This window comes from Nocardia fodinahabitans (genome assembly GCF_052983615.1).
In genome coordinates this window covers 2,116,496-2,173,770 of the sequence record NZ_JBRJJC010000001.1, presented here as the reverse complement: position 1 = coordinate 2,173,770, position 57,275 = coordinate 2,116,496, and the positions used below count along the sequence as shown (strand labels likewise).

Genomic DNA, 57,275 nt, shown 5'->3' with positions numbered 1-57,275 from the left:
GGCTTCGGTGAACTCGCGATACTTCGGCACGAAGTGCCAGCCGAGCCCGGCCACCAGCACGATGATGGCGGCCGCGGCCCCGATTACTGCCCACGGCGGCTGCCTGCGGCCGACGTTGCCGACAACGGGCCTCTTTCGTGTACGGCTGGACTTCTTGCTCATGCGGTGTTCCTTCGTGCTGTCGAACCGGCAGGGGTGGGACGGCCGGTCGCGTGGAGGTCTTTGAGGAAGGCGTTGTAGGCCGCGAGATCGCTATCACCGACTTGATCGGCGCGGTGATCGGCGACGGCGTTCTCGCGCTGTTCGTCACGGCGCCAGCGAATCGCGAAGACGATGACCACGACGAGTGCGACCGGCTCGCCGTAGGACCACGCCAGCGCACCGGCGAGATATTGGTCCCGCATCGCGTCGATGCCCCAGTCCGGTGGCGGAGTAGCGAACAGTTCGACCAACGGGGTGGTGGCCATCATCAGAATGACGCCGAAGAACACGTGCAGCGGCATCTCCACGAACAGGTCGAAGAACCGCCCGAGGTTGGTCTGACGGATAGGAAGTGGGCCGACCGACAGGATCGGCACGATGAATAACAGGCCACTGAGCAGGAAGAACAACTCGAGCGCTTGGTGGCCCACGACCGTGGACCCGACCGTGTCGAAGACCGGTGTCAGATAGATCCCGTAATAGCTGAACAAGAACAGGGGAATGGTGAACCCGGGATGGAGCAGCAATCGTGCTGTGCGGCTGCGCAACCCGGTGACCGCCACGGCGAGCACAAGTCGGCCGAGGCCGTGGTGTGGTGTCGCGCGAAGCAGCATCAGGCCAGGGCAACCCCAGACCAACAGCGGCGGGATCGTCATCGACAGCGTCAAGTGCTGGAACATCCACACGCTGAACAGGTGGTATCCGTAGCCTTCGATACCCAAACCGGTCGTCGCGGCCAGCAGTAGGCAACCGCCGAGGAAGCACGCGGTACGCCACCACGGCCAGGGACGTCGCAACCGGCGCAGCCGCGCGAGACCGACCAGATAGATGATCGCCGCCGCGCACGCCAGCGCGGGAAGCAGGGGAATCGGCTGGGGATACCACGCGAGCATCGATCCGATCGATGGTGGTGCGTCCGGCACCTGGATCGAGGTATCGAGCAGCTCCGAGATGGTCATGGGTGACGAGTCCTAGGAGCGGGCCTCAGCGCTTGGATCGCTTGCCTGCGCGCAGCGTCACGACGGCACCACCGATGACGAGCACGGCCAGCACTCCTATCAGAGGCCACGGCAGCCCATCCGACGATGAAGAGGTAGCCGAAGAATCACCAGCCGCGGCAGACTCTGGGCCCGATGGCGAATTCGTCTTCGCCTCGGTCGGAGTCGTGGACACCGCGGTGTAAGTGAATTCGTAGGACCCGGTGATGGGATGGCCGTCATCGGAGACGACCCGGTAGGCCACGGTGTACTGCTGTGGCGGCATCGTTGGACTGACAGCGACGCGCACTGTCTTGCCCTCGACCTTGGACACCTGGGCGGCCCAACTGGTGCCACCGGAATCGGTCAGGCCGACGTTGGCGAATTCCGCCCCGATCTCCTGATTGAACGTCAATTCGATCAGGGTTAGGGGAGTGTCGACGGTGGACCCCGCGGCTGGAACCGAACTGTCGAGCTTGCTGTGTGCCTGGGCCGGGCCTGCTATCAGCGCCGACCCCAGCGCTGTCAGCATCGCGACAACGACACTACGTCGAATCATTCCCCGGCCTCCGGATTGTGCGCGTTCCGCGGAGGCATTCGTCGCCGCGCGACGCCGTCGGTGACCCGGCGCCGTCAACTATGCTACATAGTCGACGGCGAGCGTCCAGTCCTGGTCAGAACATGACCAGGCACGCGATTGCGGCGCAGGCGAGCATCCCGGCCGGTGCGGCGGTCGCGGCGACGATCGGAGACACTCCCATCGCCATCCATCGCGACGAGCGCCGCGGTAGTTTCGAGCTCTCCAGTCGGCGCAAACGTTGCTGCAGGACCTGTCCACCCAGGGAGAGGGTGGCAGAAGGCTCATTACTGGTCGAGGCGGCGACTACGCGCAGGGCCGACCGGATCGTCGCGGGGCTGGTGGCGGCCGCGGCGGAGTCGTCGGCGGCGAACTCGGCCAAGGCGGCGACCGCTTTCGGCGCACTCGCGAACAGTGGAATCCAGGGCAGTGCCGCAGCCAAGACTTCACAGCTTCTGATCAGGCGATGGTGGCCACCGCGCAGATGGGCATACTCATGCGCCAGGACCGCGCGCCGCTCGCCATCGTTGAGCTTGCTGGCCAATCCTTCGGTGGCGACGATCATCCCGGGACGGCCGTCGACGCTGTATGCCATGGGCTTGGGATGGTCCAGCCACATCACCGGCACATCCTCACCGCCGCGACGAGCCACCACACTGACCACGTCGCGGTGGTAGGCGCGCACGCGAGCTCCGGCCCGAGCATGCCGCCGTGCGCTGGCCGCGACCCGAATGCCGAGGCCGGCGACGACTATCAAGACCACGACCGTCAGCGGATCGGCCAGCCAGCCGGGCACCGAGTGAACGACGCGGGTCAGACACTGCGCCGCGGCCTCGGCGACGACCACGCCCGGTGCGTGTCCAGGCCAGAGCGCTGCCGCTACCGCCACGCCGGCGAGCCCGACGGCCGAACACAGGCAGATCAGCCAGGACGCGACCGCGGCGCGAGGCGTCATCGTTGGTGTGATGCGTTGCAGCACGCCCGGCGCTGCCACACACAACAGCGCCGCCGCCCACGCCGCACCCAAGGCGACGATCATTTCTTCGATCGCTTCGGGGGGCGGGTGCGCCCGCGGTGGAACGCTTCGGATTCGGCCTCGGTCACGATGGATGCCAGATGCAGCAGCACCGACTCCGGGTCATTGCTGGAGTCGATGATGCCGCGCACAACCTCGGCGGTGGCTTCGGCCCGCGAGCGTGTGGGCCGGTAGAGGTATGCCCGGCGGTGCATCACTCGCACTACCCACTCCTTCTCATGGAGGTGAGTCAAGACCGTCAGGATGGTGGTGTAGGCGTAGGGATCGGGAAGGCGCCCCAAGATGTCGCGCACGGTGAGCGCCTCGGAGGTGCTCCATAGTACGTCCATCACGCGGGCTTCCAAGGTGCCCAATCCGTTCATCGCCTGCCCTTCCTATGCGCGCCGTTCACTAGTGCGGTGCAGACGCCATCGATCAACTATCGCTGATCGTCGACGGGCCATCCACAGTGCCCGCGATCCAGATCTACGCCTAACTAAGTACTATGCAACATAGTTGATCCTGAGAAGTGACTTAGAGTTAGCTGGATTGTGACGTGGGCAACGGTTTTCGACGCCGCGGCGGCCCTATGGTTCCGGTCGTGCCGTTCGTCCCCTCATCAGGTTCAGGCACATGCCCGACGGGCCCGATGACTTCCCCCGGCAGGGAACCATCGCCCGTCGGGTCCTGAGGAAGCGTTCGGCGCTGTACCGATCCCGCTCTGAACTTCGACCCTCGACGGCAGACCGTCGGCGGCCCAGACCACACCGGTGGAGGAAACAACCATGTCCCAGGCCGAGGCGCCCGAGCGCGCAGGCGACCTACAAGGATCACCACCTCAACTCGGCGATCGGCTTCGTGGCGTGTTGCGCCATGATCTGCCCGCATCAGTGGTGGTGTTCCTGGTCGCGTTGCCGTTGTCTCTGGGTATCGCGATTGCCTCCGATGCGCCGATCATGGCCGGCCTGATCGCTGCGGTCATCGGCGGCATCGTCGCAGGTGCGGTCGGCGGCTCGCCGATGCTCGCCAGCGGTCCGGCCGCGGGACTGACCGTTGTTGTCGCCGAGTTGGTCGCCAAGTTCGGGTGGCAGGTCACGTGCGCGATCACCGTCGCCGCGGGAGTGCTGCAGATTCTGTTCGGGCTCAGTCGAATTGCGCGTGCGGCGTTGGCGATTTCCCCGGTGGTCGTGCACGCCATGCTCGCCGGAATCGGCATCACGATCGCGCTGCAGCAGGTGCATGTACTACTTGGTGGAACATCGCGAAGTTCGGTGTGGCAGAACCTCAGTCAGCTGCCCACGCAGCTGACGCGCCTGCACTGGGGTGATCTGGCGATCGGGCTCATCGTCATCGTGACGTTGCTGGCGTGGAAGAAGGTGCCTGGCGCATTGGGTCGTGTCCCCGGTGCGCTGGTCGCTGTCGTTGCCGCGACCGTCGTGTCGTTGGTGGCGCCACTGGGCGTCGAACGGATCGTGATGAACGGGTCGTTGTTCGACGCGATCGCCTTGCCTGCGTTGCCCGATGGCAAGTGGTTGGCGGTAGCGACCGGCGTGTTGACCGTGGCGTTGATCGCGAGCGTGGAGAGCCTGCTTTCAGCGGTGGCGGTGGACAAGATGCATTCCGGTGCGCGCACTGATCTGAACCGCGAACTCGTCGGCCAGGGCACCGCGAATATCGCCTCCGGCATGCTCGGTGGGCTTCCCATCACCGGTGTCATCGTGCGCAGTGCGACCAACGTAGCCGCAGGTGCGAAAACCAAGGCATCGACCATCCTGCACGGTGTCTGGATTTTGCTGTTCTCTGTCCTGCTGGCTGGTGTCGTACAGCAGATTCCCAAAGCCGCACTCGCCGGACTGTTGATCGTGATCGGGATCCAGCTGGTCAAGCTTGCCCACATCCGCCTCGCACACCGCACCGGCGACTTGTGGGTTTACCTGATCACTGTGGCGGGAGTGATGTTCCTCAACCTCCTCGAAGGCGTCCTGATCGGCCTTGTCGTCGCGATCGCCCTCGTCGTCTGGCGTGCCGGGCGCGCGGACATTCACGCCGAGCCTGTCGGTGATGCGGATTCTCGGCGCTGGCGAGTTGTCATCGAGGGAACCTGCAGTTTCCTGTCGCTGCCCAAGCTCTCGAGCGCACTGGACTCCGTGCCCGAAGGCGCCGATGTGACGGTCGAACTGACCGTCGACTTCATCGACCACGCCGCAACCGAGGTGCTGCACGAATGGGAACGCCGCCACCGGGAAGGCGGCGGCACCGTCCTCATCGATGAACTCGGTTCCGACACACTCTCGGCCACCACGCAGGGCCCGCCCCAGCGGGCATCGTCTGCGCAGGCTCGAGGCCTGGAGCCGTGGAAAGCGTGGCAGAACACCGACACCGACCCGAAGGCGTTGCTGTCCGTCGGTCCTCTTCGACCCATGCTCGACGGGATCTCGCGCTATCACCGCCGCCACGCGCCTGTGGTCCGCGCCCACCTCAACGAACTGCGCGACAGCCAAGCCCCTACGTCACTGTTCCTGACGTGCGCGGATTCGCGGGTAGTACCCAATGTCATCACCCACAGTGGACCCGGCGATCTGTTCACCGTCCGCAACGTCGGCAACCTGATACCCGCCGATCTCGCCGACACCTCCGTCGAAGCGGCGCTGGCCTTCGCGGTGGAGGAGCTCACCGTCTCCTCGATCATCATCTGTGGTCACTCCGGTTGCGGTGCGATGGGTGCCCTGCTCGGCGACGCCCCGGTGTCACCGAGCATCCGCGAGTGGCTCGACCACGCCGAGCCCAGCCTGCACGCCTACCTCACCGGGCACCCGGTCGCCGCTGCGGCCGCCGCAGCCGGATTCGATGCGCGCGACCAGCTCAGCATCGTCAACGTCGCGATCCAAGTCGACACCGCACGTCGGCATCCGGTCGTGGCCGCCGCTGCGGCCACCGGGCAGGTGCACATCGCCGGATTGTTCTTCGACATCGCTACGGCCACCGTGTGGCACGTCGGAACCGACACAGTCGAACACCACGACGAGCTCACACCTGACACCGTGCACGTCTGACCGAGCATCGCATCGGCCGGGCTCGGGCGTCCATCGGGACGCCGGAGCCCGGCTCCGAGGAGGAATGGGCACGGCATGCCGCCGCGACAATGCGTCTGGCGTCTGCAAGATCACCACGGCGTACGATCGGTTGCCGTGTGGCACAGGGTGCGCGTCCCGGGCGTGTGGTGCGGCGCTGTGCTGTTCCTCGCTGGTCTCGTCCTGGCCCTGGGAATCGCGGACTGCAGACTGCTCGAAGCCCGCAACACGGCTTTTACCCCACATCACCACGCTGCGTCCTTGGCCGACCCCGGCAGTACTTTCGCCGAATCCGGTTGCAGCCACACCGATCTCGACGGTGCGACCCGTTGTCCGCACGGCGACCTCCGCATAGACGCGGTCCTGACCCGCACCGACGAGACCGCGCATCCGCCACTCGCGGCCGCAGACCTGCTGATCGGCACAGACCCCGCGCCGATGTCCCGGCTACGTGGACCACCGCATTCGAGCGCAGTTCGGGCTGACAGCGGAGCCGATCTTCTCCTCCAGAACTGTATTTGCCGTCGCTGACGGGCAAGCACCAGGCCGACACCGTCGCGGTGTCAGCCAGTGGTCGCGTCCTGATCGACACACTTGGCGAACAGAACGGAAGCCTTCATGGACGACGCTTTGCTCGACGATCTGCGAATCACTCCCGCCAACCTGCTCAGCACAGGGGCGCGGTGCCTCCGGCCCGATGCCCTGGTCGGAAATACCCCGGTGTTGTGGGTAGGCGCTCCACTGGCCCCACACGGGCGCGGGTTCTGGGCGAAACTCGAAGGGGCGAACCCCGGCGGAATGAAAGATCGGCCCGGACTGCACATGGTCGCCCGCGCCCGCTCCCGCGGCGAACTCCAGCCGGGGGCCCGGATCATCGAATCCACCAGCGGCACACTCGGATTAGGGTTGGCGCTGGCAGGCACCATCTTCCGGCATCCGGTCACCCTGGTCACCGACCCCGGTATGGAACCCCTGATGCGCAGCTTGCTCGCCGCCTACGGCACCCACATCGAACTCGTCACCGAGCCACACCCCGACGGCGGCTGGCAGCGGGCCCGCCGCGACCGAGTCGCCGAGCTTCTCGACGCCGACCCGACTACGTGGTGCCCGGACCAATACAACAATCCGGACAACGTCGACGCCTACGACTCCCTGGCAGTGGAATTGGTCGCGCAGCTGGGCCGCGTCGATGTGCTGGTGTGCTCTGTCGGCACCGGCGGACACTCCGCAGGTATCGCCCGGGTACTGCGCCGGTTCCATCCGCACCTGAAGTTGATCGGCGTCGACACGATCTCCTCGACGATATTCGGGCAGCCTGCGGGCACTCGCCTCATGCGCGGGCTCGGCTCGAGCATCTATCCCAGCAATATCGACTACAACGCCTTCGACGAAGTGCACTGGGTCGCGCCCACGGAAGCTGTCTGGGCGGCCCGCGCCCTGGCGAGCACCCACCACGCCACCGGCGGCTGGAGCGTCGGCGCCGTCGCCCTGGTCGCGGGCTGGGCAGCCGGGCACCACTCAGCCGACACCCGAATCGCCGCCGTCTTCCCCGACGGCCCGCATCGCTACTACGACACCGTCTTCAACGACGACTACTGCCACCAGCATGGACTGCTCGAGAACAACCCTCCGATCGAGCCTGCCTCCATCGGGCACCCCACCGATCGGGTCGTTCACACGTGGACGCGCTGCACCAACGTCGTCGACCCCCGTAAGTTGGAACCGATTGCACCACAGCATTTTTCGTGGAGCGTGCGATGATCGAACTCATCCGCGGTTTCGGCAGCTACAACAAGGTCACCCGCATGCTGATGATCAATCAGTTTGCGATCAACCTCGGGTTCTACATGCTGATGCCCTACCTGGCCGGCTATCTCTCCGGGTCACTCGGCCTCGCCGCCTGGACGGTCGGGCTGGTGCTCGGCGTACGAAACTTTTCCCAACAGGGAATGTTCCTGATCGGCGGAACCCTCGCCGACCGCCTCGGCTACAAACCGCTCATCGTCGCGGGCTGCCTGTTACGAACGGCAGGCTTCGGGCTGTTGGCCGTCGTAGAGACTCTGCCTGCCTTGCTGATAGCCTCCGCCGCAACCGGATTCGCCGGAGCACTATTCAATCCGGCAGTCCGCGCCTATCTCGCTGCCGAGGCAGGGCCACGCAGGGTTCCGGCATTCGCGATGTTCAACGTGTTCTACCAGGCCGGCATCTTCGCGGGCCCGCTGGTCGGGATCGCATTGATGGCGTTGGATTTCCGCGTCACCGCAGCAGTTGCGGCCGCGGTGTTCGCGGTGCTGACAATCGGACAACTGGCCGCACTACCGGCTGGTCGCAGCGCCCCTGCCGTCGAACGAGAATCAGTCTGGAAGGGCTGGACAAGGATTGCGTCCAACCGGCCGTTCATGTTGTTTGCGGTCGCCATGACCGGCTCCTACGTATTGTCGTTCCAGGTGTATCTGGCGTTGCCGTTGCAAGCCGACTACATCAGCGCCGGCGCCGCCGCCCCGCTGGTGGCAGCACTGTTCGTCATCAACGCGGCCGTCGCCGTCGCGGGTCAGCTTCGAATCACACGGTGGTTCAGCGATCGTTTCGGCAGCAGGCTCGGGCTGGTCATCGGCGTAGCCACCCTCGCAGCCGCATTCCTGCCACTGCTGCTGATTCCCGGAACCAGCCGCTTCGGATCTGCAATGGCAGTCGTAGCGCTGATGGTGTCGGCTGTCATCTTGGCGATCGGTAGCGCCGCAGTATTTCCATTCGAGATGGATACGATCGTCTCGCTGGCTGGTGACCGCTTGGTGGCCACGCACTACGGGTTCTACAACACCATCGTGGGAATCGGAATCCTGCTGGGCAATCTCGGGACGGGCGCATTGCTGGGCGCTGCCCACCGTGCCGGGCTTGAGGCACTGGCCTGGGCAGGGCTGATCGCGATAGGAGCGACCACCACGACGGCGCTCGGCCTGCTCAACAGATCCGGAGCACTCGGTAGAGCCGAATCCCACACCAAACCCCTGATCAGCACATGAGATTCGCTGCCCCGGACGAGGCGAACGAAACATGCACATGGTCGTAGTGATTCTGGGTCGGGCTACCACGGTCCTCCATGTACGACCACCCGCCGCCATCGTTGTAACGCTGCTGCCAGATCACGTAGTTGACGCCGAACCGCGCCTTGTTGGCCAGCACAAACGCAGCGATCGCATCGCCCTGGGCCGGATTCGGCGTCATGATGTCGAGCGCGAGACCAGCACCGTGATCACCGTCGTAGCGCCCCTGCGCGCCACCGATGTCGGAAATCCCGAACATCTGCTGCACCATGTTACTGACCTGCGCGACATGCGGCCGAGTGCCTTTCCACACTGTTCCGCACGGGGATTTCGCCTTGAGGGCAGACAGTTTCGCCTCTTCGTCGTCTGCGGCGACCGGGGGCAACCCCGGCGCCGGTTCCGGCGCGTCATGCGCCAGAATAGGCAGCGTATCGAACTCGATCGCCGTCGGCGCTTGCGGCGCAACCGCGCTTACCTGCTGCACCTCAGACCCGCTCGGCCGCAACGCCATCCAGATCATCGCGGGCACAGTTGCGGCGAGGCTGCAAACAACCAGGGAGGCGCGGCCTGTGGGCGCCGCAGGAGTGCGATGTTGACCGGACGTTTCAATCACCAGCTAGCGTCGAAAAGGGAACTCGCGCAATATTACGAAACGGTCGCGAGATTGTCACGCGATGCGGCAAGTGTGGAGGCCGCACTTCGTTGAGCAGGCATCGTGGATGTCGGGTTCTTGCGGGGTTACCTTGGCACTGGCGGGTCGTTGGACCCACACCGTGATCCAGCGATGACCACGTGTGGTCAGTCGAACACGGTGGGTAGGTCTGGCTTGTTCCAGTGGTCGTGGAGAAGCCGGATTTGGGTGTCGAGTACACGAGTGGTCGACAGTTCGGGCAGGTCATCGATGGGAAGCCAGGCGATTTCCATGGTCTCGACAGGGCTGGGTTGGCCGTGGGAGACGGTCTCGCACAGGAAGAACAGTTTGTATCCCACACCGCCTTCTCGGGCGGCGCGATGGGGCGGGCCCCTCGCGCGTCTCCGGGCCGTCATCCTCGCGACCTCTTCCTGTGGTCGCTTCCGGTCCAACGCATCAGGGTGTCGAGTACTTCCAGCGCCGCGCGTCGACGGCTTCTCTTACTCGACCACACTGCTGGGAGGACGACGCCTGTCATCACCAGGATTGCCAAGAGTCCCGGCAGGCCGACGAGGATCATCGCTTCGTGCGAGTCGCTCGCCAAGATGGTGGCCGTTGCCCCGCCCGCCATAGCGGCTTTCGAGACAACCTTGTCCCAGTGCCTAACTGCTCAAACGGGCCGGGATTGCAGCTGTGTGCACGACCATTTCCTCCTTCCAGGCGCCGCAGCTCCTGGGAAAGGGGTTCCAGTCGTCGTGCTGCGCCTTAGAACTAGTGTCCCTCCTAAGCGGTAGCCGTCGATCAACGCCTACCGCGTGGCGAACAGCGGCGGCACTGTGCGCGGCGCAGAATTTCGGGCATGCCATCGTGGACACCGTCTTTCGGGGAAGCCGGAGACCAAAGCGGATGACGACGTTCTAAGCCACATCAACTACTACAAGGCCAAGGCGCGGGTGTACGACCAGCAGGGAGAGCACGAGGCCGCTGCCGAGATTCGTGCCATGGCAGAGGAATACCGGGCAGAGGCCGAACGCCGCGGCTTACCCCTGGCCGACGAGTAGCCGATCCGATCCCCGCTTCGCAGTGAGTGTGACGGGATAGCCTGGGCGACATGACCGGGGAGACCGAACAGCCAGGGGCCGAGCGTGAGTGTCCCGACAGGCTGGGTGCGGTTCCTGGTCGACCTCGACGTGCCTGAGCCGGCGGACTACGACCCGGCCTAATGTCCCCGCTATCCAGTTCTACTGCCACACACCAGGAATGCCGCGCGCAGGGCGACGACATCGAGATCGACGGTCCAGGCGCTGGGCTGACACTGACGATCTCGAAGGTGGAACACGGGTTCGGGCCGCCTGAGCACTCCGAACACCCGCATTACACCCTGGCCGCATGGGCGGTCTTCGCGAGCCCCCGCTGTTCGCAGTCGAGCACGCCCAGCAGCTGCTGATGCACCCGGACAAGCTGCGGAAGTGGATCCACCGGTACCCGTTGCTCGAGCCTTATGACGGGACCCTCCGAGACATCACGTGCGAAGAGTGCGTCGCCGCGGGCCGCTCCGGGCGAGGCGATCTGTCTCCCTCGCGATCGAGCCCACGTGCTGCATGATTCGACAGCGGCCGCCCATCCATCCCACGGCCCCAAGCATGCTCGACGGCTGTGTCTCGGTACGCCACGTCATCTGCGATCACGCAATTTCATCGGGCTCTGTCAGAGGTCCTTAGAGCTCGCGGCGAACTCGTGGCGGCATCGGTGCCTGTCGAGGGCTACAGGCTCTCGGTTCTGTGGCGGGACTCGGCCAACGCTGGCTCTCGGGAGATGAAGGCGTAGGGCGCAGTTGCGCTTCTCGACTCCCTTCGGTCGAAACCTTGTTCGAACCGCTGTGTGGTACCGGGTAGTCTTGGGCTGGATCGCAAATGCGGCGTCGGGGAGCCGCGAAAGCCCGCGAGGGTGTCCAGAAACGCAACCTCATATGTGGTAGATTTTCTGGACATCATCCCGGTGGTCCAGATGAAAGGCGGGGAAGTGGCCCTGCTCTACACGAAGCAACTCCCTCAACCCGGTCCCGATCCGCTCGTGCGTTTCGATCTGACCGAACAGGAGATCCTCGACATCGTGATCCGCGCAGCAGTCGATGCGGCCGACAACACCCACCCGCTCGCGCCGCCCGGGATGCCGGGGCAGCACGCCTACGGGGCCGGTGTCGCTGTACTCCGCGAGCTCCTGTTCCCGCGTGGCTGGAAGAAGGATGAGCGCGGTAACGTGGCTCGAACGGTTCACCCAGGGCGGGGACTGGCGATCATCGTGGCGGTCGGCAACGAATACTCGGGTATGCCGGGGAACGATGAATACATCACGACCAAGTGGCCCAAAGGTAGCTGTGCGCTGACAGGGGAGCGGTTCGTCGCCGAGGGCTTCGACAGCATCGACGAGTCCTTTCCTTCCAGTCCGACGGTCGAAGGGACGTGGGAGGTGTGGTATCTGATGCATCATCGAGCTGCCGACCGCGTTTTCGTCGAGATCAGCAAGCCTGGTCGGCTCAACGACCGCGAATATCCCGTCGATTGGCTCGAGCGCATCATCTTGGATCCGCTCGAACTCGGCGGTGTCGATATCAATATCGATTCAGACGGGGATGATCACGGGGGGCCTGAGGTTCCGGTCATTCCCAAATGACCCCGGAACGTGAGTTCGTGCCCTCTCGACTCGCCTTCGCTCGACGGCGAGTCGGGATGGCACGCACACACTTGGCCGCGGCGATCGAGGTGTCCGACAAGACCGTTCAGAGGTGGGAGAACGGCTCGGAAGAACCTTCGCGAGAGCGGCGGGCTGAGCTGGCGCGGGTGTTGAGGGTGCTACCGGAGTTCTTCGGTATGGCCGAGATGGACCTGCTCGAGATCGAAGCGGTCAGTTTCCGTGCCCTGACCAAGATGACGGCCCGGGAACGTGATCGTGCTCGTGCCGCCGGGAGACAGGGTGTAGCGATCATGGATTGGATCGAGCAGCGATTCACGCTGCCTGCCAATGATGTTCCGCCGCTCACCGACCGCGATCCGGAAGTCGCTGCCGAGATGCTCCGCGCGGCGTGGGGTCTGGGCCCAGGCCCGATCAGGCATCTCCTCGCGACGATGGAGCTGCATGGCGTTCGGATCATGAGCATTGCCAGTGACTTCCGAGACGTCGATGCCTTCAGCTTCTACCGCCGCAATACCCCATTCGTTTTCCTCGACACCAGCAAGACCGCCGAGCGGCTACGGTTCGACGCGGCTCACGAGCTCGGGCACCTGTGTATTCACTGCGCTCATGCTGTGCCGCACGGGCGCGAGGCAGAAGCTGCGGCGAATCAGTTCGCTAGCGCGCTGCTCATGCCTCGCAATGATGTTCTGGCGGTGGGTCTGCGAAACCCGAGCGTGGCGCAGATTATCCGTGCGAAGGCTCGATGGAACGTGTCCGCGACAGCGCTGGCGAACCGGCTGCATGCGCTGGGTTTGATGACTGACTGGACATATCGCGCAGCGTTGGTGGAGTTGAGCAAGCGTGGATTCCGCTCTGCGGAGCCAGGCTCGGCGCTTGTCCATGAATCGTCACAGGTGCTGGGTAAAGTGCTCGCCGGGCTGCGTGGGCAAGGGATGACGGTGCGCGAGATTGCCAAGGAGTTCGGTCTCACTCCCCAGGGGGTGACCGAGTACCTGTTCGGACTGACGATGACCCAGCACGAGGGAAACGGGTCGCGGACGGTCTCGGATGGATCGCCTCGCCCGCGCCTCACTGTCGTGTGAGATCACGTATCTGCTGAGTGCACCGTGAGAACCTTTGTGCTGCGGGGCGTGCGCACGGGTCGGGTGTAGGTGCGCACCGCCGGCTGCACCGTGCGCGCGGCTGAACGGGGCGTGCGCACGATCTCGATCCTGGGTGTCAGCGTGCGCACGCGCCCACAGCGGCGGCGCACAGAAGCAGTCGAAGTGGAACGGGTGAACCAAACGTGCAAGACATGGCTGTCGCTCCGGTTCTCGACGTCGGCGCGCCGAGTCTGGCCAGCGCCGTCCTCGTCGAGCATTCGGCTGGCGCTGACCTGTCGGTGGCCATGGCTATCGTTGTGCAAGCTCACCGACTAGGAGGTACAACGTGACTTCTGCCGACCTGAATACCTGGGCCAGCAACTTCTCCGCACTTCGCGACATGCTCGACAACTACGAGAGCGAAGCGGCAAGGATCAACCCCAACTCTCCGAACCAAGGCACGAGCCAGCTCGTTGCCTTCCAGTACGGCACCTGCCTTTCCATGCTGGATCTCGCTCCGTGGCAGGAGAAGCCCGACTGGCTCGACGCCGTGGAGTTCGGGCCGACCGCAGGCAACGAGCACAAGCTGCTCGCCTCCCGCTACGTACTCGAAGCGACTTTGAATCACGTCGACAACGTGCCGCTCGAGCAAGCGCGCACCGCTTTGCGTAACTCGGCTGACCGGCTCGAACAATTCGCTACTCGGTGGGCTGAGGAAGGGGTCGATTCCGCTGAGCTCGACGCGATTGCCACCGAGCGCCGCGCCCTCGCCGGTCGCGCCAAGAAGGCGGCTGCGGCCGTTAGTCAGCAGTAGTCCCACGGGGCAGGCCCGGGCGAGAGCGCCAAATCGCGTGGGCCCCGACCCCTGCGGGAAGAACGTCTACGCCTGACCGGTTGTACGCCGCGCCCTGGGTGTCGTCGTCGCAAGAACGCGACGGATCGGACCGTACCCGGGCACGATGTCTTTCGGAGGGACTGATGCTTCGCTCTCGAAGAGCAACCGAAGGCGTCCTTGGAGGGCGCCTTCGGCGTATTCAGGACTTCATGACTTTGACAGGCTCGGGATGAGCCCTGAGCTCGCTAGATGATCTGGGACCCGATGGCCAGCACCCTGTCCGCAAGTTCCTGGCCTGCCACGTCGGCAACCTGCACCCCGAACGGGACCAGTGCTGCCTTCAACCAGTTGAGCCCGCGCTTGATCCCCTTCTCGGTCAACGTGTCGACTTCTTCGAGAAGTTCTGCGCGGTCGACGTCATCGATGCCGGGGGCGTATTCGATGTCATTGCGCAGCTGGCTGATCGCCGTCAGGACGTCGTCGAGAGACGCCCCCTGTGTAATGGTCGCGTTCATGGTGTGCCCCTGTCCGCCGACAGCTTGGTTGCCGACGGTCATCGTCCCGTAGTTGTCGGCCGAGATCTTTGTGACCGGCGCGATGGGCGCAGAACCCCCATCGATCAGGTACGGACGGCGCGCGGCGGCCCGACCGTTGGGGGTAATTTCCACGTGGTAGAACTCTCCGTCCGCTCGTTCGGAGCCCTTACAAAGACCAATCTCAACCAGATAGTGTGTTGCTTCGCGGATCTCGTCGGCAGGCAACGGCCCGCTGAAGTCGTCGGCAACATCTGAACCAGGGTTCGCAAGCCGTTCGAGAACGCGGCGCAGCGCGAGCTCGTGACGGTACGTATCACGGGCGATGCGAGCCTGGACGCGTCCTTCGGTTGTCAGGTAGAAGTCGAAGCTACCTTCGGGGCCGCCGTCCATGGACAGATTGTTGTGGATAGCGCCCTGCGAGACCAGTTCGTCGAACACAGCCCGCGAGTCCTCTGACGGTACGACCTCGGGGGGTAGGGCCGGTACCGGCTGGTCGCGATGCTCATGCAGCCAGTACAAGGCCCGCAACGCGCGAAAAGTTGTCATTCTGCTCCTTCGTTCCCAGGGGCTCGGCTCAACCGCGGCAGGGATACTGGTGCACCGGCCGACTGTTCAACGTCGTTCTGCTGAAGTAGGTTCCGGGATCTGTGGCGGAGGCTACCGACTGGTCGAGCCACAGTCGTGATCCAACAAGCGGTCGCTCTCGGGACCCGGCCGACTTCGGCCGATGCCTCGGTGACCCCTACTTCGGGCGCTTTGACGGTTTCCGCATCCGGGCGAGCTCAGCTGGTCGGATGTAGAGGTTCTCGATCAGTGCAAGCGTGATCTTCTGTAGGTCCTGCGCGTCCTCGATCGGGACCTGTTCCCAGCTCTCCTGGCGTGCACCAGCGCTGCCGACGGTGGCCATCAGGGAAACGAGCGTTCCGTTCATCCTCGGTGAGCGCTGCCAGGTCCCACGCGACCTCAGTGTTGCTGGCGGTAGGCGATCCATTCGCCGGCGTAGGTTCCGCGCAGCATCACCCTCGCGCTACTGGGCCGTCTGCGGGACCGGCTGGGGATGGTGATCCCACTATCTCACCACTAATTCGGCTGGACACGCCGTTGTGGAGAGTTGTCCAGCGTTGTCGACAGTTGTCGTGGCGAAGCGTGTTTGCCCAGGTGGGGGTGCTGTTCTGGTGGTCAACAGTTGTCCAGCGTTGTCCATAGTTGCCTGTGCTGCGCGCACCGAGAAGGTCAGGGGTTCGATTCCCCTTAGCTCCACAACGAAGGGCCCGGTCGGCAGACCGGGCCCTTCTGCTTTTCGTCGTCATCGACGTCTCCCGGCCGGGCCCATAGCGCCCGGATTCTACGTGGCGGGCCCCGCGTGAACATGCCCATAAAAATATGGTTTGCGCCGATGGCTGCGGGGTAATTCGTTTTTGCCGGATCGAATAGTTACCTACGCGTATTCGCATGACTCGTTCCGAGTCCGGCATATCGAATGACTCGGACTCCACTTGTTCGCCTGGAATTTATTACCCAGGTCACAATTTCACGGCCGCTGCACCCTGCCCGTTTACAGCGATCGGCTATCGGTGTGCGGTGTATTTGCGGACCCTGGTGGCAGGCATTAACGTTTCTGGAAACTGGATAATCCGAGCAGGACCGCGAGCGCTCGCGCTCATCAAGTTCGCTGCCGGGGAGGAATCGGTTCATCAGCGAACAGGGGTGACGGCACCAGCGGGAGAGGTGTCGAACGCGTCTGTCGGAGTATCAGGGGTAATTGATGACAGCGGTCGTCGCGGTTCGTGCCGTGCCGGAGAACATTCCGAATACCAACCCGTCGTTCGCCTATCGCGGTGTCGCACTGATCGCCACGATCGCCGCGATAGCGCTGACCGTGACGGCGGGACGCTACGAGTTCTTCGGCGACGAGCTCTACTTCCTCTCCGCCGGACGGCGGCTCGACTACACCTACGCCGATCAGGGTGTGGTGGTGCCGCTGTTCGCCTGGATCGCCGACCTGCTCGCGCCGGGATCGACGACGGCACTGCGGTTTCCCGCAGTGGTGATGGGCGTCGGCGCGGTCGTCGTGTCGGCGCTGATCGCCTACGAACTCCGGGGCAGCCACCGCGCGCAGATGCTCGCCGCGGGCACCTACGCGACGTCGTACCTGGTGGCCACCCAGGTCGTGCTGAGCACCTTCTCGTTCGACGCCACCTTCACCGCCGTGATCACCTGGCTGTTCATCCGCTGGGTGCGGACCCGGCAGGACCGGCTGCTGATCATCGCGGGACTCGTTGCCGCCCTGGACATGCAGGTGAAGTGGATGATCCCGCTGGTCTGGGCGTGCCTCGGCCTGGCCGTCGTGCTGTGCGGTCCCCGCGAGATCCTGCGCAGGCCCGCGCTGTGGGTGGCGACCGGCATCCTCGCCGCCTCCCTGATCCCGATCCTGATCTGGCAGTCCCGGCACAACTGGCCGCAGCTGGCCATGGGCTCGATCATCGGCGCGGAGCAGGACGCGACCGGCTACGGTCCGCCGGGATTCTTCCCGCAGTGGCTCGGATTGGCGGGTGTCCTCGGCGCGCTGTTGCTCGGCGTCGGGTTTTGGGCGGTGTGCAAACAGGAATCGCTGCGTCCGTATCGGTTCATCGCGGTCGCCCTGGTGATCATGACCGTATTCGTCGTCGTCACCCATGGTCGGCCGTATTATCCGACGGGCTTCTTTCCCGCCATGTTCGCCCTCGGTGCGGTCGGTCTCTGGCAGTTCGACCGTAAACGGTGGATGAACTTGGCATTGATTCCGATGGCCGGAATCTCGGTGGTGACATTCATTGCCATGATCACCGTGACGCCGCTGCCGGCCAGTTGGCGCATACAGGCTGAAGACGCGATCGATCTCGGCTTCCGATCGGCGTTCTGGGGAACCACCAATTGGTCGGAAATGGTGTCCGCCGTCGGGGCCGGGTACCACACGCTGACGCCCGAGGAAAAGGCGAACTCCGCCATCGTCGTTCAGGGGTACTGGCAGGCGGGTGCCGTCGAGCAGTTCGGCGCGGAGCACGGCCTGCCCGCCACATACAGCCCGAGCCGGGGCTTCGGCTTCTTCGGCCCGCCGCCGGACTCGGCGACCTCGGTGATCTACCTCGGGCTCGATACCGCCGAGCCCGACCTGCGCGCCCGGTTCACCGAGGTGGAGCGCGTCGTGCACCTCGACGACCCGATGGGTATCCCCGGCATCGACCGCATGGTCGCGGTCTGGCGCTGCACGGGGCCGAAGCAGCCGTGGTCGGTCATGTGGGACGACATGACCACCCTGTACTTCGACCTCGGGCTGTGGCGAGACCCCAGGGCCACCACCCGGCCCACGCACTGAGCAGCGGGCCGGCGGCTCAGAACACCAGGCCGCGCAGGGCCAGGAAGCGCGCGCCGCCGGCCACCGCCATCACCACGAGCACGGCGCCTGCCTGCCCGAGCTGACCCAAGCCGGGCGCCAGCGATTCCAGCCCGGCCAGTGCGGCGGTGCTGGTCAGCAGGCCGATCAGGGCCAGGCCGCCGCCTTCCCACTGCGCGGTGAACCAGCCGACCCTGGCGGCCGCCCGGAAGGTGAGCTGACGGTGGAGCTCGTTCGCGATGACCGTGCTCACCAGTGATCCCGCGATATTGGCGGCCAGCGGGCCGAGCCGGTCGCAGGCCAGGAACAGCAGGACGTAGGCGATATTGCTGACACCGCCGACGAGCGCGAAGCGGATCAGCTGCGCGAGGGCGTGATCACCGCGCAGGAACCGCCACGGACGGCCGGGCCGGTCGACGCGCGGCGCCACGACGAGGGCGGGACGCAGGGGCGGGGCGGCGAAGGCGGTGCTGTTCACGAGGACTACCGTCGCGGTCCGCGCTGACGCCGACCTGACGCCGGACTGACATGCCACTGGCACGGCGCGCGCCGACGGCGTCAGCGGGGGTGTCAGGCCGGTGTCAGCCCGGTATCAGGTCCACCGGCGACCGTAATCGCCATGAACAACACAGCAATTGCGGCCTCCGGGCTGCGGAAGGCGTACGGGGACAAGACCGTCCTCGACGGCATCGACCTCAGCGTCGACGCGGGCACGATTTTCGCGCTGCTCGGCCCGAACGGCGCGGGCAAGACCACCACGGTGAACGTGCTGACCACCCTGCTGACCGCCGACGGCGGCACCGCCCGGGTGGCGGGCCACGACCTCGCGACCGACACCAAGGCCGTCCGCAAGGCGATCGGCGTCACCGGTCAGTTCGCGGCCGTGGACGACCTGCTGACCGGCGAGGAGAACCTGAGACTGATGGCCGACCTGCACCGCCTGCGCGGTCCGGCGGGCAAGCGGGTGATCGCCGGTCTGCTGGAACGCTTCGACCTGGTGGAGTCGGCGCGCAAGCCGGCCGCGAGCTACTCCGGCGGTATGCGCCGGAAGCTGGACCTGGCGATGACCCTGGTGACCAAGCCCGAGATCGTCTTCCTCGACGAGCCGACCACCGGCCTGGACCCGCGCAGCAGGCGCACCATGTGGGACATCGTGCGCGAGCTGACCGCCGACGGCGTGACGATCTTCCTCACCACCCAGTACCTCGAGGAAGCCGATCAGCTGGCCGACCGGATCGCCGTCCTGGACCAGGGCCGCATCGTCGCCGAGGGCACCGCCGAGGAGCTCAAGCGGCGCATCCCCGGCAGCCACATCCGGCTGCGCTTCGCCGACGCCGCGGAACTGGCCGCGGCAGCGCGGATCTTGCCCGGCGGGACGCCCGACGCGGAGGCGCTGGCCCTGAACATCCCCGGCGGCGGTGACTCGAAATCCCTGCGGGCCCTGCTGGATCAGCTCGCCGTCAACGCGCTGGAGGCCGAGCAGGTCTCCCTGCACACCCCTGACCTCGACGACGTCTTTCTCGCCCTGACCGGGCGCCCCACCACGGAGGCCGAAGCACGATGAGCACCCCGACCACACCGAGCACCCTGTCCGCCGCACTGTTCGATTCGTCGGTCATGTTGCGCCGCAACTTCACCCACATCACCCGCTCGCCGGTCACGATCTTCAACGCGGCGCTGATGCCGGTGATGATGATGCTGATCTTCGTCTACGTCTTCGGCGATGCCTTCGACGTCGGTGAGAACTACATCGACTACGCGGTGCCCGGCATGCTCATGCTGGCCATCAGCTACGGCCTGTCCGGCACCGCGGTGTCGGTGAGTTCCGATATGACCAAAGGCGTCATCAACCGGTTCAAGGTCATGGACGTGTCCCGGGGCGCGGTGCTGACCGGGCACGTCGCGGCGAGCATGCTGACCAACGTGGTCGCCGTCGCCGCCGTCGTCGGGGTCGGCTTCGCACTGGGGTTCCGCTCCCCGGCGACCGCGGGCCAGTGGCTCGGCGCGCTCGGGGTGCTGCTGGCGACGGCGTTCGCCGCCGCCTGGCTGACCGTCGCGCTCGGCATGGCCGCGAAGACCCCGGAGGCGGCCGGGATGTCGGTGGTGCCGTTGATCATGCTGCCGTTCGTGAGCAGCGCGATCGTGCCCGCCGACAAGATGGGCCAGGGCGTCCGGCAGTTCGCTCAGTACCAGCCGTTCACCCCGATCATCGAATCCGTGCGCGGTTTCCTGACCGGCAACCCCTCGGCCGGCCACACCTGGGCGGCCCTGGCTTGGTGCGCGGGCTTCGCTGTCGTCGGCTACCTGTGGTCGCGGGCCACCTTCACCAAGCGGGCGTGACCGCGACCAGCTCGGCTCCCACATCGCCTCGGTGCACCACTGGTCACCGAGGCGATGTCGGCTTCCCCGGCGTCCGGCGCTGTCACCGCCCGAGCGTGCGGGCGACCAGCGCGGACCGGTCGGCTCCCGCACCCTCGCGCATCGCTTCGGTGAACGCCTTGTCGCCGAGGTGATCTCGGGAGATCTGCGCGATTCTGGCCACGTCGGGATGGGAGTGATCGGGCAGTCCGCGGGCGGTGGTGCTCGCCGCGAGCAGGCGCGTGGCCTGCTCGTACTGTTCGGTTCGGACCGCCAAGTCCGCGATTCCGACGAGAACATGGGCCATCAGGGGTCCGTGGCCCGCCGCCGACGCCGCGCGGTAGGCCGCGTCGCAGTGATCCGCGGCCTCGGTGAGATCGACGGCCAGGAAGCCGAGCAGGACCTGCACCATCGCACCGACATTCGGCTGTTCGGCGTCGGGGCCGAGGAGGGTACGCGCGAGGACGATCTGGCGGTGCGCCAACGCGGGTTCGCCACTCCAGCGCGCCAGTTCCGCACGCGCCAGGGCGACTTCGGCCAGCGCGGTGGGCCAGCCGTTCAGATCGGCGCAGCGCTGCGCCTCGGCGAGGGCGGTGGCGCTCGCGTCCGGATCGCCGAGCAGCCAGAGCAGCTGCGCTTGACGCGCGCGCATCGCTACCACGTCCTCGATCGCGCCGACCTCGGTCACCACCGCGATGGCCTCGTCGAAAAGGGCGACAGCGCGGGCGAATTCGCCGCGCATGGCGGTCCGGTTGGCCAGCTCGGTGAGGGCGAACGACGTACCCCAGCGTTCGCCGAGCGCGCGGAATTCGGTGAGCGCCTGCGCGAGATACTCGTCCGGTTCCGTTCCGCCGTGGCCGAGCACGGTGCGCAGCTTGCCCAGCTGGAGCCGGGCGAGCGCCCGTGCCCAGGGGTCGTCGTCGTTCAGGATGGACTCGAAGGCGGGCAGATATTCGTCCGGACCGCGCAGCATGCGGTCCAGTGCGGCGGTGAACCGCAGCGCCGGGTGGCCGCCGTCGGCACCGCGGCCGAACTGGTGCGCCTTGCGGATCCATTCCGCGACCTGCTGTTCGTCGTTGCGGCCCGAGGTCACGAAATGCACGACCAGCCCGTACACCAGCGCCCTGGTTTCGTCGTCGACCTCGCCGGGCAGCTCGGCGGCCGCGATGACCAGCTCGGTGCCCTCGCCCTTGTGCCCGCCCAGCCACCAGTACCAGCCCGCGGCCGCGGCGAGCCCCATCGCCGCCGCGGCGTCCGCGCTCGCGAGCGCGCCGCGCATCGCGATGGCGAGGTTGTCGTGCTCGGCCTCGAGGACAGCCAGCCACGTCAGCTGTTCCGCGCGACGCAGGTGCGGTTCGGCCGAGTCGGCCAGCCTGGTGAAGTAGTCCAGGTGCGCCAGCCGGGCCGACTCGGCGTCACCCGTTTCGACCAGCCGGTCGGCGGCGTACTGCTTGATCGTCTCGAGCATGCGGTAGCGCGGGGCGGGCTCCTCGGTGACGACCAGCAGCGATTTCTCGGTCAGCGCGGTGAGCAGGTCGAGCACCTCCCACTGTTCCACCGCGTCGCCGGCGCAGACCTGTTCGGCCGCTTCCAGGCTCGCGCCGGCGAACACCGCCAGCCGGGACAGCACCCGGCGTTCGGCGTCGCTGAGCAGCTCCCAGCTCCAGTCGACCACCGCGCGCAGGGTCCGGTGCTGCGCGATCGCGGTCCGGCTGCCGCCGGTCAGCAGACGGAACCGATCGTCGAGCCGGTGCGCGAGCTGCTCGAGGGACATGGTGCGCAATCGGGCCGCGGCCAGCTCGATCGCCAGCGGGATGCCATCGAGCGCCCGGCAGACCCGGGCCATGGTCGCAAAAGTGGCCGGATCGGTGCCCAGGTCGGTGCGCACCGCGCTCGCCCGGTCGCGCAGCAGCGCGACGGCGGGGGAGGACTCGATCTCGCGCGGATCCGCCACCGCGGCGGGCAAGGTCAGCGGCCGCACCTGCCACAGCGCCTCCCCGGTGATGCCGAGCGGTTCCCGGCTCGTCGCCAGGATGCGCAGCCGGGTGCACTCGCCGAGGATCCGGTGGGCGAAGGTCGCCGCCGCCTCGATCACGTGCTCGCAGTTGTCCAAAATCAGCAGCGTCTCGCGGTCGCGGATCGCCGCGACGAGCCGGTCCATCGGGTCGGCGTTCGGCGCGCTGCCGAGCAGCGCGTCCCGGAGCCCGAGCGCGGCCAGCGCTGATTGCGCCAGGTCACCGTTGCCGTCGGCGGCGGCCAATTCCACCAGCCAGGCGCCGTCGGGCAGATCGCCGAGCATGGTCCGCGCGGTCTCCACGGCCAGCCGGGTCTTGCCCGATCCGCCGGGTCCGGTGAGGGTGGTGAGTCGATGGGCCGCGATGAGTTCGCGCACGGCGGCGATATCGGTGTCCTTGCCGACGAAGCTGGTCAGCTCCGCGCGCAGGTTCGTCGTGCGCTCCTGCGGCCGCGCGCCGACCTCGCCGCGCAACAGCGCGACGTGCAGCGCCGACAGCTCCGGTGACGGGTCGACGCCCAGTTCGTCGGCCAGGGCCGCCCTGGCGCGCTGGTACACGATCAGTGCCTCGGGTGCCCGGCCCGCCGCGCCGAGGGCGCGCATCAGCGCGGCGACGAGCCGCTCCCGCACCGGATGCCCGGCCACGAGTTCGGTCAGCTCGGCGACCAGGTCGGCGCCCTCACCCAGCTGGATCTGCGCCTCGTAGCGGTCTTCCAGGGCGGCCAGGTACAGGCCGTCGAAGCGGGTGATCACCGCGTCGACGGCCGCGCTGTCGCCGAGGTCGCGCATCGGCGCGCCGCGCCACAGGTCGGTGGCCTCGCGCAGCAGGTTGGCCCGGTGCATGTCATCGCCGCCTCGCGCCCGGTCGATGAGCTGCTCGAATCGCACGGCGTCGACGGCGTCGGGCGCCACGGTGAGCCGGTAGCCGCCGGTCTGTACGTCGATGGCGCCGTCGGGCAGGACCCGGCGCAATCGGGAGACCAGCGCCTGCAAGGCGTTCGCCGCGTCGGCGGGCGGCTGCTCGCCCCAGATCCAGTCGACCAGGCGCTCTTTCGAGACGGCGCGGCCGGGTTCGAGGGCAAGGGCGACGAGCAGCGCCCGCAGCCGGGCGCCCGGTACCGCTATCGATCCACCGTCCTTCGTCCGGATCTCCAGCGGCCCCAATATCCCGATCTGCACCCGGCCCATTGTGCCTCGCGCGTCAACTGGTCGCCGGTCCGGATGCCGCGTCAGCCGGGGCATCAGCTCGGTGTCAGCTCGGTGTCAGGCGGGCTCGCGACAGTAGTGACATCAACGCCGCCCCGGCACCGCCGAGGCCCGATCTCGAGGAGATTCGCATGTACACCTTCCAGACCCCGCAGCCGATCGCCGTCACCGTCGACGTCCTGTCGGCCGGCGTCACCGTCGTCGCTGCCGATCGCGGCGACACCGTCGTCGAGATCCGGCCCGCCGACGCGGCCAAGAAGGCCGACGTGCGCGCCGCCGAGCAGACCAGGGTCGAGTTCACCGACGGCGTCCTGACCGTGACGACGCCGAAGAACTGGCGCACCTACACCCCGTTCGGCGGCAACCCCGCGATCGAGGTGAACATCGATGTCCCCACCGGCTCGCGGCTGACCGGCACCGTCGGCGTGGGCCGCCTGCTGGGCGCCGGCGAACTCGGCGAGTGCGATCTGACGGTCTCCCTCGGCGACATCGTCGTCGAGCGTCCGCTCGGCTCGGTCACCGCGAAGACCGCCAAGGGCGACATCCGCATCGGCGAGGCCACCCGCGGCGAGCTCCGGCTGGAGACATCGGTCGGTGAGCTCGAGGTGGGTGTCCGCCCGGGCAGCGCGGTGCGGTTGGAGACCGCCGCCACGGTCGGCACCGTGCGGAACCTGCTGGCGCCGGTCGCGCCGTCGGGTGACACCGTCGCGGTGTACGCGCGGAACTCGCTGGGCAACATCGTCATCCGGCACACCGCCGCCGTCTGAGGCCCGGCCGTGCTGGAACTGCGGGTCGACCGGGAGCGCTGCATCGGCGCGGGCATGTGCGCGCTGACCGCTCCCGATGTCTTCGACCAGGACCCCGACGACGGCCGGGTGCTCCCACCGGCCACCACCCTCGTCACCGAGGCGGTCCACGAGGCCGTCCTGCTGTGCCCGTCGGGAGCGATCACCCTCGTCTCCCGTGAATCCACCGACCTGACAAGGAAAGACAATGAGTGAGACCCACCCGATTCCGCACGGCCTGCCGCTCGATCGCGACGCGGGCCCCTTCGATCCGCCCAGCGAGATCACCCGGTTGCGCGCGGTGCGCCCGGTCAGCCCGCTGATCTTCCCCGACGGACACGAAGGCTGGCTGGTCACCGGGTACGAGGCGGTGCGCAGGCTGCTGGCCGACACCCGGTTCAGCTCCCGCCAGGACCTCGGCATCGTGCACGTGCCCTACGAGACCCCCGGGATGCCCGTCGCGACCGAACCGTCCCCGCAGATCCCGGGTCTGTTCGTCGCCATGGACCCGCCGGAGCACACCCGGCTGCGCCGCAAGCTCACCGGCGCCTTCACGGTCAAGCGCATGAAACAGCTCGAAGAGCACATCGCCGAGATCACCGAGCGGCAACTCGACGAGATGGCGCGGCTGTCCCCGCCGGTCGACCTGGTCCAGGCGTTCGCACTGCCGGTGCCCTCGCTGGTGATCTGCGAATTGCTCGGTGTCCCTTACGAAGACCGGGCGAACTTCCAGGTCAACTCCGCCCAGTTCCTGGTCAAGGACCAGACGCTCGAGGAGAAGATGGCCGCGTTCGGCGCGATGAACATGTATCTGGCCGGACTGGTGCAGCGCAAGCGGGCCGAGCCCGGCGAGGACATCCTGTCCGACCTGGCCCGCGACGACGACCTGAGCATCGAGGAACTGACCGGTATCGCCTTCCTGCTGCTGCTCGCCGGACACGAGACCACCGCGAACATGCTGGCGCTCGGCACTTTCGCGCTGCTCGAGCACCCCGAGCAGCTGGCCCAGCTGCACGCCGATCCGGAGCTGGTCCCCGACGCCGTCGAGGAACTGCTGCGCTACCTGTCGGTCGCCGACATCTTCTACCGCTACGCCACCGAGGACCTCGAACTGTGCGGCGAGACGATTCCCGCCGGGTCGACCGTCGTCGTCTCGCTGCTGGCCGCCAACCGCGACCCGCTGCGCTTCGACGACCCCGACACCCTCGACGTCTACCGGAAAGCGCGGGGCCACACGAGCTTCGGCCACGGCATCCACCAGTGCCTCGGCCAGCAGCTCGCCCGCATCGAGATGCGCGCCGGTTTCGCCGGCCTGCTGCGCCGCTTCCCGACCCTCGAACTCGCTGTCCCCGCCGGGGAGGTGAGACTGCGGACCGACATGAACATCTACGGCGTGCACGCCCTGCCGGTCAGCTGGACGGACCGCTAGGGCCGTAGAAAGCCCCCGGGACGCACGTGGCGACCGGGGGCCTCTATCAGCGATGACTCAGTTCTTGACCAGCTCCGGCTCGTCGGCCGCCGCGGGCGCGTGGGCGCCGTGCGGATCGCCCGCCGAGCGGTTCGGCAGCAGGATCGCCATGGCGATCACGATCAGGGCCAGGCCGGCCGAGACCGCGAAGGCCAGGCGCATGCCGTCCAGGCTCGCGGTGACCGGGTCGGTGCCCTCGGCGATGAGCGAGGTGCTGCGGGCCGACATGATGGTCACCACCAGCGCGGTGCCGAAGGCCGCGGCCACCTGCTGCAGGGTGCCGAGCATGGAGCTGCCGTGCGAGTACAGGTGCATCGGCAGCGCGCCCAGACCCAGCGTGAACACCGGGGTGAAGGCGGCGGCCAGCGAGATCATCAGCAGGACGTGCAGGGCCAGCAGCTGCCAGTACGGCATGGTCAGCGAGATCTGGGTGAAGCCAGCCAGCGAGACGGCGATGCCGATCGAGCCGGGGATCACCAGCAGACGTCCGCCGAACTTGTCGAACAGGCGGCCGACCGTCGGGCCGAGCAGACCCATCGCCAGACCACCCGGCATCACCAGCAGACCGGTCTCCAGCGGGCTCAGGTGCCGCAGGTTCTGCAGGTACAGCGGCAGCAGGATCATCGAGCCCATCATCGCCAGGAACGCGATGGCCATCAGCACCAGCGCCTTGGCGTAGGTGCTCGACAGCAGAACCCGCAGGTCCAGCAGCGGGGTGCCGGTGCGCTGCAACCGGACCTGACGCCAGGCGAACGCGGCGATCAGCAGGGCGCCACCGACGACGATCAGCGCCGGGGCGGCGTAGTTGCCGCTGTGGAACTTGCTCAGGCCGAACACGAGTCCACCGAAGCCGAGAGCGGCCAGCAGCACGCTGGGGATGTCGAGCACACCGGGCTGCGGTTCGCCGACGTTCTCGAGCTGCCGCAGACCCAGCCAGGTGACCACACCGGCGATCGGCAGCATCACCACGAACAGCAAGCGCCACGAGTCGATCGCGGGGATGTCGATCTGCAGGATCAGGCCGGAGATGACCGGGCCCATGGCGGGCGCGACCGAGATGGCCAAGGTGACGTTGCCCATCACCCGGCCGCGGTCCTGCTCGGCCACCACGGTCATCAGGGTGGTCATCAGCAGCGGCATCATCACCGCGGTGCCGCCGGCCTGGATGATGCGGCCGATCAGCAGGACCGCGAAGGTCGGCGCGAGCGCCGAGAGCACGGTGCCCGCGATGAAGACGCCCATCGCGATCGCGTAGGCCTGGCGGGTGGTGACCCGCTGCAGGAACCAGCCGGTGGTGGGGATGATCGCGGCCATCGTCAGCATGAACGCGGTGGAGACCCACTGCGCGGCCACCTCGGTGACGTGCAGATCGCTCATCAGCCGCGGGATGGCGTTGATCATGATGGTCTCGTTGAGGATCACCACGAACGTCGCGAGCACCAGCACCCGGATGACGGTCGGCGTCCCGCCTTTCGTCGTCGGCGGGGATAGTTCGGCGGGCATCGGGGTACCTCCAGGAGCAGGGATCGGCTGGGCGAGCGGTGGCCCGATGCCGGGTCGACTGTGTCCCGGCACCACGTGAGAGAAGACGGATTCCGTCGGTCCAACTCATCGGGCGCGGGCCAGTATTCCGCTCACCTACGACACAAATCACCTCGTTTTCGCCGTTCACGGCTCTACGGTGCGGGGCGAAACCGCAGCTGAGGGCCCCATCTGGACGGCAGATCAGCTCGCGCGTGACCCTCGTCACGCTCTGAAACCTGTGGCAGATGGGGCTGGTGTGATCGTGTGCGTCGCGATCCGTCGGGGTATACCGGAAGGGTGACTGCATCGAGACTGTGGCTTGCTGTGGTGTGCGCGATCGTCGCTTCGCTGGGGGGTGTGCAGGCGAAGGCGGATCCGGGGGCGTACGTGGCGGGGGAGGCGCCGCTGGGCGGGCGGGCCGCTCAGCTCGACGTGTACTCGCCCGCGATGGGCCGGGTGATCCAGAACAAGGTGCTCAAGGCGGCGGGCGCGGGCGCGCCGACGCTGTACCTGCTGACCGGCGCGGGCGGCGGGGCCGACGGCATCTCCTGGTGGGACAACACCGATGTGCGGCAGTTCTTCGCCGACGAATTCGTGAACGTGGTGATGCCGGTCGGCGGGGCGTTCACGCTCTACACCGACTGGATCGCCGACGATCCCGGCGTCGGCCGGGTCCGCTGGGAGACCTACCTGACCGAGGAACTACCCGGCGTGATCGACGGCGCGCTCGGCGCCAGCGGGCGCAATGCCATCGCGGGGGTGTCGATGAGCGCGTCCTCGGCGCTGGACCTGACCATTCGTAGCGGGTCCCGCTTCGCCGCGGTGGCCGCGCTGAGCGGCTGCCCCTGGACGGCGGATCCGCTGGGCGTCGCGATGGTCAGCGCGCAGGCCGTCCGTGGCGGCGGCAATCCCGGCAACATGTGGGGCGTGCCCGGCGGCGCGGTCTGGCGCGAACACGACGTCTTCGCCAACGCGGGCGCGCTGGCGGGCAAGACGATCTTCCTGTCGGCCGCCACCGGCCTGCCCGGCGCCGATGACCGCGGTCTGCCCATGCCGCCGCTGGAAACGATCGCGGGGGCGTGCACAGCGGCCTTCGCGGGCCGTCTCGGGCAGCTCGGTATCCCGGCTACCTACGTTCACCGGCCGACCGGCTCGCACACCTGGGGCCAGTTCCAGACCGACCTGCACGAGGCCTGGCCGCACCTGGCCGCCGCCATCGGCGCCTGAGTGGGGCTCAGGCCTCGACGGCGACCGGGCGTTCCACCTCGGGTGCGGTGTCGGCGGGCACGACCGGGTCGAGCTCGGGCCCGCGCCTGCCGCGGCGGAACCACCACTGCAGCAGCCCGATGCCGAGCACGGCCAGCAGCGCGCTGGTCAGGCTGATCGGCAGGCCCGGCGGACGCCAGGTGACGGTGAGCTGGGCGTTGCGCGTACCGGGCGGGATGTCGACGGCGACGAAGGTGCCCGCGACGGCGCGCACCGGGATCTCGCGGTCGCCCAGCGTCGCGGTGTAGCCGGGCCAGGCCAAGCGCGACAGCACGATCCGGCCGCCGGTGCCGGAGGAGACGGTGGCGCGGTTGGTCAGGCCCGCCTCGGGCATCACGGTGGCGTGCACGCCCGACTCGTGCGCGATGAGGTCGCCGGGGGAGGGCAGCGGATCGACCCGCTCGAGCACCCAGATCTGCTGTTCGTGCCCGGGGTAGTGCACGAACTTCCAGCCCGGCGGCGCGGGCTTCGTTCCCGCGTCGGGGTACTGGGCCCGTTGCAGGACAACTCGATCCAGCCGCATCAGGTCGACGATCGGGGTGTCGGTCGAGGGCTCGACCGCGAACACCTTGCGATACGCCTCGGGGCAGGTGCCGCCGTCCCAGGCCATGCACAGCAGCCCGGCGAAAGCCGCGTGCCCGACCGGGGTGTAGCCGTTCACGTACTGCAGTCCGAGGTTCTTGGCGTAGCTGCCGAGCGCGATCGAGCCGTAGGTCGCCGCCAGCGTGCGGTCCTCGTCGCGCACCATGATCCGGTCGGCCAGTTGCAGTGTGCGGCCGCCGAAGTCGGGGAACGCGGCGGTCATCTCGGACCGCCGCTCGGGGAAGCCGTACGACAGCGGCGTCGCGGGGGCGACGGCCACCTGGACGAAGGCGATGGGGAAGGTCGCGATGATGGTCAGCGCGGCGGCGGCGCCGATCCCGCGGGTGCGCGCCAGCCAGAGCACACCGGCGCCGAGCGCGACCACGAAGACCACCGCGATCAGATGCCGTTCGAGGAGTTTGGGCGCGGCCGAGAACGAGCGGATGAACAGCAGACCGATCAGCGCGCCCACCGCCGCGTACCGGCGCCGGGACGCGGCGAACGCCCCGTAGCGGCTCAGCAGCACGCACACCAGCACCAGCAGGGCGATGGCCAGCATCGGCAGCACCCGGGCCGGCCAGCGCAGCGGGCCGATCGCGCCCGGTCCGGCGGTCCACATCAGCGCGGCGACGGCGAACAGCGCGATCCCGCTCCACTCGGCGGCGGCGCGCGCGGCGGCCTTCCAGTCGATGAAGGCCAGCGCCGGGATCACGAACCAGGCGATGTAGACCATCGGCAACGGCTGCACATGGCCCCACCACGCGGTGAACGCGGGCACCGTGCTGGGCAGGCTGGCATTGAGCGATTCCGACCACGGCACGGTCAGGAAGGGGTCGTTGTGGATGGTCGAGACGTCGCCGCGCCAGGTGGCCTGCGAGGACAGCAGGATCGGCAGGTTGGCGACCATCGACGCCGCGACCGCGAGACCGGACGCGGTGAGCAGCCGCAGCACCGGCGCCCAGCGCCGCTGGTACAGGTACTCACCGGCGGCGACGGCGGCGATCATCAGGCCGGATTCGACCGCGGGGAAGGCGTATTGGATGGTCAGCGCCAGGTACAGGAACACGAACAGCGGGATCGGCCCCGAGCGTCCCCTGGCGTAGAGCACGGCCGAGGCCCACGCGTGCACGAGCCAGGCGGTGCCGGTGTGCGAGGTGAACCAGCTGGCCGAGTCGAAGAACAGGAACCAGCCGCTGAACGGGAACGCCACGCCCGCCACCGCGGCCCAGGGGGCGCGGGCGCCGTAGGCCAGGCAGATCCGGAACACGCCGAGCGCCGCGATCGTGGAGAACACCAGCTTCACCGCCGTCGCGTACAGCGCGAGATCGTCGAACGAGGGCGCGAGCAGGTAGACCAGCAGCTGCGGCGGGTTGTAGAGCCCGGCCTCCTCGAGGCTGTAGTTGCCCGCCATCCATTCCCACGGCACCATCGCCGGGAACCGGCCCGCCCGGAGTTCGGAGCCGAGCAGCTGCCACATGGGCACGTACTGCGCCTCGGTGTCGTCGGTGTAGAAGTGCCGTGAGTCGCCGAGCATGACCGCGACATAGCCGGCCAGTACCGCGATCACGACGACGATCGCCCACTGCGCCACTTGTTTTCGCGGTTCGAGCGCCGCGCGTACCCACACGAGCGCGGGAGCATAGGGCATCCAGGTGAATCCGACAATACGTCGGGGTGTCGCGGCGTGGTGGTGGACGTTTGTCCAGCTCAGATGTGGTTAGGTTGGGGTAAGCACAACTCGGTGTGTCAGGGCTGTCGAGAGCGTAGTTGGTAGCATTGGCCCCACCGAGCCGACCCTTCGAGAGAGTCATCAATGCAGTTCGAAATCGTCGAGCGGGACGAGACATGGGTGGCCGGTCTGCCGGTCCGCAGTCCCAAGCGTGCGCTCGGAGAGCTGCGCGACCGGGACCTCGAAGCCGCGTGGTCGGCTGTCCTGCACCAGGATCTGGGCGGCCCGCTGGCCAGCGCCTACACCGACTACACCGGTGAGCTGAGCACCTACAACACCCAGATCGTCGGCTACCAGTGCGCGTCGCTGGATCAGGTCACCCGCGGACATCTGGCGGCCCGGCTGCCGCGCGGCACCTACGCGCGCTTCTCCTCGGTCGGTAACTTTCCCCAGGTGATGACGGATCTGTGGACCCAGATCGCCTACGCCGAGGAGCACAACCAGATCAAGCGCACCTTCACCGGCGATTTCGAGTGCTATCCGCACGCGTACAAGATCGACCTGTACCTGGCGGTCGATCCGCGATGAGCTACACGATCGTGGTGCGCGGCGGCGCACTGTACGGCGGTCTGGCCGTGCCGCGGGTCCATCCGAGCTTCAAGGTGAGCAACAGCGATCTGATCGAGTTCCTCAAGGACCGGCTGCGCGACCGCCCCGGCGGGCGCGAGCCGCTGCACACCGTTTATGTCCCCGACCCGGCGGGCAACTGGAACGCGTTGGTGGCGCGCGAATACGCGACGCCCGACGACGTGCCGGTCGGCGATCTGATGGTGCGCGTGCCCAAGGGTATCTACGCCCGCTTCGCCCCCAACGGCGACTACCACGATCCGGTCGAGGACGTCTGGGCTCAGGTCGACGACGCGACCGCGTCGGCGGAGATCTCGCGCGCCTATCGCGAGGAGATCGAGGTCTGGCACGGTCCGGACACCGTAGAATTGTTCGTTTCGATCACGGTTGATAACTGACAGTTAGCCGAATTCGAACCGATCGGTCTGAATCTGCGGGTCTTCCCCGTGTACACCCCGCTTGACCTGGGTATATCCCTCTCACGGCGGGTGGTTATCGGAAAATTAGCCACTCGCCTGGTGCAATCGTTCAGGATGACGGATACTGCACCAGTCGGCATCGGTAGGACGCCGATCGCGCGCGGGCGCGTAGCACGGAGCTAGGAACACGATGGCTGTCGAAGCAGCGCGCAACGAGAACAGGTTGCGGCGCGTTCACCCTCGCGTCGGCCGGGACGCGGTGGCGCGGTTCGTGGGTCGGATCCGTAGATGATCGAAGCGGAACCTCCGGCGGCGGACCACCGCCCCCTCGTGCTCGATCCGGCCGACCCCACCGATGCGGCAACCCTGCGGCAGCTCGCCGCGGCGCCCGGCATCGGCACCACCGACCTGCGCGCGGGCCTGCGCGCCGAACTGGCCCGGCTCACCGGACTTCCGCCGGGGCTCGACCCCGACGAGGAACGCTGGGTGTACTACCCGTGGCGGCACGCGCTCGTGGCGATCCTCGGTCCCGGCGCGTTCCAGGTGATCCGCTCCGACCGCAACCGCAACAAGCTCACCAGGGCCGAACAGCAGCGCCTCAGCGAGCTGACCGTCGGTGTGGTCGGGCAGAGCGTCGGCCATTCGGTCGCGTACACGCTGGCGTTGGAAGGCGCGTGCGGGCTGCTGCGACTGGCCGACTTCGACACCATCGAGCTGTCGAATCTGAACCGGGTACCGGGCGGACTGTTCGACGTCGGCGTCAACAAGGCCGTGGTCACCGCGCGCCGGATCGCCGAACTCGACCCCTTCCTGCCGGTGGAGATCTGGCCTGCGGGTGTGCTGGCCGACACCGCCGACGACTTCCTCGACGGGCTCTCGGTGATCGTCGAGGAATGCGACTCGCTCGACATCAAGTTCGCGGTCCGCGAGGCCGCGCGCAGGCGCCGGATCCCGCTGCTGATGGACACCAGCGACCGCGGGCTCTTCGACGTCGAACGCTACGACCTGGAACCGGGCCGTGAGCCCTTCCACGGGCTGCTCGGCGCGACCACCGGCGCCCAGCTGGCCGGCCTCGACACCAAGGCGAAGGCGCCGCATGTGCTGCGCATCCTCGACCCCGGCCAGCTGTCCTCGCGGATGGCGGCCAGCCTCGCCGAAATCGGCGAAACGATCACCACCTGGCCGCAATTGGGCAGTGACGTGCAGCTGGGCGCGGCCATCGTGGCCGCGGCGGTGCGCCGGATCGGGCTCGGCGCCAAGCTGTCCTCCGGCCGGACCCGCGTCGACCTGGAGGCGGCGCTGGACTCCCTGGCCGAACCCGGTTACCTCGACGACGGCGTCGGCACCACCCCCGAGCCACCCGCCGACGAACCGCCGCCCGCCGACCCGGTCGCGGCGATCCTGGCCTGCGCCCAGCGCGCGCCCTCGGGCGGCAACGTGCAGCCCTGGCGGTTGCGCGGCACCGCGAAACTGATCGAGATCGCGCTGGATCCGGCCGGTTCGACCGCGATGGACATCGGCCTGCGCGGCAGCGCCGTCGCGGTGGGGGCCGCGCTGCACAACGCCCGCGCCGCCGCGGCCGCGCACGGCCTGCTCGGCGAGCCGGAACTGCTCGTCGACGACCCGGCCGCACCCCTGCTGGCCCGGCTGCGGCTGCGCGAGGGCACCGACGCCGATCTCGCCGCCGACTACCCGCTCGCCCTGACCAGGCACACCAATCGCCGCCTCGGTGACGTCGCGCCGCTGCCGGGCACCGTGCTGCCCGCCCTCGGCACCGCCGCGGCGGCCGAAGGCGCGACCGTGCGCGCGATCACCGGGGTCGACGCGCTGGCCGAGGCCGCGGCCCTGCTCGGCGCCAGCGATCGGGTCCGCTACCTGACGCCCCGGCTGCACGAGCAACTCTACGGCGAATTGCGCTGGCCCGGCGAGGATGTGCGCACCGGCATCGACGTGCGCACACTCGACCCGGCGCCTGACGAACTGGCCAAACTCCAGGTCGGCAGGCGTACCGATGTGATGGACCGGCTGCGCGAGTGGTCGGCGGGTACCGCGCTGGGCGAATTCACCGTCGATCGGGTGCGCGCAAGCTCGGCGTTGGTGGCGATCGGTTTCCGCGCGCGCGCCGGGGGTACCCCTGATCTTGCCGACTACGCGAGGGCCGGTGCCGCAGTGGAAAGGGTGTGGCTACGGGCGCAACTACTGGGGTTGGCGGTGCAGCCGGTGTCCCCGGTGTTCCTCTATGCCGACCGGCGCGAGGATTTGCGCATCGTTTCTTCCGAGTTCACAGATACACTTGCCAACATTCAGAGGCTTTTCCAGGACCTGCTGGGGATCCCTGAGGATGAGAACGTGGCATTGGTTCTTCGTCTGAGCTACGCCGCGCCTGCGAGCGTTCGCAGTCGACGGTTGCCGGTGCCCGGCAGTAGGAACGACGGATAGCGCGGATCGGAGACAACGTGCCTCGGCAAACGCTCGACTCACTGGTGACCCAGGTCGCCTCCGAGTTGATGGGTGTCGACGCCACGACCATGGTGGCGGCGAGCGAGCGGGTGCTCGCCTCCCTCGTCGAGCATTTCGACGTCGACGTCAGCTATCTGCGCCACACCGATCGCGCCAAGCGCGCGACCGTGCTGGTCGCCGAGTGGCCGCAGCGCCCCGACGTCCCCGACCCCGACCCGCTGCACACGGTCGAGTTCGAACACGCGGATTCGGTGTTCCGGGCGCTCGAGTTCGCCACCGAGCCGCTGATCGTGCGGCCGGGTGGCGACAGCGCCGACTATCAGGAGACGATCCGCAAGTCCTCGGGCATCCCCGAGGTGGCCATGGCCTGCGTGCCGCTGGTCTCGCGCGGCGAGTCGACCGGCGTGCTCGGCTTCGTGAAGATGGGTGACCGGGCCTGGTCCAAGCGGGAACTCAACGTGCTCAAGGCCATCGCCGCGCTGTTCGCCCAGTTGCAGGCCCGCGTGGTCGCCGAGGAGAAGCTGCGCTACATCGCGCTGCACGACGACCTGACCGGCCTGGCCAACCGCCGCGCCCTGCTCGAATACATGGAGGAGCGGCTGCGCGCGGGCGAGCCCGGCCCGGTCGCGACCTTCTTCCTCGATCTGGACCGGCTCAAGGCGCTCAACGACTTCCTCGGCCACAGCGCGGGCGACAACTTCATCCGCACGCTCGCGCGCAGGCTCAAACAGAACCTGGAACCCAGCGACATGATCGCCCGGCTCGGCGGCGACGAGTTCGTCATCGTGCCGGCGGCGCCGATGGACGCGGTGGCCGCCGAACTCGAAGCCACCCGGATCCAGCAGCTCATCGGCCGCCGCGTCTCGGTCGGGCAGGAATCGGTCAGCCGGGGGGTGAGCGTCGGTGTGGCGCTGGGCATCCCGGGGGAGACCTCGGTGTCGGACGTGTTGCGCCGCGCCGATCACGCCCTGCTGTCGGCGAAGTCCGGCGGCGGCAACGGCGTCGCGGTGTTCACCGACGCCATGCGCGCGCAATTCGAACTCCAGGACGACGTGGAGCTCAACCTGCGCAGCGCCGTGTCCGACGGCTCGCTGGTGCTGCACTACCAGCCCGAGGTCGACCTGCGAACCGGCCGGATCGTGGCGCTGGAGGCGCTGGTCCGCTGGCAGCACCCCACCCGCGGGCTGTTGCCGCCCGGCGCGTTCGTCTCGGTGGCCGAGGCCACCAACCTAGCCGGTGAGCTGGGCCGCTGGGTGATCCGATCGGCCTGTTCGCAATTCGCCGACTGGCGCCGCCGCGGGCTGGCCGCCAATGTGGTGATCCGGATCAATGTGTCGCCGGTGCAGCTGGTCAGCGCCGATTTCGTCGAGCGGATCGAGGACATCCTGCGGCTGTTCGGGATCGACGGCAGCTCGGTCTGCCTGGAGATCACCGAGCACGTCGTGGTGCAGGATCTCGTGCGCACCAGGCTCACCCTGCGCGGGCTCAAGCGGATGGGTGTGCAGATCGCCATCGACGACTTCGGCACCGGCTACAGCTCGCTCTCGCACCTCAAGGCGCTGCCGGTCGACGCGGTGAAGATCGACCGCGGTTTCGTGCAGCGCCTCGGCGACAGCAACGACGACCTGGCGATCGTGAAGTCGATCATCGGCCTGGCCGGCTCCTTCGGGCTCGGCGTGGTCGGTGAGGGCGTCGAGACGCCGATGGCGGCCAGGACCCTGGTCGGCCTCGGCTGCTACCGCGCGCAGGGCTTCCTCATCGCCCGGCCGATGCCCGCCGAGGAAGTCGAAGCGCAACTGCGGGAAGGGCGCATCCCCCTCGACCTCGATCTGCCACGCGCGGGACGCGGCGTGGCGCCGAACTGATCGCGGCGATGTCGGCAGGCGGATGGCTGCTGGTGGAGACCCTCGCCGAGGCGCCCACGCTGGTCGCGGTGGACGCGCACGCGCGCGACTGGCTCCCACCGTCGCGGTGGCCGCGTGCGATCGGCCCGACCCGCGCGCGACTGGCGCGTGCGGCGGTGGATCGGTGCCGGGAACGGGGCGAGGCCACCCGCGATGTCGTCGGCGAGACGCTGGTGCTCACCGAACCGGTGCGCTGCGCGTTCGGCGGCATCCACGGCGTGCAGGTCTGGACCGGCCCCGCCGACGCGCCGGTGCGGCCCCGGCGCCGCGTCGCGGCCTGGGATTGGGACGCCACCACCGAGCTCGCCCATCACGGCCCCGGCCTGGAAGAACTGGTCTTCGCCAGGGAACCCGAGCACGTGCGGGTGATCCGCACCCCGCCCGACGCGTTCGGCCGGATGGTCCGCTTCGACGGCCGGGTCGAGTACTTCGCCATGGCGACCGAGCTGGCACCGGGCGGACAGTGGCAGGGCCAGGTCGACATGCTCGGCGACGACGAGTGCCCGCGCCGCTTCCAGATGATCACCAGGGCCAACCCCGGCGCACGCCGAGTGAGCGCCCTGATGCACGCGATCCCCGAACTCGACGACGACGCCGCTGCGGTCGACCCCGACATCACGATGCTGCGCGCGGTCTCGCAGCACAGCGGCGTCGGCGTCGGCCTGATCCTGCTGTCGTCCGCCCTCATCTACGAGTGGGCGGGGGACCCGCCGCCCCCACTGGACCGCTGGGCGGTGGAACGCCCCACCGTCGACCCGATCGACCTCGCCGCCCTGCAAGCCGCCTGTGCCGACGTCGCCCTGCGCCCCGGCACCTCCCGTCGCCTCGCGCTGCGCATCCGCTTCGCCGAGTCCGACTGGATCCGCGCCCACGCCGAACTGGTCACCATCACCACCGCCGCCACCGGCCACGGCCTGCTCCGCGTCTGGTCCGACGACTCGCCCGGACCCGGTTAGCCGCCTCTTTCGCCGCTGTTCACGCGCCGTTCCTCGGCCCGGTTCCGTGGGTAACCCGCGCGGCTGGACGATCGGCGAGTGCGCATCGTGCAGCTCGCCAACTTCTACGGCCCGCGATCGGGCGGGTTGCGCACCGCGCTGCACCACCTCGGGGAGGGGTATGTGGCGGCGGGGCACGAAGTGGTGCTGATCGTGCCGGGGGCGCGACGCAGTGAGGAAGTGCTGCCGACCGGTGCGTTGCGCATCACCCTGCCCGCCTTGGCGATTCCGTTCACCGGCGGCTATCGGGCGGCCGATCCACGCCGCGTGGCCGATGTGCTCGGTGGGCTGCGGCCCGATGTGCTCGAGGTGTCCGATCGGCTCACCCTGCGCGGTTTCGGGCGCTGGGCGGGGCGGCGCGGGGTGGCGAGCGTGATGATCTCGCACGAACGGCTCGATCGGCTGCTCGGTCAGTTCCTGCCCGGCCCCGCCGCGCGCCGGTGCGCCGATGTCGCCAACCGCCGCACGGCTGTCGACTACGACATGGTCGTGTGTACGACGGACTTCGCGCGCGAGGAGTTCCAGCGCATCGGTGCGCCCAATGTGGAACTGGTGCCGCTGGGCGTCGACCTGGACCTGTTCAGTCCGCGTCGCCGCGACCGCACGCTGCGTGCCGACCTCGGGGTCGACGGGTATCCGCTGCTGGTGCATTGCGGCCGGTTGTCGGTGGAGAAGCGCGTCGACCGCAGTATCGAGGCGGTGGGCGCGCTGCATCGGGCCGGGCTGCCCGCGCGATTGGTCGTCGCCGGTGACGGTCCCCGCCGCGAATCGCTCGAACGCCGCGCCCGTACCCTGCCCGTCCTGCCCGGCGGCGCGCCGTCGGTCCACTTCACCGGCTTCATCAGCGACCGGTCCATGGTCGCGAAACTGCTTGCCACCGCCGATGTCTCACTCGCCCCCGGCCCGCACGAGACCTTCGGGCTCGCCGCGCTGGAGGCCCTCGCCGCGGGCACTCCGGTCGTCGCCAGCCGCTCCTCGGCACTGGCCGACATCGTCACCGCCGAATGCGGCGCCATCGCTGCCGACCGCCCCCGCGCCTTCGCCCAGGCCGTCACCGACGTCCTGGCCATGCCCACCTCGGGCCGCCGCAAGGCCGCCCGCACCCGCGCCGAACAGTTCACCTGGCCGCGGGCGGTCGCGGGCATGCTCGCCGTCCTCGACCGCTGAGCGGGGCCGAGGCCGCTGGGCGTTCAGACGCAGTTCGGCCTGGTCGGGCAGTTGAGCTGAACGTCGAGCACGCGCGCGCCCGGCCCCTCCGCGCCGAGCCGGTCGTGCTCGTTGACGAGCTTGCACGAGCCGAGCGACAGGCACCCGCAGCCGATACAGCCGGTGAGGTTGTCGCGCAGGCGGGTGAGCTGGGTGATGCGGTCGTCGAGATCCTCGCGCCAGGTGGTCGACAGCGTTTCCCAGTCGCGGCGGGTGGGGGTGCGGCCTTCGGGGAGCCGGTCCAGCGCCGAGCGGATCTCACTGAGTGGGATGCCGACGCGCTGAGAGATGCGGATGAACGCCACCCGGCGCAGCGTTTCGCGAGCGTAGCGCCGTTGATTGCCGCTGGTTCGACGACTCGATATGAGACCTTCACGTTCGTAGAAGTGCAACGCGGACACTGCAACTCCACTACGATCGGAAAGCTGCCCGGGGGTCAGCTCCTTCGTTTGCCAATCGGCCGTCGTCATCTGCGCTCCTCCCGTTTTCGCCCTCAACAATACTTGAGGTTTTCGTGTCGTGTACGAAAACGGCTGGACTCCGCACCCACCGGGTCTGCGGGTCTTCCGTGCCGTGGCGCGCTCCGCGGATTACGGTTTCCGCATGGGAACCGCCCCCGACTCGCGTCTGGCCGTCACCTCCGAGGTCGGCACGCTCCGGACGGTGCTGCTGCACCGGCCCGGCGACGAACTGCGCAGGCTCACCCCGAGCAACAACGATCAACTGCTGTTCGACGGCATCCCCTGGGTGGAACGCGCCCAAGCCGAGCATGATTCCTTCGCCGCCCTGCTCCGCGAACGCGGCGTGGAAGTGCTGCTGCTGTCGGACCTGCTCGCCGAGACGCTCGAGGTGAGCGGGGCGGCCAGGATCCAGGGTATCTCCGCCGCCGTCGACGCCCGTCGGCTGGGCCATGGCCTGGCCGATCAGCTGGCGGCCGAGCTGCGCAAGGTCGAGGCTCGCGAGCTCGCCGACATCCTGATGGCCGGGATGACCTTCGACGAGCTGCCGTTCGGCCCCGACACCACCTCGCTGGTGCGCCGGATGCATCACGGCGGCGACTTCGTCATCGATCCGCTGCCCAATCTGCTGTTCACCCGCGACTCCTCGTTCTGGATCGGCCCGAAGGTCGCGATCACCTCCCTCGCGCTGCCCGCCCGCATTCGCGAGACCTCGATCACCGATCTCGTCTACGCCTTCCATCCGCGCTTCCTCGGCGTGCGCCGCGCCTACGAATCGCACACCGCGCCGATCGAAGGCGGCGACGTACTGCTGCTCACGCCGGGTGTGGTCGCGGTCGGCGTCGGCGAGCGGACCACGCCCGCTGGCGCGGAAGCGCTGGCGCGGAGTCTCTTCGACGACGACCTCGCGCACACCGTGCTGGTGGTGCCGATCGCGCAGAACCGCGCGACCATGCACCTGGACACCGTGTGCACGATGGTCGACACCGACGCGGTGGTGATGTACCCGGGCGTGCGGGAAACCCTGCAGGCGTTCACGATCCGCCGCGAGGACGGTTTCTCCGGCCGCAGCGACCTGGACCGGATCAGCATCAGCGGCCCCGAACCGTTCCTGCCCGCCGCGGCCGCCGCGATGGGCATCGCGCATCTGCGGGTGATCGACACCGGCCGCGACGGGCCGACCGCCGAACGCGAGCAGTGGGACGACGGCAACAACACCCTGGCCCTGGCGCCGGGCGTGGTGGTGGCCTACGAACGCAACGAGATGACCAATTCGCGGCTGACCGATGCCGGTGTCGAGGTGCTCACCATCCAGGGTTCGGAGCTGGGCTCCGGCCGTGGCGGTCCACGCTGCATGTCCTGCCCCCTGGCCCGAGACGAGGTGTGAGCGAGCGTGTTCCACGTCGAGCTGTCCGCCGATTCCGCCCAACCGCCCTATGAACAGTTGCGCATGGCGGTGATCGAACAGGTCCGCGCCGGCACGCTCACCGCGGGCACCAAGATCCCGACCGTGCGCGCGCTGGCCGCCGATCTCGGCATCGCGCCGAACACCGTCGCCCGCGCCTACCGCGAACTCGAAGCCGACGGGGTCCTCGAAACCCGAGGGCGCCAGGGCTCTTTCATCGCCTCGTCGGGCGACCCAACCAGCGATATCGCCAGCCGCGCCGCGGTCGACTATGTGACGACCGTACGCAGGCTCGGTCTCGACGACGCGGCCGCCCGGCATTTCGTGGAATCGGCCCTGGAGAGCTGAGCCCGCCCGGCGCCGTTGCCGAGCGGGCCTGTCCGCCGGACTAGCGGTACTTGAAGTAGTACTTGCCGTTCGACATCAGGACACAGTCCTGCGTTCCGCCCGGATGTGCCCGGTAGTCCGCGTGGCACTGAGCCTTTTCATCCTTCGAATAGCCGCGGGACAGATTGTCCGCGAGCGCCGTGGCGGCGAAGCCCGTGGTAACTGTCAGTGCGATCCCCGTGCCGACTAGCAGACGTTTCAACATCAATTGGGTCCCCTCCCAGAACGGATCACGCCGAACCGCGCGACCCGCCGGCCAGCCTAGCCGAGGATTACGCGCGCCGGTAGGTCGAATCCGCCGCCCGGCAAGGACATTCGCCGACGGGGTGTCACCGCCAGCTCGGTAGCCAGAGGTGGTCCTGCCAGCTCGCTGGAGTGATCGGCTGCGCGGTGAGAATGGGCCAGAGCCAGACGAAATTCGCGATCACCAGGCCCAGATAGATACTCACGATCAGCAGGCCGAGGGCGTAGCGCTCGTTCACCGGGGCGGGGAGATACGTGCCGGTGGGACTGCGCGGTATCCCCGCGGGTCGGGCCGAACCGAGGATGTCGCCGAGGATCAGCGCGACGCCCATCGCCAGGAACGGCGCGAGCACCACCGCGTAGAAGAAGTACATCTGCCGATCCAGGGTCAGGAACCAGGGCAGGAGACCGGCGCCGTAGCCGACCAGTACCGCCGCGTAGCGCCAGTCCCTGCGCACGATCGAGCGCCACAGCATCCAGCCGAGCGCGGGCAGCGCGAGCCACCACAGCGCGGGCGTGCCGACCGCCATCACGGCCTTCACACACTGCGTCTCACCGCAGCCGGTGACCGTGCCGTCGGCGTAGTAGTAGAGCATCGGGCGCAGACCCATCGGCCAGGTCCACGGCTTGGATTCCCAGGGGTGGTGGTTGCCCGAGGAATTGGTGAGCTCGGTGTGGAACTCCATGGTCCTGGCGCTGTAGTACCAGAGCGAGCGCAGCGCGTCCGGCGCCACGTACGACCAGAAGCCGCCGGTGCCGATGGGGTCCTTGGTGACCGCCGGATTACCGACGGCGTAGCGATACGCGCTGGTCTCGCCCGCGAACCAGGCCCAGTACGTCGACAGGTAGACCAGCAGTGGGATGACGACGAGCGCGTACAGCGCCGGCCCCACATCGCGCACCAGGGTGCCCACCCACGGCCTGCGCACCCCGTAGGCCCGGCGCGCACTGACGTCGAAAGCCACGCACAGCAAGCCGAAGAACATGATGAAGTACAGACCCGACCACTTGGTGCCACACGCCAGCCCGAGCAGGACGCCGGCGCCGAAGCGCCACCAGCGCACGCCCAGACGTGGCCCCCAGTCCGTCATCCCGACCCGGCCCGCCAGGTCGGCGCGCGCCATCCGCTCGCGCACCTCGTCGCGGTCGACGATGAGACAGCCGAACGCGGCGGTTACCAGCAGTGCCATGAAGATGTCGAGCATGCCGATGCGGGAGGAGACGAAGGTCAGCCCGTCGGCGATGAGCAGGATGCCCGCGAACGCGCCGATCAGCGTCGAGCGCGACATGCGCCGCACGATCCGGATCACCAGCAGCACCAGGATGGTGCCGGCCAGCGCCGCGGTGCCGCGCCAGCCCCAGGCGTTGTAGCCGAAGATCGCCTCGCTGATCGCGATGAACTGCTTGCCGACCGGTGGGTGCACCACCAGGCCGTAGGCGGGGTTGTCCTCGACGCCACCGCCGGTGACCATCTGCCAGGCCTGCGGCGCGTAGTGCTTCTCGTCGAAGACGGGCGTGCGCGCGTCGGTCGGATAGTTGAGGTTCGCGAAGCGGGTGATCGCCGCGATCAAGGTGAGTACGGCGGTGACCGCCCAGCCGCGGGCGGTGTCGAGTGGGCCGAAATCGGGGGTGGGTCGCAGTGGAGCCGGACCGACCAGCGCCGAGGCGGGCCGTGACGGTGGCATCGCACGCGTTTCGGTCACCGGGATCACGCACCGATCGTAGGCGGTACGCCCAGCGATGTCCGACCCGACACTTTGTCCCCCTCCTCCGATGCGCGAACCGCCGCGGCGCGCTCGCCTGACCAGGTAACTTAGCGCGCAAGCCCGGTCCTTCAGGGCCGGGTTAGCGCATCAAGTACGTGACAAACTAGCGTGCTATCGTGTCAGGCATGGGGGCGAGGGTGGTGAAGCGGGCGTACAAGTACCGCTTCTACCCGACTCCCGAACAGGTGCAACAGCTTTCGCGGACCTTTGGGTGCGTTCGGTATGTGTACAACCGGGCGTTGGCGGAGCGTTCCCGGGCCTGGACGCAGGAGCAGCGCCGCATCTCCTACGCCGAATCGGACAAGATGCTCACCGCCTGGAAACGCGACCGCGACACCGTGTGGCTCTCCGAGCCATCCAAGGGGCCGTTGCAGGCAGCGCTGCGGAACCTTCAGGGCGCATTCGATAACTTCTGGCGCAAGCGGACTCGGTACCCGCAGTTCAAGAAGAAAGGCAAGTCGAAGGATTCGGCGACCTACTTCTCGAACTGCTTCGCCTACCGCAACGGGCAGATCAAGCTCGCGAAACAATCGGAACCACTGGACATCCGGTGGTCTCGCCCGCTGCCCGAGAGTGCGGTGCCGTCGCAAGTGACGGTGTCGCGCGACAGCGCGGGCCGCTACCACATCTCGATCCTGGTCGAGGACGCGATCACCGAGCACACGCCGTCGGAGGCGACGATCGGTGTGGACGCCGGGATCACGTCGCTCTACACGTTCTCGACCGGGGAGAAGGTGTCCAACCCTGGCCACGAGAAGAAGGACCGGGTGCGTCTGGCGAAGGCTCAGCGCGCCCTGTCCCACAAACAGAAAGGCTCGGCGAACGGGGCGAAAGCCCGACTGAAGGTGGCTCGTATTCACGCCCGGATCGCCGACCGGCGGCGGGATCACCTGCACAAACTTTCCACGAGGCTGATTCGCGAGAACCAAGTGATCGCCATCGAGGATCTGAGTGTGCGCAACATGGTGCGGAATCGTTGCCTGGCGCGGGCGATCTCGGACGCGTCCTGGTCGCAGTTGCGGTCGATGCTGGAATACAAGGCCGACTGGTATGGGCGCACCGTGGTGGCGATCGACCGGTTCTATCCGTCGAGCAAGACATGCTCGGCGTGTGGCCGGATCAACGATTCGATGCCGCTGCACGTGCGGGAATGGCAGTGCCCGTGCGGTGTCTCCCACGACCGGGATGTCAACGCCGCTGAGAACATTCGCGCCGCAGGGCTTGCGGTGCTTGCCTGCGGAGATGGTGTGAGACCGTCCCGCAGCTGATGCGGGAAGGCAACTGTCGATGAAACAGGAATACCCTGTCGTGAGGTAGGGAATCCCGGCCCTTCAGGGCCGGGAGGATGCCAAAGAATGACCCAAACTACCGGAGAGGCTGGACGACACTGTGTTGGTCTTAGCGGCTACACCGATGGGCGACATCGGGGACGCGTCCCAGCGGCTGCGCGACGCGCTCGGCTCGGCCGATGTGGTCGCCGCCGAGGACACCCGCCGGACCAAGGCGCTGGCCAAGGCGCTGGGCGTGGAGATCACCGGCCGGGTGGTCAGCTTCTACGACCATGTCGAAACCGCCCGCATCCCCGCCCTGCTCGACGATCTCGCGAGCGGGCTGACCGTGCTGCTGGTGACCGACGCCGGCATGCCATCGGTCAGCGACCCCGGCTATCGCCTGGTCGCCGCCGCCGTCGAGCGCGATCTCCCGGTCACCTGCCTGCCCGGCCCGTCCGCGGTGACCACCGCGCTCGCGCTCTCCGGGCTGCCGGTCGAACGGTTCTGCTTCGACGGCTTCGCCCCGCGCAAGGGCGGTCAGCGCCGGGAGTGGTTGCGCACCTTGGCGTCCGAGCAGCGTGCCTGCGTCTTCTTCGAGGCGCCGCACCGGCTGGCCGACTGCCTGGCCGACGCCGTCACCGTCCTCGGGCCCGACCGGCGCGCCGCCGTCTGCCGCGAACTCACCAAGACCTACGAGGAAGTCGTGCGCGGCACGCTCGGCGAGCTCGCCGCCTGGGCCGTCGAGGGCGCGCGCGGCGAGATCACCGTGGTGCTCGAAGGCGCCCAACCGGTGTCGGCCGACCCCAACGACCTGGTCGGCGAAGTCGAGACTCTCGTCGCGAGCGGCATGCGCCTCAAGGACGCCTGCGCCGAGGTCTCCGCCGGCCGCGGAGCCTCCCGCAAGGACCTGTACGAAGCAGTGCTGGCCGCCCGCTCCGCCGACTAGTTCGCTGTTTCGATTTTTTCGAATTTGACGCATTCTGGAGGCGTGGCTACTACGCATCGTGAGATCCTTCGGAAGGGCACAGTGCTTCCGCCGGAAGACCTGCGTGAGCTGCTGGATCTGTCCACCTTCCTCGAACAACACGGTGAGCCCGCCGCCTTGCTCGGACCTGACGGAGCGCAGATTCCACTTCCGGTCGGGGTCTATGAGGTGCTGGTTCAGGTCGTCGGCGCGATGCGGAAACGCCGCGCGGTGACCATCGCTCCTGTGGAACAGTGCTTGACCACGCAGCAGGCGGCTGACCTGCTCGGGATCAGCCGCCCCACCCTCGTGAAGCTGTTGGAGCGAGGGGCGTTGCCGTGTGAGAAGCCGTCTGGTTCGCGGCACCGGCGGTTGCTGTTGAGTGATGTGCTCGACTATCAGGAACGTCGACGTGCGGAGCGGAACGACGTATTGAATGATCTCGTCCGCGACGCGGAGGAAGATGGGCTCTACGATCCTCCGGCCGAGGACTATCTACAGGCAGTCAGGGAAGCGCGGGCGTCGCGAAGCGAAGAGGGCTGATGTCCGGGTCGTCGCAGCTGCTGTCCGAGGCAATGCTGCGGCAATCGTCACCGACAATGTCAAGCACTTTCCGATTGAGGCGCTGGACCGTTGGGAGCTACATGCGATCAGCTCCGATGACTTCCTGCTCGATGTGCTCGATCTGAATCCGAGCATGGTGCTCTCGAGCTTGATCGAGATGGTCGGGCGGCGAAAGAACCCGCCTGTCACGGTTGAGGAGATCCTCGTGGCTCTCGAGTCGGCGAACGTGCCGAGGTTCGCGCGGGAGGTGGGTGTGATCCTGGTCGAGGGCATCTGATCCACTCGGATGCCCGTGGTGCGGCATCATCGCGGGTATGACTTCTCTGGACGCGAAAGCGAAGACTCTGCTCGAACTGCACCAGCCGGGAAATCCGGTGGTGCTGCCGACCGTGTGGGACGCGTGGTCGGCGAATGTCGCTGTGGCCGCTGGCTTTTCGGGACTGACGCTGGGTAGTCACCCGGTCGCCGATTCCGTCGGGCGCAGCGACAGCGAGGGGATGACCTACGACGAACTGCTCGCGCGGGTCACCCAGGTGACCGGGGCGGTGGACGTGCCGGTGTCGGTCGACATCGAGTCGGGCTACGGGCTCGAGCCCGCGCGGCTCATCGAGGGGCTGCTCGCGGCGGGCGCGGTCGGGCTCAATATCGAGGACACCGTGCACAGCGAGGGCAAGCGGCTGCGCAGCCCGGAAGAGCACGCCGAGCTGGTGGGCGGGCTGCGCGCGGCCGCCGACGCGGCGGGAGTGCACGTCGTGGTGAACGCGCGCACCGATCTGTTCCTGCGTCAGGACGGGGACGAGGCCGACCGCGTCGATCGCGTGATCGCCCGGCTGCGGCTGGCCGCCGACGCGGGCGCGGACTCGCTGTATCCGGTGGGCTGGCATTCCGACGACGTCCAGCGCAGGCTCACCGACGAACTGCCGTTGCCGGTCAACGCGATCGCGCAGCCGGGGACGCCCGCCAAGGACCACCTCGCCGGACTCGGTGTCGGCCGGATCAGCTTCGGGCCGCTGCTGCAGGCGGCGCTTGGCGTCGAAGCGAGCAAGCTGCTCGCCGCCTGGACCTGAGACGGGGTGTGGCGCACGGCGAGCCGCCGTGCGCCACCGCGTCCTACTCCTTGGGCTCGACGTAGCGCGGGAACACCGGCTCCGGCGCGGGCAGGTCGATCCCGGGGACCAGGGGAGTGGCGATATCGGCGAAGGTCCGGCCGTCCTGGGCCAGCAGGTCCAGGATCTTGGCCGCCGAACCCGGCATCACCGGCTGCACCAGGATCGCCACGATCCGGACCACCTCGAGGGTGACGTAGAGGACCGTGGCCATCCTGGCCAGGTCTTCCTCGGTGCCCGACTTGCGCAGCGCCCACGGGGCATTGGCGGAGAAGTACCGGTTGGTCTCGCCGAGGGTCAGCCAGATGGCCTCCAGCGCGAGGTGCATCTGCTGGGCGTCGAAATCGGCGCGGCAGCGCTCCAGCAGGGCGTTGGCGCGGTCGAGCAGCGCCTGGTCGTCCTCGGTGAACGCGCCCGGCGCGGGCGCCTTGGCCTCGCAGTTCTTGTTGACCATGGTCAGGCTGCGCTGGACCAGGTTGCCGAACTCGTTGGCCAGGTCGGCGTTGATCCGGCCCGCGATGGCGTCGTTGCTGTAGCTGCCGTCCTGGCCGTAGGAGATCTCGCGCAGCAGGAAGAAGCGCACCTGGTCCAGGCCGTAGGTCGACACCAGGGCGAGCGGGTCGACGACATTGCCCGTCGACTTCGACATCTTCTCGCCCTTGTTGTACAGGAACCCGTGCACGAAGACGCGGTCCGGCAGCTCGATCCCGGCCGACATCAGGAACGCGGGCCAGTACACCGTGTGGAACCGGGTGATGTCCTTGCCGATGATGTGCACGCTGGCGGGCCAGAACTTCTGGAAGGCCGCCGAATCGGTGTGCGGGAAGCCGACGCCGGTCAGGTAGTTGGTGAGCGCGTCGACCCACACGTACATGACGTGATCGGGGTGGCCGGGCACCGGGACGCCCCAGTCGAAGGTGGTCCGCGAGATCGACAGATCCTTCAGGCCGGCCTTGACGTAGCTCACGATCTCGTTGCGCCGGGTCGAGGGCGCGATGAACCCGGGCCGCTCCTCGTAGAGCGCCAGCAGCTTGTCCTGGTACTCGGAGAGCTTGAAGAAGTAGTTCGACTCCTCGGTCCAGGTGACCGGGGTCTGGGTCTCGGTCGAGACGCGGGTGCCGTCGTCGAGGAGGGTGGTCTCCTCCTCGGTGTAGAACGCCTCGTCGCGCACCGAGTACCAGCCGGAGTAGTTGCCCAGGTAGATGTCGCCGTTGGCGAGCATCTTCTCCCAGATGGCGACGCTGGCGGCCTTGTGGTCCTCGTCGGTGGTGCGGATGAAGCGGTCGAAGGAGATGTCGAGCGCCTTGTCCATCGCCTCGAAGACGTCGGAGTTGCGGGCCGCGAGCTCCTGCACCGGGATGCCCTCGGTGGCCGCGGTCTGCTGCATCTTCTGACCGTGCTCGTCGGTGCCGGTCATGAAGAACACGTCGAAGCCGTCGAGTCGCTTGAACCGGGCCAGCGCGTCGGTCGAGATGTACTCGTACGCGTGCCCGATATGCGGCGCACCGTTCGGGTACGCGATGGCCGTCGTGATGTAGAAGGCGGGCGCCTCGGCGCCTTCAGGTGCGCTCATGATGGCCACTACTGTAATCCGCGTGGCAAACCAGAATCGTCCGGCTCCGCCCCTTCCGCCGCCGCTCGCGCCCCTGATCGACGCGCACACCCACCTCGACGCCTGCGGCGCAACCGATGCCGCGTCGACCACGGCGATCGTGGATCGCGCCGCCTCGGTCGGCGTGGGGCACGTGGTCACGGTCGCCGACGATCTCGCCGCCGCGCAGTGGGCCGTGCGGGCCGCGCACTGGGACCCGCGCGTCTACGCCGCCGTCGCGCTGCATCCGACCAGGGCCAACGCCCTCGACGACAAGGCCAAGGCCGAGCTCGAGCACCTGGCCACCGACCCGCGGGTGGTCGCGATCGGCGAGACCGGCCTGGACTACTACTGGCCGGGCAAGCTCGACGGGTGCGCCGATATCGAGACCCAGATCGAGGGTTTCCGCTGGCACATCGACCTGGCCAAGCGGGTTCGCAAACCGCTGATGATCCACAACCGCGAGGCCGACCACGACCTGCTCACGGTGCTGCTCGACGAGGGCGCCCCGGACACCGTGATCTTCCACTGCTTCTCCTCCGACGCCACCATGGCGCAAGCCTGCGTCGCCGAGGGCTACGTGCTCAGCTTCTCCGGCACGGTGAGCTTCAAGAACGCGCACGAGCTGCGCGAGGCGGCCCAGCTGGTGCCCGACGACCAGGTCCTGGTCGAGACCGACGCGCCGTACCTGACCCCGCACCCGTATCGCGGTGCGCCGAACGAGTCGTACTGCCTGCCGTACACGGTGCGGGCGCTGGCCGAGGTGCGCGAGCAGGACCCGGCGGAGCTGGCCGAGATCACCACCGCCAACGCGCGCAGGTTGTATCGCATTCGCTAGTCCGTTTCGTCTGGTCGGTAGGGGGCTGGACGATAAACGTGTTTCGGCTCACATCTCCCGGTCGTAGTCGTTATCTACCAGCGACGTCTATATCGAATCGTGACCTGCGATCCCGCTGATCGGGGCGCTCGGTGTTGTCTGCGGCAAACCTTGTCGTTATCGTTCTGTAACCATGTCGGCTTTTGCGCGGATCAACTCGTCTCGCTCGCCGCTGCTGTACGCGGCGGTGGCGGCCATGCTGCTGATTCTCATGGTCGGTGCCTCGGTGGCGATCGTGAACCACAAGACGGTCGCCCTGGTCGTCGACGGTGAGCGCACCGAGCTCACCACCATGTCCCGCGACGTCCGCGCCATCCTGGCCGACGCCGGCTACGAGCTCTCCGAGCACGACGCCGTCACCCCCGCCGCCGGGTCCAAGGTCTCCGACGGCGCGACCATCACGCTCAACCGCGGCCGGGAGATCACCATCACCGTCGACGGCGCCGAGCGGAAGGTGTGGACCACCGGCACCACCGCGGGCGACGCGCTCGCGCAGATGCAGATCCCGGCCGACACCCACGTCGTGCCGACCCGCTCCGAGAAGCTGCCGCTGGCAGGCGCCGCGCTCAGCGTGTACTCCCCGCGCACCGTCTCGCTCGTCGACGGTGGCGCGGCCCCGGTCGACGTGCGCCTGGCCGCCGCCACCATCGGCGAATTCCTGACCGCCGCGGGCATTCCGCTCACGGATCAGGACTTCACCGAACCGGCCGCCACCACGCCGCTCACCGAGGGCATGACGGTGACCGTCACCCGGCAGCGGGTCGAACAGCGCACCGAGACCCTGCCGCTCGATCCCACCGAACTGGTGATCGAGGACCCGACCATGAACATGAGCCGCACCGTCGTCGAGAACCCGGGCATGGCCGGGCTGCACGAGGCGACCTTCGCCGTCACCCTGACCAACGGCGTCGAGTCCAGCCGGGTGCAGACCAACTCCAACGTCATCACGCCGGCTCAGCCCAAGACCATCCGCAAGGGCGCCAAGCCGGGCACCGAGGTGCCACCGGTGCGCGACGGTGCGATCTGGGACGCGCTGGCTCGCTGTGAGTCGACCGGGAACTGGGCCATCAATACGGGCAACGGCTACTACGGCGGCATCCAGTTCGACCAGAGCACCTGGGAGCGTCAGGGCGGGCTGAAGTACGCCCCCCGCGCCGACCTGGCCACCCGCGAAGAGCAGATCGCCATCGCCGAGGTCACCCGGGCCCGCCAGGGCTGGGGCGCCTGGCCCGCGTGCACCGGACGTCTCGGGTTGTGAGTTTCGGAGCGCTGGCGCGCTCGAGTCGCTGAGTTGTTGGAGCGCTGGCGCGCTCGAGGTCGCGGCCCCTCCTGTCCCGCCGATCGGGCGCCGTTGCTTGCTCCTTCGTCGCTTGCGCAACGGCGCCCGATCGGCGGGACGGCCGCGACGGCCGACTGCGTCGGCCTGCCCCTCCTCGGGGTCGGGGCGTGTGGGGCTGGGAGTGCGGTAGGGCCTGACGATCTCGGGTTGCTTCGGCGGGTCGGACTGGCCTGCGGGTTTGGCACGGTAGGTTGCACTCGTTTCGCCGGGTCTTCTGTCTCGTGCGTTGTCCCGGCTTGTCGAGTCGAGGGTGGTTGTGATGCGTGGGGTTTCGGCCTGGCGGTGGGCGGCTGTCGTGATCGTGCTGGCGGCTGGTGCGGGGGTGTGCGTGCCGGTGACGCCCGCGCACGCCGAGACGCCGGGGGCGGTGATCGCGGTGGTTCCGCAGGCCGACGGATTCCACGGGATGGTCGGCGCGCAGGTCATCGACTACTGGACCCGGGGTGTGGGCGGGGTGACGCAGCCGGCGAGCGGGGCGCTGTATCTGCCCGAGGGTGACGCGCCCGCCGGTGGCTGGCCGGTGATCGCCTTCGATCACGGGACCACCGGGCTCGGCGCCGGCTGCGGTGGGCAGTCCGATCCTGCGGGCGCGCCCTGGCCGGAGTCGCAGGCGTCGCAGGACGAGTTCCTGCGGCACCTGGTGGCACAGGGGTATGCCGTCGTCGCGCCGGACTACCTGGGGCTCGGGCGCTTCGACACGGGTCCGCACCCGTATCTGGGCATCGACACCGAGGCCACCGCCACCCTGGACCTGCTGCGGGCGGCGCGGTCGGTGCACGCGGATCTGTCGCCGGTGTGGGTGGCGGCGGGTATGTCGCAGGGCGGGCAGGCCGCGCTCGGCACCGGGCACCGGCAGGCGAGTTACGCGCCGGAGCTGGACTTCCGCGGCACCATCGCCATCGACCCGGAATCCGATGTCGAGAAGGTGGCCACCTTGCTCGGGCCGGGCAATCCGGATCGGGTCAGCGGCGGCATCCTCGGCTTCTCGGTGAGCATTCTGGCCGGTCTGCGCGCGGCCAGGCCGGACGCGCAGGTCGACAGCTACCTCAGCCCGCTGGGCCGCCAGGTCCTCGACGAGATCGGCACGCTGTGCCAGGACGCCATCGACGACCGGGTCGCCGATCTGACCCTCGGCCAGCTGCTCACCCGCCCGCTCGGCGACGAGCCGTTGCGCTCGGTGATGGCCGACTACATGGCCGTCCCGACCAGCGGCTACGACGCGCCGATCCTGCTGCTCGTCAACGCCACCGACCGCACGGTGCCCGCGCCGCTGCACGCCGCGCTGGCCGCCCAGTTCACCGCGAACGGCGTGAACTACACATCGGTCGTCGGCACCGGCAAACACTGCGAACTGAACCCGGCGATGATCGCCGCGATCGACGAATTCCTGGCCCGGGCACGCTGACCGGTCACCCCTTGATGCCGAGGACCATGAGCCGCGCTGCGATCGCAGCCGCCGTCACCGCCGGTTCGCTGACCGCGCGAACCGACGGCCGATCTGTACACTCGTCCAGGAAATGTCGCCTGGTGGAGAGTGAATCCGTTGCCGAAGACCACGATCCGCGCGACGGTCGTCGCCGCCGTCACCGCGAGCGCGCTGTTGGCCGCCGGGTTCGCCCCCGCGGCCGCCGAAGCGCCCGGCACGATCATCTCGGTGGAGCGCAAGCCCGCGGGCTGGCACGGACTCGAGCACGGGTCGGTCGTCGAGTACTGGATGACCGACTCGGCGGGCGTCGCGCGCCCGGCCAGCGGCGCGGTCTATCTCCCGGACGGTGACGCCCCGGCCACCGGCTGGCCGATCCTGGCCTACGACCACGGCACCTCCGGCTCGGGCCCCGGCTGCGGCGGCCAGGCCGATCCCGAACTGGCGGCGCTGCCGCTGCATCGCGCCGCCGAGGACGCGCTCATCAAGCGCTTCGTCGACCAGGGCTACGCCGTGGTCGCCCCGGACTATCTCGGCCTCGGCCGTTTCGAGACCGGCCCGCACCCGTACCTCGAGGTGCGCAGCGAGGCCACCGCCACCATCGACCTGGTCCGGGCCGCCCGGGCCGCCGATCCCGACCTGTCGCGCACCTGGAGCGTGCTCGGGGTCTCGCAGGGCGGGCACGCCGCACTGAGCACCGCGCACGTGCAGCGGAGCTATGCCCCCGAGCTGGACTTCCGCGGCACCATCGCCGTCGACGCCGCCTCCGACGTGGAGAAGGTGCTGCCGTTCATCGGCCCCGAGCTACCGGAGATCCCGGTGCTGTCCGCGGCCACGTCGTTCGTCGTCAGCATCCTGGCCGGGCTGCGCGCCACCCACCCCGAGGCCGACGTCGACTCCTACCTGACCCCGTTGGGCAAGGCGCTCGTCGACGCCGCGGGTGAGCGGTGCCTGGACGAGATCGTCGCCACGGCCAAGGGCTTGTCCGCGCGTGACCTGCTCGCCCGCCCGCTGACCGGCCTGCGCGACGTGCTCGCCGCGTACATGACCCTGCCGACCAGCGGCTACGACGCCCCGATCCTGCTGACCATGAACGTCGCCGACACGATCGTGCCGTCCCCCCTGCACGCGGCGCTGGTCGCGCAGTTCGCCGCCAACGGCGTCGACCAGCAGGTGATCCCCGGCAACGGCACGCACGGCTCGGTGTCGGCGGAGCAGCGCGCGGCGATGGACGCCTTCCTCGCGCGGATCCACGCCGCCCCGCCACAGCGCTGAGCTGCTCGATCGGCCGGGTTGGTAGGTTCTAGCGGTGCCCGAACCAGAGATTCCCGCGCGCGGTAGCGCCGCCCTGCTCGGTCCCGCCGAGGTGCGGACGCTGGCCGAACGTTTCGGCGTCCGGCCGACCAAGCAGCTCGGGCAGAACTTCGTGCACGACGCGAACACCGTGCGCCGCATCGTCACCGCCGCGGGCGTCGGTCCGAAGGACACCGTGCTCGAGGTCGGTCCCGGTCTCGGCTCGCTGACCCTGGCGCTGCTCGACGTGGTCGACCGGGTGGTCGCCGTCGAGATCGACCCGGTGCTGGCCAACTACCTGCCCGAGACCGTCGCCGACCGCGCCCCCGGCCTGGTCGATCGCCTGCAGGTCGTCGAGGCCGACGCCCTGCGCGTGCGCCCCGACCAACTGCCCGCCGAGCCGACGGCGCTGGTCGCGAACCTGCCCTACAACGTGGCGGTCCCGGTGCTGTTGCACCTGCTCGCGGTGCTGCCGAGCATCCAGGTGTCGCTGGTGATGGTGCAGGCCGAGGTGGCCGACCGGCTGGCGGCCGAACCGGGCAACCGGGTGTACGGGGTGCCGAGCGTCAAGGCCGGTTTCTTCGGCAAGGTGCGCCGGGCGGGTGCGGTCGGCACGCAGGTCTTCTGGCCGGTGCCGCGCGTGGAGTCGGGCCTGGTCCGCATCGATCGCTACGCCGAGGCGCCGTGGCCGATGGACGAGGCGCATCGCAGGCGGGTGTTCGAGGTGATCGACGCCGCGTTCGCGCAGCGCCGAAAGACGTTGCGCTCGGCCCTGTCCGGCTGGGCAGGCTCGCCGGCGGAGTCCGAGCGCAGGCTGGTGGCCGCGGGCATCGATCCGACCGCCCGCGGCGAGACGCTCGACACCGCGGCGTTCGTCCGCCTGGCCGCCCAGGGCTAGTCCGCGAATCGCGGCTCCCCGCAGGAGAACCCGCAGTACACCGGCCGTTCATCGGGGCCCCCACACGCACCCTGTGAAAGCAATTGTGGACAACCGGTTTTCGCCGCCCACGAAGATGATCATGATCCGCGGACGACATCACCGGTCCGGGACGAAAACCACCGGCCGACACCCCGCCGAGCACAGATGTGGATGACACTGTGGATGATTCCCGGCGCCCCGGCGCCGGATGAACCGCCGGTAAACGCCACAGCGCCCACCACGTTTTCGGCCGCCTCGCGTCCGAGGGGCGAGACGTAACGCCGAAGGCGCAGTATCGCCCCTCGGACGCGAGGTCACGAGGCCGAAAACCCGCGGCGCCAGCCGCCTATGATCCAGCCAGTTCGTATCCCGCCTCGTCGACCGCGGCGGCGACCTCGGATTCGGTCAGCTCGTTCGCGCTGTCGACCTTGACGAGACCGCTGGCCAGGTCGACGTCGACGCTGGTGACGCCGTCGATCTTGCCGATCTCCTGCTTGACCGAGCTCACGCAGTGTCCGCAGGTCATCCCCGTGACGGTGTAGGTGGTGGTGGCCATGGCCGACTCCTTCGCTCTTCGATCATACGGTCCAGGGGTATATCCCCGACACGACTGAACATACCCCCCATGGGTACCTGGCGCAAGCCCTTCCGGTCCCGGGGTGTGCGGGATAGCCCACACCACCCGGGCGGGCGCGGATTCAGCGCGCGTACTCGTCGGTGTAACCCGTTACGCTTGGTGATCGTGCTGTCAGTTGTGCCCAGCCCGGTCGTCGTGCGCGCTCCTTCGAAGGTGAACCTGCATCTCGGAGTCGGTGATCTGCGTCCGGACGGCTATCACGACCTGACCACGGTCTTCCAGGCATTGTCGCTGGCCGACGAGCTCGAACTCGCCCCGTCGGCCTCGCTGGCCGTGCGGGTCACCGGTGAGGGCGCGGCCGAGGTGCCGACCGATCGGGAGAACCTGGTCTGGAAGGCCGCGGTGCGCTTGGCGCATCTGGCCGGGCGCGCACCGCTGGTGGAGATCGCCATCGCCAAGGGAATTCCGGTCGCGGGTGGCATGGCGGGCGGCAGTGCCGACGCGGCCGCCGCGCTGGTCGGTTTGAACGAACTGTGGGACCTGGGCCTGGGCCGGGACGAGCTGTCCGCGGTGGCCGCCGAACTCGGCAGCGACGTCCCGTTCGCGCTGCACGGTGGTACCGCCCTCGGCACCGGCCGTGGCGAGCGGCTGCTTCCGGTGCTGTCGCGCAACACCTTTCACTGGGTGCTCGCGCTGGCCAAGGACGGCCTGTCCACCCCGTCGGTGTTCCGGGAACTCGATCGACTGCGTGCCGAGGGCGATCCGCCGCGGCTGGGCGATCCGCAGAAGCTCATGCAGGCGCTGGCCGCGGGCGATGCGCGCACCCTGGCGCCGCTGCTCGGCAACGATCTCCAGGCCGCCGCGCTGTCGCTGAAACCGCAGCTGCGGCGCACCCTGCGCGCCGGGGTCGGGGCGGGCGCGCTCGCCGGCCTGGTCTCGGGATCCGGTCCCACCTGCGCGTTCCTGTGCGAGACCGAGGAGGCGGCGATCGCGGTGGCGGCCGAACTGGCCGGTGCGGGCGTGTGCCGCAGTGTGCGCACGGCCAGCGGTCCGGTGCCGGGGGCGCGGGTGCTCGACACCGAGGCGCACGGCAAGCACTGAGCGTCAGCCGATGATGTCGGCGAGGGTGGCCTGGGTGACCAGCGGTTCGGGGTCGTCGTAAACCAGCAGGCCGAGGGGGGAGGAGGGGGCCGTCGTCGGCGCGACGGGCCCAGTCGAACCGGGCGATCGGACCGGAAACGGGGAGGCCGAGGCCAGTGTGCGCGGAGCGGATCGGACCGCCGCCGACCGGGCAAGTAGGCTCGTCACGGCCCCACAGTCGCGCGGAAGGCGGGCGAGCAACACCTATGTCCAACCTGATCAACCTCGAACAGGTCTCCAAGAGCTTCGGCATCAAGCCGCTGCTGGACGACGTCTCGCTCGGTGTGCACGCGGGAGAGCGGATCGGGGTGGTCGGTCTCAACGGCGGCGGCAAGACGACGCTGCTCGAGGTGCTGACCGGTCTGGAGCAGCCCGACAGCGGCCGGGTGAGTCGGGTCGGCGGGCTGCGGATGGCTGTGGTCACCCAGCGCGGCGTGCTGCCCGAGGGCGCCACCATCGGCTCGATCGTGCTCGCCGGACTCTCCGACGACCTGTCCACCGTCGACATCGCCGAACACGAATGGGCCGCCGACGCGCGCATCCGCTCGGTGCTCGACGGCATCGGCATCGCCGACCTCGGCCTGGACACCCCGGTCACCAATCTCTCCGGTGGCGAGCGCCGCCGCGTCGCGCTGGCCGCCGCGCTGGTGCGCGACCTGGACCTGCTCGTCCTCGACGAGCCGACCAACCACCTCGACATCGAGGGCGTGCAGTGGCTGGCCGAGCACCTGGTCGCCCGGCGCACCGCGCTCGTCGTCGTCACCCACGATCGCTGGTTCCTCGACACCGTCGCCACCCGCACCTGGGAGGTCGTCGGCGGCAAGGTGGAGACCTACGAGGGCGGCTACGGCGACTGGATCTTCGCCCGCGCCGAACGTGCCCGTCAGGCCGACGCCAGCGAGGCCCGGCGCCAGAACCTGGCCCGCAAGGAACTCGCCTGGCTGCGCCGCGGCGCCAAGGCCCGCACCTCCAAGCCGCGCTACCGGGTGGAGGCCGCCGAGGCGCTGATCGCCGACGTGCCGCCGCCGCGCGACTCGGTGTCGCTGGCCGCGTTCGCGCGCAAGCGCCTGGGCCGCGTGGTGATCGAACTCGAGGACGCCACCCTCACCACGCCCGACGGCCGCGTGCTGGTCGACGATCTGACCTGGCGGCTCGCGCCGGGCGAGCGGGTCGGTCTGGTCGGGGTCAACGGCTCGGGCAAGACCACGCTGCTGCGCGCCCTGGCCGGTGACGCCGAACCCAGTACGGGCAAGCGCATCCAGGGCCAGACCGTGCAGATCGGCTGGCTGCGGCAGGAACTCGACGACCTGCCCACCGATATGCGGGTACTCGAGGCCGTGCAGCAGATCGCCCAGCGAATCATGCTCGGCGACAAGGAGATCTCGGCCGGTCAGCTGGCCGAACGGCTCGGCTTCACCCCGGCCCGGCAGCGC

Annotated in this window: 54 protein-coding genes (2 of these 54 running past the window's edge); 35 read left to right on the top strand and 19 right to left on the bottom strand. The window is 68.4% G+C overall.

The features are described 5' to 3' along the window. The 5 genes from NV348_RS10140 to NV348_RS10120 form a co-directional block, all read right to left on the bottom strand. On the bottom strand, window positions 1-162 hold the 5' portion of the coding sequence (locus NV348_RS10140) for a thioredoxin-like domain-containing protein (RefSeq protein WP_447146825.1). The gene continues 600 nt to the left of window position 1, outside the view; the window shows 162 of its 762 coding nt (coding positions 1-162); the start codon lies at window positions 160-162; its stop codon lies off the left edge, out of view. Then, the gene (locus NV348_RS10135; protein ID WP_447146824.1) at window positions 159-1,160 is read right to left on the bottom strand and encodes a cytochrome c oxidase assembly protein; all 1,002 of its coding nucleotides are present in this window, start codon (window positions 1,158-1,160) and stop codon (window positions 159-161) included. The genes NV348_RS10140 and NV348_RS10135 overlap by 4 nt, the downstream gene beginning before the upstream one ends. A gap of 25 nt (window positions 1,161-1,185) precedes the next feature. Then, window positions 1,186-1,710, bottom strand: coding sequence for a copper resistance CopC family protein (locus NV348_RS10130; protein WP_447146823.1), 525 nt, complete (start codon window positions 1,708-1,710; stop codon window positions 1,186-1,188). A 142-nt stretch (window positions 1,711-1,852) separates the two neighbouring features. Continuing rightward, on the bottom strand, window positions 1,853-2,602 hold the full coding sequence (locus NV348_RS10125) for a M56 family metallopeptidase (protein WP_447146822.1): 750 nt from the start codon (window positions 2,600-2,602) through the stop codon (window positions 1,853-1,855). Window positions 2,603-2,790: 188 nt separating this feature from the next. Continuing rightward, window positions 2,791-3,153 (bottom strand): BlaI/MecI/CopY family transcriptional regulator, encoded by a 363-nt coding sequence (locus NV348_RS10120; RefSeq protein ID WP_447146821.1) that lies wholly within the window; start codon window positions 3,151-3,153, stop codon window positions 2,791-2,793. Window positions 3,154-3,555: 402 nt separating this feature from the next. On the opposite strand from NV348_RS10120, the gene NV348_RS10115 reads away from it, so the two are divergent. The 4 genes from NV348_RS10115 to NV348_RS10105 all read left to right on the top strand — a co-directional run bounded on the left by NV348_RS10115 (window position 3,556) and on the right by NV348_RS10105 (window position 8,864). Next, entirely contained in the window at window positions 3,556-5,823 is a 2,268-nt protein-coding gene (locus tag NV348_RS10115) for a SulP family inorganic anion transporter (RefSeq protein WP_447146820.1), read from the top strand. 75 nt (window positions 5,824-5,898) lie between these two features. Continuing rightward, window positions 5,899-6,372, top strand: a complete 474-nt coding sequence (locus NV348_RS36490; protein ID WP_495885068.1) for a hypothetical protein — start codon at window positions 5,899-5,901, stop codon at window positions 6,370-6,372. Between the two features lie 87 nt (window positions 6,373-6,459). Then, on the top strand, window positions 6,460-7,602 hold the full coding sequence (locus NV348_RS10110; RefSeq protein WP_447146819.1) for a PLP-dependent cysteine synthase family protein: 1,143 nt from the start codon (window positions 6,460-6,462) through the stop codon (window positions 7,600-7,602). After that, a complete protein-coding gene (locus NV348_RS10105) occupies window positions 7,599-8,864 on the top strand; it encodes an MFS transporter (protein ID WP_447146818.1) in 1,266 nt (421 codons plus the stop codon). Before NV348_RS10110 ends, NV348_RS10105 begins: the two co-directional genes overlap by 4 nt. On the opposite strand, the gene NV348_RS10100 is transcribed toward NV348_RS10105, so the two are convergent. Continuing rightward, complete coding sequence (locus tag NV348_RS10100) at window positions 8,854-9,405, bottom strand: VldE C-terminal domain-containing protein (protein WP_447146817.1); 552 nt, start codon at window positions 9,403-9,405, stop codon at window positions 8,854-8,856. The two genes, NV348_RS10105 and NV348_RS10100, sit on opposite strands and share 11 nt — an antisense overlap. Window positions 9,406-9,683: 278 nt before the next feature. Then, a complete protein-coding gene (locus tag NV348_RS10095; RefSeq protein ID WP_447146816.1) occupies window positions 9,684-9,875 on the bottom strand; it encodes an NUDIX hydrolase in 192 nt (63 codons plus the stop codon). Between the two features lie 456 nt (window positions 9,876-10,331). Between NV348_RS10095 and NV348_RS10090 the strand changes: the two genes are divergently transcribed. The 4 genes from NV348_RS10090 to NV348_RS10075 all read left to right on the top strand — a co-directional run bounded on the left by NV348_RS10090 (window position 10,332) and on the right by NV348_RS10075 (window position 14,106). After that, window positions 10,332-10,577 carry a hypothetical protein gene (locus tag NV348_RS10090; protein WP_447146815.1) on the top strand — a complete coding sequence of 82 codons (246 nt, stop codon included), beginning with the start codon at window positions 10,332-10,334 and terminating at the stop codon, window positions 10,575-10,577. Between the two features lie 910 nt (window positions 10,578-11,487). Next, on the top strand, window positions 11,488-12,189 hold the full coding sequence (locus tag NV348_RS10085) for a hypothetical protein (RefSeq protein ID WP_447146814.1): 702 nt from the start codon (window positions 11,488-11,490) through the stop codon (window positions 12,187-12,189). Next, window positions 12,186-13,292: a helix-turn-helix domain-containing protein gene (locus tag NV348_RS10080; RefSeq protein ID WP_447146813.1), complete on the top strand. Its 1,107-nt coding sequence runs from the start codon at window positions 12,186-12,188 to the stop codon at window positions 13,290-13,292. Before NV348_RS10085 ends, NV348_RS10080 begins: the two co-directional genes overlap by 4 nt. Window positions 13,293-13,638: 346 nt before the next feature. Then, window positions 13,639-14,106 (top strand): hypothetical protein, encoded by a 468-nt coding sequence (locus tag NV348_RS10075; protein WP_447146812.1) that lies wholly within the window; start codon window positions 13,639-13,641, stop codon window positions 14,104-14,106. A gap of 266 nt (window positions 14,107-14,372) precedes the next feature. On the opposite strand, the gene NV348_RS10070 is transcribed toward NV348_RS10075, so the two are convergent. Both NV348_RS10070 and NV348_RS10065 read right to left on the bottom strand, forming a co-directional pair. Next, a complete protein-coding gene (locus NV348_RS10070; RefSeq protein WP_447146811.1) occupies window positions 14,373-15,101 on the bottom strand; it encodes a hypothetical protein in 729 nt (242 codons plus the stop codon). 304 nt (window positions 15,102-15,405) lie between these two features. Then, entirely contained in the window at window positions 15,406-15,570 is a 165-nt protein-coding gene (locus tag NV348_RS10065) for a hypothetical protein (RefSeq protein WP_447146810.1), read from the bottom strand. Between the two features lie 858 nt (window positions 15,571-16,428). Here NV348_RS10065 and NV348_RS10060 point away from each other — a divergent pair. Continuing rightward, a complete protein-coding gene (locus NV348_RS10060) occupies window positions 16,429-18,018 on the top strand; it encodes an ArnT family glycosyltransferase (protein ID WP_447146809.1) in 1,590 nt (529 codons plus the stop codon). A gap of 16 nt (window positions 18,019-18,034) precedes the next feature. Here NV348_RS10060 and NV348_RS10055 read toward each other — a convergent pair whose 3' ends face one another. Beyond that, entirely contained in the window at window positions 18,035-18,484 is a 450-nt protein-coding gene (locus NV348_RS10055) for a GtrA family protein (protein ID WP_447150995.1), read from the bottom strand. Between the two features lie 171 nt (window positions 18,485-18,655). On the opposite strand from NV348_RS10055, the gene NV348_RS10050 reads away from it, so the two are divergent. After that, window positions 18,656-19,600 (top strand): ATP-binding cassette domain-containing protein, encoded by a 945-nt coding sequence (locus NV348_RS10050; protein ID WP_447146808.1) that lies wholly within the window; start codon window positions 18,656-18,658, stop codon window positions 19,598-19,600. Next, complete coding sequence (locus NV348_RS10045) at window positions 19,597-20,376, top strand: ABC transporter permease (RefSeq protein WP_447146807.1); 780 nt, start codon at window positions 19,597-19,599, stop codon at window positions 20,374-20,376. Before NV348_RS10050 ends, NV348_RS10045 begins: the two co-directional genes overlap by 4 nt. A gap of 82 nt (window positions 20,377-20,458) precedes the next feature. Here the strand turns inward: NV348_RS10045 and NV348_RS10040 are convergent, their stop codons facing one another. After that, complete coding sequence (locus NV348_RS10040) at window positions 20,459-23,596, bottom strand: AfsR/SARP family transcriptional regulator (RefSeq protein WP_447146806.1); 3,138 nt, start codon at window positions 23,594-23,596, stop codon at window positions 20,459-20,461. 149 nt (window positions 23,597-23,745) lie between these two features. Here NV348_RS10040 and NV348_RS10035 point away from each other — a divergent pair, with 149 nt between their 5' ends. The 3 genes from NV348_RS10035 to NV348_RS10025 are packed head-to-tail and all read left to right on the top strand — an operon-like array spanning window position 23,746 to window position 25,828. After that, window positions 23,746-24,381, top strand: coding sequence for a hypothetical protein (locus NV348_RS10035; protein ID WP_447146805.1), 636 nt, complete (start codon window positions 23,746-23,748; stop codon window positions 24,379-24,381). A gap of 9 nt (window positions 24,382-24,390) precedes the next feature. Then, entirely contained in the window at window positions 24,391-24,615 is a 225-nt protein-coding gene (locus NV348_RS10030) for a ferredoxin (protein ID WP_447146804.1), read from the top strand. Continuing rightward, complete coding sequence (locus NV348_RS10025) at window positions 24,608-25,828, top strand: cytochrome P450 (protein WP_447146803.1); 1,221 nt, start codon at window positions 24,608-24,610, stop codon at window positions 25,826-25,828. Before NV348_RS10030 ends, NV348_RS10025 begins: the two co-directional genes overlap by 8 nt. 57 nt (window positions 25,829-25,885) lie before the next feature. Here NV348_RS10025 and NV348_RS10020 read toward each other — a convergent pair whose 3' ends face one another. Further along, a complete protein-coding gene (locus NV348_RS10020; protein ID WP_447146802.1) occupies window positions 25,886-27,370 on the bottom strand; it encodes an MDR family MFS transporter in 1,485 nt (494 codons plus the stop codon). 318 nt (window positions 27,371-27,688) lie between these two features. Between NV348_RS10020 and NV348_RS10015 the strand changes: the two genes are divergently transcribed. Continuing rightward, complete coding sequence (locus NV348_RS10015; RefSeq protein ID WP_447146801.1) at window positions 27,689-28,618, top strand: alpha/beta hydrolase; 930 nt, start codon at window positions 27,689-27,691, stop codon at window positions 28,616-28,618. Between the two features lie 7 nt (window positions 28,619-28,625). On the opposite strand, the gene NV348_RS10010 is transcribed toward NV348_RS10015, so the two are convergent. Beyond that, window positions 28,626-30,887, bottom strand: a complete 2,262-nt coding sequence (locus NV348_RS10010) for a glycosyltransferase family protein (RefSeq protein WP_447146800.1) — start codon at window positions 30,885-30,887, stop codon at window positions 28,626-28,628. Between the two features lie 165 nt (window positions 30,888-31,052). Between NV348_RS10010 and NV348_RS10005 the strand changes: the two genes are divergently transcribed. The 6 genes from NV348_RS10005 to NV348_RS09980 all read left to right on the top strand — a co-directional run bounded on the left by NV348_RS10005 (window position 31,053) and on the right by NV348_RS09980 (window position 38,480). Next, window positions 31,053-31,496 carry a GyrI-like domain-containing protein gene (locus NV348_RS10005; RefSeq protein ID WP_019049207.1) on the top strand — a complete coding sequence of 148 codons (444 nt, stop codon included), beginning with the start codon at window positions 31,053-31,055 and terminating at the stop codon, window positions 31,494-31,496. An 11-nt stretch (window positions 31,497-31,507) separates the two neighbouring features. Further along, window positions 31,508-31,933 (top strand): AraC family transcriptional regulator, encoded by a 426-nt coding sequence (locus NV348_RS10000; protein WP_447146799.1) that lies wholly within the window; start codon window positions 31,508-31,510, stop codon window positions 31,931-31,933. Between the two features lie 309 nt (window positions 31,934-32,242). After that, window positions 32,243-34,393, top strand: a complete 2,151-nt coding sequence (locus NV348_RS09995; protein ID WP_447146798.1) for an Rv1355c family protein — start codon at window positions 32,243-32,245, stop codon at window positions 34,391-34,393. Between the two features lie 68 nt (window positions 34,394-34,461). Beyond that, window positions 34,462-36,279: a putative bifunctional diguanylate cyclase/phosphodiesterase gene (locus NV348_RS09990; RefSeq protein ID WP_447150994.1), complete on the top strand. Its 1,818-nt coding sequence runs from the start codon at window positions 34,462-34,464 to the stop codon at window positions 36,277-36,279. A gap of 8 nt (window positions 36,280-36,287) precedes the next feature. Beyond that, window positions 36,288-37,274, top strand: coding sequence for a GAF domain-containing protein (locus NV348_RS09985; protein WP_447146797.1), 987 nt, complete (start codon window positions 36,288-36,290; stop codon window positions 37,272-37,274). Between the two features lie 78 nt (window positions 37,275-37,352). Then, the gene (locus NV348_RS09980; RefSeq protein WP_447146796.1) at window positions 37,353-38,480 is read left to right on the top strand and encodes a glycosyltransferase; all 1,128 of its coding nucleotides are present in this window, start codon (window positions 37,353-37,355) and stop codon (window positions 38,478-38,480) included. A gap of 23 nt (window positions 38,481-38,503) precedes the next feature. On the opposite strand, the gene soxR is transcribed toward NV348_RS09980, so the two are convergent. Continuing rightward, the gene (gene soxR, locus NV348_RS09975) at window positions 38,504-38,989 is read right to left on the bottom strand and encodes a redox-sensitive transcriptional activator SoxR (protein WP_447146795.1); all 486 of its coding nucleotides are present in this window, start codon (window positions 38,987-38,989) and stop codon (window positions 38,504-38,506) included. Window positions 38,990-39,122: 133 nt separating this feature from the next. Here soxR and arcA point away from each other — a divergent pair, with 133 nt between their 5' ends. Together arcA and NV348_RS09965 are read left to right on the top strand one after the other, a co-directional pair. Next, the gene (arcA, locus tag NV348_RS09970) at window positions 39,123-40,364 is read left to right on the top strand and encodes an arginine deiminase (protein WP_447146794.1); all 1,242 of its coding nucleotides are present in this window, start codon (window positions 39,123-39,125) and stop codon (window positions 40,362-40,364) included. 6 nt (window positions 40,365-40,370) lie between these two features. Next, window positions 40,371-40,730, top strand: a complete 360-nt coding sequence (locus tag NV348_RS09965; protein ID WP_447146793.1) for a GntR family transcriptional regulator — start codon at window positions 40,371-40,373, stop codon at window positions 40,728-40,730. A gap of 40 nt (window positions 40,731-40,770) precedes the next feature. Here the strand turns inward: NV348_RS09965 and NV348_RS09960 are convergent, their stop codons facing one another. Both NV348_RS09960 and NV348_RS09955 read right to left on the bottom strand, forming a co-directional pair. Next, window positions 40,771-40,974 (bottom strand): hypothetical protein, encoded by a 204-nt coding sequence (locus NV348_RS09960; RefSeq protein WP_447146792.1) that lies wholly within the window; start codon window positions 40,972-40,974, stop codon window positions 40,771-40,773. Between the two features lie 124 nt (window positions 40,975-41,098). Continuing rightward, window positions 41,099-42,697, bottom strand: a complete 1,599-nt coding sequence (locus NV348_RS09955; protein ID WP_447150993.1) for a dolichyl-phosphate-mannose--protein mannosyltransferase — start codon at window positions 42,695-42,697, stop codon at window positions 41,099-41,101. Between the two features lie 206 nt (window positions 42,698-42,903). Between NV348_RS09955 and NV348_RS09950 the strand changes: the two genes are divergently transcribed. The 5 genes from NV348_RS09950 (at window position 42,904) to NV348_RS09930 (ending at window position 46,644) form a co-directional block, all read left to right on the top strand. Further along, window positions 42,904-44,046 carry an RNA-guided endonuclease InsQ/TnpB family protein gene (locus NV348_RS09950; RefSeq protein WP_447150992.1) on the top strand — a complete coding sequence of 381 codons (1,143 nt, stop codon included), beginning with the start codon at window positions 42,904-42,906 and terminating at the stop codon, window positions 44,044-44,046. A 121-nt stretch (window positions 44,047-44,167) separates the two neighbouring features. Beyond that, complete coding sequence (gene rsmI / locus NV348_RS09945; protein WP_447146791.1) at window positions 44,168-44,995, top strand: 16S rRNA (cytidine(1402)-2'-O)-methyltransferase; 828 nt, start codon at window positions 44,168-44,170, stop codon at window positions 44,993-44,995. A gap of 42 nt (window positions 44,996-45,037) precedes the next feature. Beyond that, window positions 45,038-45,556, top strand: a complete 519-nt coding sequence (locus tag NV348_RS09940) for a helix-turn-helix domain-containing protein (RefSeq protein WP_447146790.1) — start codon at window positions 45,038-45,040, stop codon at window positions 45,554-45,556. Further along, on the top strand, window positions 45,477-45,854 hold the full coding sequence (locus tag NV348_RS09935) for a VapC50 family PIN domain-containing toxin (RefSeq protein ID WP_447151225.1): 378 nt from the start codon (window positions 45,477-45,479) through the stop codon (window positions 45,852-45,854). Before NV348_RS09940 ends, NV348_RS09935 begins: the two co-directional genes overlap by 80 nt. 37 nt (window positions 45,855-45,891) lie before the next feature. Beyond that, window positions 45,892-46,644 carry an isocitrate lyase/PEP mutase family protein gene (locus tag NV348_RS09930; RefSeq protein ID WP_447146789.1) on the top strand — a complete coding sequence of 251 codons (753 nt, stop codon included), beginning with the start codon at window positions 45,892-45,894 and terminating at the stop codon, window positions 46,642-46,644. A 43-nt stretch (window positions 46,645-46,687) separates the two neighbouring features. Here the strand turns inward: NV348_RS09930 and metG are convergent, their stop codons facing one another. Then, a complete protein-coding gene (gene metG, locus NV348_RS09925) occupies window positions 46,688-48,256 on the bottom strand; it encodes a methionine--tRNA ligase (protein WP_447146788.1) in 1,569 nt (522 codons plus the stop codon). Window position 48,257: 1 nt separating this feature from the next. Here metG and NV348_RS09920 point away from each other — a divergent pair, with 1 nt between their 5' ends. From NV348_RS09920 to rsmA, 5 genes are all read left to right on the top strand, one after another. Beyond that, a complete protein-coding gene (locus NV348_RS09920; protein WP_447146787.1) occupies window positions 48,258-49,112 on the top strand; it encodes a TatD family hydrolase in 855 nt (284 codons plus the stop codon). Window positions 49,113-49,284: 172 nt separating this feature from the next. Beyond that, on the top strand, window positions 49,285-50,409 hold the full coding sequence (locus NV348_RS09915; protein WP_447146786.1) for a resuscitation-promoting factor: 1,125 nt from the start codon (window positions 49,285-49,287) through the stop codon (window positions 50,407-50,409). A gap of 340 nt (window positions 50,410-50,749) precedes the next feature. After that, a complete protein-coding gene (locus tag NV348_RS09910) occupies window positions 50,750-51,895 on the top strand; it encodes an alpha/beta fold hydrolase (RefSeq protein WP_447146785.1) in 1,146 nt (381 codons plus the stop codon). A gap of 138 nt (window positions 51,896-52,033) precedes the next feature. Then, window positions 52,034-53,188, top strand: coding sequence for a lipase family protein (locus NV348_RS09905; protein ID WP_447146784.1), 1,155 nt, complete (start codon window positions 52,034-52,036; stop codon window positions 53,186-53,188). 34 nt (window positions 53,189-53,222) lie between these two features. After that, on the top strand, window positions 53,223-54,104 hold the full coding sequence (gene rsmA, locus NV348_RS09900) for a 16S rRNA (adenine(1518)-N(6)/adenine(1519)-N(6))-dimethyltransferase RsmA (RefSeq protein WP_447146783.1): 882 nt from the start codon (window positions 53,223-53,225) through the stop codon (window positions 54,102-54,104). Window positions 54,105-54,471: 367 nt separating this feature from the next. Here rsmA and NV348_RS09895 read toward each other — a convergent pair whose 3' ends face one another. Beyond that, window positions 54,472-54,681, bottom strand: a complete 210-nt coding sequence (locus NV348_RS09895; protein ID WP_447146782.1) for a heavy-metal-associated domain-containing protein — start codon at window positions 54,679-54,681, stop codon at window positions 54,472-54,474. A gap of 186 nt (window positions 54,682-54,867) precedes the next feature. Between NV348_RS09895 and NV348_RS09890 the strand changes: the two genes are divergently transcribed. Beyond that, window positions 54,868-55,803, top strand: coding sequence for a 4-(cytidine 5'-diphospho)-2-C-methyl-D-erythritol kinase (locus NV348_RS09890; protein WP_447146781.1), 936 nt, complete (start codon window positions 54,868-54,870; stop codon window positions 55,801-55,803). A 3-nt stretch (window positions 55,804-55,806) separates the two neighbouring features. On the opposite strand, the gene NV348_RS09885 is transcribed toward NV348_RS09890, so the two are convergent. Continuing rightward, complete coding sequence (locus NV348_RS09885) at window positions 55,807-56,010, bottom strand: hypothetical protein (protein WP_447146780.1); 204 nt, start codon at window positions 56,008-56,010, stop codon at window positions 55,807-55,809. A 38-nt stretch (window positions 56,011-56,048) separates the two neighbouring features. On the opposite strand from NV348_RS09885, the gene NV348_RS09880 reads away from it, so the two are divergent. Next, window positions 56,049-57,275, top strand: partial view of an ABC-F family ATP-binding cassette domain-containing protein gene (locus NV348_RS09880; protein ID WP_447146779.1) — the 5' portion only. The gene runs 564 nt beyond the window's last position; only the first 1,227 of its 1,791 coding nucleotides appear in the window; it begins with the start codon at window positions 56,049-56,051; its stop codon lies beyond the right edge, outside the window.

Excerpts from the sequence above, each read along its gene's own strand:
- NV348_RS10100 (WP_447146817.1), bottom strand. The coding sequence starts at position 9,405 with ATGATCTGGATGGCGTTGCGGCCGAGCGGGTCTGAGGTGCAGCAGGTA.
- NV348_RS09935 (WP_447151225.1), top strand. The coding sequence starts at position 45,477 with ATGGGCTCTACGATCCTCCGGCCGAGGACTATCTACAGGCAGTCAGGG.
- soxR (WP_447146795.1), bottom strand. The coding sequence starts at position 38,989 with ATGACGACGGCCGATTGGCAAACGAAGGAGCTGACCCCCGGGCAGCTT.
- NV348_RS09930 (WP_447146789.1), top strand. The coding sequence starts at position 45,892 with ATGACTTCTCTGGACGCGAAAGCGAAGACTCTGCTCGAACTGCACCAG.
- NV348_RS10010 (WP_447146800.1), bottom strand. The coding sequence starts at position 30,887 with ATGCCCTATGCTCCCGCGCTCGTGTGGGTACGCGCGGCGCTCGAACCG.
- NV348_RS10105 (WP_447146818.1), top strand. The coding sequence starts at position 7,599 with ATGATCGAACTCATCCGCGGTTTCGGCAGCTACAACAAGGTCACCCGC.
- NV348_RS10115 (WP_447146820.1), top strand. The coding sequence starts at position 3,556 with ATGTCCCAGGCCGAGGCGCCCGAGCGCGCAGGCGACCTACAAGGATCA.
- NV348_RS09910 (WP_447146785.1), top strand. The coding sequence starts at position 50,750 with ATGCGTGGGGTTTCGGCCTGGCGGTGGGCGGCTGTCGTGATCGTGCTG.
- NV348_RS10060 (WP_447146809.1), top strand. The coding sequence starts at position 16,429 with ATGACAGCGGTCGTCGCGGTTCGTGCCGTGCCGGAGAACATTCCGAAT.
- NV348_RS10130 (WP_447146823.1), bottom strand. The coding sequence starts at position 1,710 with ATGCTGACAGCGCTGGGGTCGGCGCTGATAGCAGGCCCGGCCCAGGCA.
- NV348_RS09985 (WP_447146797.1), top strand. The coding sequence starts at position 36,288 with ATGTCGGCAGGCGGATGGCTGCTGGTGGAGACCCTCGCCGAGGCGCCC.
- NV348_RS10045 (WP_447146807.1), top strand. The coding sequence starts at position 19,597 with ATGAGCACCCCGACCACACCGAGCACCCTGTCCGCCGCACTGTTCGAT.
- NV348_RS09955 (WP_447150993.1), bottom strand. The coding sequence starts at position 42,697 with ATGCCACCGTCACGGCCCGCCTCGGCGCTGGTCGGTCCGGCTCCACTG.
- NV348_RS09990 (WP_447150994.1), top strand. The coding sequence starts at position 34,462 with ATGGGTGTCGACGCCACGACCATGGTGGCGGCGAGCGAGCGGGTGCTC.
- NV348_RS09920 (WP_447146787.1), top strand. The coding sequence starts at position 48,258 with ATGGCCACTACTGTAATCCGCGTGGCAAACCAGAATCGTCCGGCTCCG.
- NV348_RS09915 (WP_447146786.1), top strand. The coding sequence starts at position 49,285 with ATGTCGGCTTTTGCGCGGATCAACTCGTCTCGCTCGCCGCTGCTGTAC.
- NV348_RS09895 (WP_447146782.1), bottom strand. The coding sequence starts at position 54,681 with ATGGCCACCACCACCTACACCGTCACGGGGATGACCTGCGGACACTGC.
- NV348_RS10050 (WP_447146808.1), top strand. The coding sequence starts at position 18,656 with ATGAACAACACAGCAATTGCGGCCTCCGGGCTGCGGAAGGCGTACGGG.
- NV348_RS10035 (WP_447146805.1), top strand. The coding sequence starts at position 23,746 with ATGTACACCTTCCAGACCCCGCAGCCGATCGCCGTCACCGTCGACGTC.
- NV348_RS10040 (WP_447146806.1), bottom strand. The coding sequence starts at position 23,596 with ATGGGCCGGGTGCAGATCGGGATATTGGGGCCGCTGGAGATCCGGACG.
- NV348_RS10080 (WP_447146813.1), top strand. The coding sequence starts at position 12,186 with ATGACCCCGGAACGTGAGTTCGTGCCCTCTCGACTCGCCTTCGCTCGA.
- arcA (WP_447146794.1), top strand. The coding sequence starts at position 39,123 with ATGGGAACCGCCCCCGACTCGCGTCTGGCCGTCACCTCCGAGGTCGGC.
- NV348_RS36490 (WP_495885068.1), top strand. The coding sequence starts at position 5,899 with ATGCCGCCGCGACAATGCGTCTGGCGTCTGCAAGATCACCACGGCGTA.
- NV348_RS10110 (WP_447146819.1), top strand. The coding sequence starts at position 6,460 with ATGGACGACGCTTTGCTCGACGATCTGCGAATCACTCCCGCCAACCTG.
- NV348_RS10025 (WP_447146803.1), top strand. The coding sequence starts at position 24,608 with ATGAGTGAGACCCACCCGATTCCGCACGGCCTGCCGCTCGATCGCGAC.
- NV348_RS10135 (WP_447146824.1), bottom strand. The coding sequence starts at position 1,160 with ATGACCATCTCGGAGCTGCTCGATACCTCGATCCAGGTGCCGGACGCA.
- metG (WP_447146788.1), bottom strand. The coding sequence starts at position 48,256 with ATGAGCGCACCTGAAGGCGCCGAGGCGCCCGCCTTCTACATCACGACG.
- NV348_RS09995 (WP_447146798.1), top strand. The coding sequence starts at position 32,243 with ATGATCGAAGCGGAACCTCCGGCGGCGGACCACCGCCCCCTCGTGCTC.
- NV348_RS10065 (WP_447146810.1), bottom strand. The coding sequence starts at position 15,570 with ATGGCCACCGTCGGCAGCGCTGGTGCACGCCAGGAGAGCTGGGAACAG.
- NV348_RS10120 (WP_447146821.1), bottom strand. The coding sequence starts at position 3,153 with ATGAACGGATTGGGCACCTTGGAAGCCCGCGTGATGGACGTACTATGG.
- NV348_RS09960 (WP_447146792.1), bottom strand. The coding sequence starts at position 40,974 with ATGTTGAAACGTCTGCTAGTCGGCACGGGGATCGCACTGACAGTTACC.
- NV348_RS10020 (WP_447146802.1), bottom strand. The coding sequence starts at position 27,370 with ATGCCCGCCGAACTATCCCCGCCGACGACGAAAGGCGGGACGCCGACC.
- NV348_RS09950 (WP_447150992.1), top strand. The coding sequence starts at position 42,904 with ATGGGGGCGAGGGTGGTGAAGCGGGCGTACAAGTACCGCTTCTACCCG.
- NV348_RS10005 (WP_019049207.1), top strand. The coding sequence starts at position 31,053 with ATGCAGTTCGAAATCGTCGAGCGGGACGAGACATGGGTGGCCGGTCTG.